Genomic DNA, 55023 nt, shown 5'->3' with positions numbered 1-55023 from the left:
GAGGCCGGCGCCGCCTTTTACCGCCGAGTCTTCGGCTGGGAGATGCCGATCACCCACATGGGCCCTCAGCGGGTCGCCGCCTTCGGCAGCGGCGGCGTGGGCGGCAACCTGGTCGAAGGACCCGTGGCCGGCGGCAAGGGGCCGGTAATTCACCTTCGGGTCCCCGAAACCGTCGAGGCGGCGACCGAACGCGCCCTGGCCGCGGGCGCCACCGCCGAAGGGCCCCTGCTGTCGATCCCGCCGGGCCGCTACCAAATGATCCATGATCCCGACGGCAACCGCATCGGCCTGTTCGAACCCGCCATGCAGGGGGCCTGAGGATGCGCCGCGCCGACCGCCTGTTCCAGATCGTGCAGCATCTGCGCGGCGGGCGGTTGGTGACCGGGCGCACCCTGGCGGAGCGGCTGGAGGTGTCGCTCCGCACCATCTATCGCGACGTGGCCGATCTGCAGGCCTCTGGCGTGCCGATCGAGGGCGAGGCCGGGCTGGGCTACGTGATGCAGCCGGGCCATGACGTGCCGCCGCTGATGTTCACGGAAGAGGAGATCGTGGCCCTGGTCGCCGGGGCGCGGCTGCTGCGGGCCTGGGGCGGGCTGTCCATGGCCGCGAGCGCCGAGGAGGCGCTGCTGAAGATCGACGCGGTGCTGCCCGAGGCGGCCCGCGCCCGCGCCGGCGCCGTGCAGGTCCATGCCGTCGCGCCGCGCGACCTGCCGCCCGCCCTGCGCGCCCGTCTCGACCGGATCGAGGCCGCCGTGCATGGCCGCACCCGGCTGCACATCTGCTACCTGTCGGAAACCGGCGCCGAGACGGAGCGCGTGCTGCGCCCCCTCGGCCTGTTCTTCTGGGGCAAGGTCTGGACCCTGCTGGCCTGGTGCGAACTGCGCGAGGATTTCCGCACCTTCCGCCTGGATCGTATCGCCGCCATCGAAAGCGGCGCCCGTTTCGCGCCCGAGCGCGACAAGTCGCTGGCCTTCTTCTACGCCCGCGAAAAGGCCGCGGGGCGCATCCCCGCGGATCGCTGAGACCCCGCCTGCCGGTCTAGTGACCGATCAGCGGCGCGTCGGCACAGGCCTCGTCTCGGGTCTCCAGCTGCAATGTCACATGGGTCAGCTCGAACCGGTCGTGCAGCAGGGCCACGATGCGGGCGCGCACGCCCGGTGCCTCGGCGGCGGCGCCCGACAGGACCACATGGGCCTCCAGCGCCGCCTCGTTCTCCTGCATCCGCCACAGGTGCAGGTGGTGCAGCCCGTCGACCCCCTCGACCGCGCGGATCTCGCGCGCGACTTCACCGACCTCGGGGCTATCGGGGCTGCCCAGCATCAGCAGGCGGATCACCGGCCCGATCTCCGCCCCCGCGTGCCACAGGATGTAGCCGGAGATCATCAGGGTGACGATCGGATCCACCAGCCGCCAGTCGTAAAGCAGGATCAGCGTGCCGCCGACGATCACCGCGACGGATCCGAGCGCATCGGCGATATTGTGCAGGAAGGCCGCCCGCATGTTCACACTGCCCTTCTGCAACGACAGCATCAGCAGGGCCGTGGCCGTGTCGATGACCAGCGCCACGCCGGCCACGATGACCACGGTCCAACCCTCGACGTCGGCCGGGTTGAACAGACGCTCCACCCCCTCGAAGGCCAGCATGACGGCGATGACGATCAGCGTGGTGTAGTTGACCAGCGCCGCGACCACCTCCGCCCGGCCATAGCCGAAGGTCATCGAGGCATCGGCGGGGCGCCGGGCGATGCGGCGGGCAACGAAGGCGATGACCAGCGAGAGCGCATCGCTGAGGTTGTGGATGGCATCGGCGATCAGCGCCAGGGAGCCGGAGAAGACCCCGGCCACGATCTGGACCACGGTCAGCAGGATGTTCACCGCGACGGCCCAGGCGACGCGTTTGTCCCCCGCTAGCTCGGCGCTGGCGTGGTGGTGATGGTGGTGATGGGCGTGATCGTGGGGCATGCTCGGCTCTTTCTCTGCGTCACGAGACAAGATAGGATCTCTAGTCACTAGAGGTTCAAGGGGAAATGCGATGTTTTCCATCGGAAGACTGTCCCGGGCCACCGGGGTCAAGGTGCCCACGATCCGCTACTATGAGGAGGCGGGGCTGATGCCCCCGCCCGACCGCAGCGCAGGTGGCCAGCGCCGCTATGCCCGCGCCGACCTGGACCGGCTGCACTTCATCGCCCATGGGCGCGGCCTGGGCCTGTCGCTGGAGGCCATCCGCCATTTGCTGGAACTGTCGGACAAGGGCCGCGATTGCACCGATGCCCACCAAATCGCCGCGCAGCACCTGTCGGACATTCGCGCCCGCATCGCCCGCCTGCAACGGCTGGAAACGGAGCTGGAGCGGCTGGCCGATACCTGCGATCACGCCCCCGGCGCCCCCTGCGGCCTGATCGAGGCGCTTGGCGATCACGGGCAATGCCTGGGCGAACACTAGGCCCGCCCCCGGCGCCCACACCTGCCCGCCGAACGCGAAACGCCCCCACAGCCGGACTGCGGGGGCGTTCGTTTTTTTCATGAGGCAGGCCGGGTCAGTTCACCTCGTCCAGTCCGTCGGGCTGCCCCACCACGACGAAGCGCAGGCGGTCGGGGTGCAGGCGTTCGCGCGCCACGCGGTTGATCTCCTCCAGCGTGACGGCGTTGATCCGGTCGTTGCGCCCGGCGGGGTAGTCGATGGGGAAACCATCATGCTGCATCCCCACAAGGATGCGGGCGATGGTCCCGTTGCCGTCGAAGCGCAGCGGATAGGCGCCTGTCATGTATTTCTTCGCCTGCTCCAACTCCTCGGCGGTCACGCCTTCCTCGGCCACGCGGGCCCATTCGTCGCGGATCACCTCGATCGTCTCGGACACCCGGCGATTGTCGGAGGCCACGCTGCCCATCCAGACATTGGCGTAGTCGCGATCGGCCAGCCAAGTGTAGATGCCATAGGTCAGCCCGCGGTTCTCGCGCACCTCTGTCATCAACCGGCTATCGAAGCCCGAACCCCCGATGATCTGGTTGAGGATAAAGGCCGGGAAGAAGTCGGGATCATCCATGCCAAGCCCCTCCTGCCCCCAGATCACCTGCGCCTGCGGGGTATCGAAGAGCGTGATCGACACGCCGGGGGTCAGGGTCAGGTTCGCCTGTCCGGGCAGCGGGCCGCCGCGTTCGGGCAGCTCGCCCAGCAGGTCATCCAGCAGGACGCCCAGCTCTTCGGGGGTGATGTCGCCCACGGCCGCGATGGAGACGCGGTTGTTGTCCTTTACCATCACGTTGCGCCAGGCGTCGATCATGTCCTCGCGCGTCAGCCTCGCAACGCTGGCCTCGGTGCCCTCAATTGCCGATGCATAGGGGTGATTGCCGTAGGTCTGCGCGGCGAAGTTGGTGCTGGCGATCTTCTGCGGGTCCTTGGCGTCGTTGCGGATGATCGACAGGACCTGCGATTTCACCCGCTCCACCGCATCCTCAGGGAAGGTCGGTTCGACCAGCGACTGACGCAGCAGGGCCACCGCCTCGTCACGGTTTTCCGACAGGAAGCGGGCGGAGACGGCCAGACCGTCGGAATGGGCGTCGTAGGAGAACTGCGCGGCCAGCCCCTCCACGGCGCGGCCAAACTCACGGCTGTCCATCTCGGCCTCGCCCGTGCCGGATCCCTCTTCCAGAAGGCCGGTCATCAGGTAGGTCGCGCCGCGCTTGCCGGGTTCATCCAGCGAGGCGCCACCGGCAAAGCGGATCTCCAGCGCGGTGAAGGGGATCGAATGCTCCTCCACCAGCCAGGCGGTCAGGCCGCCGGGGCTGGTGACCTCCTGGATGGGCACCTCCGCGCGCAGCGGCAGGGCGGTGAGCAGAAGAAGGGCGGGGGCCAGGATGTGGCGCATCACGCGGATCATTGGGTCACCTCACCGGCTTCGGGGTTCGACAGGGCCACGGGCTCGGCCGAGCCCTCGGGGTCCGGCATCAGCAGCCCGGTCACGGCGTGGTCGCGGTTCAGCACCTCGTGGGCCGCCTCCATGATCTGCTCAGGCGTTACCGCCTGCAGGATGGCGGGCCAGGCCTGCACATCCTCGATGGTCAGACCGGAGCTGAGCGCGCTGCCGTACACCCGGGCCATGCCGGCGACGTCGTCGCGTTCGTAGATCTGTTCGGCGCGCACCTGCATCTTGATCCGGTCGAGCGCCTCCTCGTCCACGCCGGCCTCCAGGAAACGGGCGATGGCGGCGTCCAGGTCAGCCTCGGCCGTCTCCAGATCCACGTCCGGCGGGGGCACGATGTAGACGCCGAAGGTGGTGTCGTCATAGGAGGTGGCGGAATAATAGGCCGCGGCATAGACCGCCGCCTGCTGGTCCAGCACCAGGTCCTCGTAGAGGAAGGAGGTGGAGCCGCCGCCCAGCAGTTTCGCCAGGATCACCAGGGCCGCCGCCTTCTCCTGCGCGCCGGGATCGCGTTCGGGCGCCAGGTAGCTGCGGCTGACATAGGGCTGCGCAACCCGGGCGTCCTTGAAGACGACGCGCCGTTCGGCGATCTGGGGCGGCTCCTGCGGGCGCTGCCGCTCGGCATCCAGTGCCGGGTTGGGGGCCAGGACGCCGTAGTAGTCGTCTGCCAGGGCGCGCACCTCCTCCGGATCCACGTCACCGGCGACAATCAGCGTGGCATTGTTGGGGGCATAGTAGGTTTCATACCAGGCGTTCGCTTCCGCCAGGCCCAGCTGTTCCATCTCGTGCCGCCAGCCGATCACTGGCACGCCGTAGGGATGGTTGAGGTACTGCGCCGCCTTCATCTGCTCGTTGAACAGCGCCCCCGGATCGCTGTCGGTGCGCATCGAGCGTTCCTCCAGGATCACGTCGCGCTCGGTGGCGATGTCGTCCTCCGTCAGGGCCAGGTTGCGCATCCGGTCGCTTTCCATCTGCATCATCAGGGGCAGTCGGTCCGCGGCAACCCGCTGGAAGTAGGCGGTGTAATCCTGGCTGGTGAAGGCGTTATCGGTGCCGCCATTGGCGGCGACGGTGGCCGAAAGCTCCCCCGACTCCATGCTGTCGGTGGCCTTGAACATCAGGTGTTCGAGGAAATGCGCAATGCCCGAGACACCCGGCTCCTCGTCCGCAGCGCCGGCGCGATACCAGACCATGTGCACGACGACCGGCGCGCGGTGATCCTCGATCACAACCACCTGCATCCCGTTGTCCAGCGTGAAATCCGTGACCTGGTCCGCAGCATCCAGTGCCGCGGTCTGGGTGGCGAGACAGGCCAGGGTAAACACCCCGGCAGCGAGCCGTTTCAGCATGCGCCCTCCTCTCATGTAAATCATTGGCAGAAGATACCGCCCGCAAGGGCCGCGACAAGGGACCATGCCCGCATTCACCACGAAGTGACGACGTGAGAGCCGGGCGATCCAGCCTCTCTGCCGCAGTGGCGGATCGGCGGCGCGGCCTGACAGCGCACCCCCATGCCGCTCCGCTCCCACACCGCCCCAAAACGACGAAACCCCCGCAGATCAGGCGGGGGTCGGTCAGGCCCGTTCTCGGGCGGCGACAGGCGGGGATCAGTTCAACGGCGGGTAACTGGGCACCGGCACGCCGCGGCTGACATAGTATTTCGCCACGTTACGCGGGTCGATCGACTGGTCCTCGTAGGCGCGGTAATACTGGTCCAGCTTGAAGGGACGCAGGTTGTTGAACATCGCCTTCCGGCGGCGGAACTCCTCGTCCTCGGCGGCCAGCGTCGGGCGAATCTGCGGATCGACCCCGGCGCGTGACGCATAGGTGACCAGTGCGCCATCGGCGGTGCTGACCCCCTGGTCTTCCAGCGCCGAAGGACGCCCGCCCAGAACCGCCACGGCATCCCCCAGGGGCTGCTGGTCGACGCGGTTGGACCCGCCCGGCGTCGGCGCGGGCAGCGCGGCGTAATCCTCGGGCTGTTCCAACTCCTTGGAGGGGACGATGTTGAACTCTTCCGGCCCCCCGCCACTGTCCGAGAAGTAGCGCAGCGTACCGTCGCCGCTGCTGCAGCCGGCCAGCGCACAGATGGTCAGAATGATCGCTCCCCGAGCCAGATTCATCGCGGTACTCCTTGGCGTTGTCCGAGGCTTATCCGATTGCAGGTCCGAGGTCACGCCTCTTTCTCCGCCGGCAGGAACACCAGCGCCGCCGCTCCGAGGAAGATCGCGACGTCCGCAATGTTGAAGGCATAGGGGTTGTCGATGCCGCAGCAGGTGACATTGGCGAAATCCGCCACGGCCCCGTAAAGCAGCCGGTCGACGACATTGCCAAGGGCCCCGCCCACCACCAGGCCGGCGGCGATCAGCCCGGCGCGGCGCGGCATCTCGCGTTTCACCCACCACAGCACGCCGACGGAGATCAGCAGCGCCAGGGCGATCAGCACCCAGCGGGCCCAATGAGCCCCGTCCGAGAACAGGCCGAAGTTGATCCCGTCGTTCCAGGCCATGCGAAACCGCAGGTAGCCGTCGATCAGGACGATCTCCTGGCGATGAGCCAGGTCCATCATGTGCACGACCAGGTATTTCGTCACCTGGTCGGCCAGAAAGACCCAGAAGGTGGCCCAGAACACGATGCGCATTGGCGTTTCCCTTGCCCGCTTCAGTGACGGAAGTGGCGCATGCCGGTCATCACCATGGCCAGGCCGGCTTCGTCGGCGGCGGCGATCACCTCGTCGTCACGCATGGAGCCGCCGGGCTGGATGACAGCGGTGGCGCCCGCCTCGGCCGCGGTCAGCAGACCGTCGGCGAAGGGGAAGAAGGCGTCGGAGGCCACGACGGAGCCGCGGGTCAGCGGTTCCGACAGGCCCAGCACCTCGGCCATGTCCTGCGCCTTGCGCGCGGCGATGCGGCAGCTGTCCACGCGGGACATCTGGCCCGCGCCCACGCCCACTGTGGCGCCGTCCTTGACGTAGACGATGGCGTTCGACTTCACGTGCTTGGCGACCTTCCAGGCAAACAGCATGTCGGCCATTTCCTTTTCCGACGGCTGGCGCTTGGTCACCACCTTCAGGTCGTCCATGTCGATGTGACCAGCGTCCTTGTCCTGCACCAGGTAGCCGCCCGAGACCTGTTTCACCATCAGGCCGGCGGTCAGCGGGTTGGCCAGGCCGTTGGTCAGCAGCAGGCGCACGTTCTTCTTCTTGGCCAGGATCTCCTTGGCGGCGTCATCGGCGCCGGGCGCGATGATGACCTCGGTGAAGATCTGGCTGATCTCCTCCGCCGTCTCCGCGTCCAGCTTGGAGTTCAGGGCAATGATGCCCCCGAAGGCCGAGGTTCGGTCGCAGTCGAAGGCGCTCATGTAGGCCTCGCGCAGGGTCTGGCCGCGCGCCACGCCGCAGGGGTTGGCGTGCTTGATGATGGCACAGGCCGGGCCGTTGCCGGGCAGGAATTCCGACACCAGCTCGAACGCCGCATCGGTGTCGTTGATGTTGTTGTAGCTCAGTTCCTTGCCCTGCAGCTGGGTCGCATTGGCCACGCCCGGACGGTCGGAGCCATCGGTGTAGAAGGCCGCCGACTGGTGCGGGTTCTCGCCATAGCGCAGGGTCTGGGCCAGGGTGCCGGCAAAGGCACGACGGCGCGGCGCGGTCTCTTCCAGGGCGCCGGTCATCCAGGCCGACACGGCGGCGTCATATGCGCCGGTGCGGGCATAGGCGGTCAGCGCCAGCTTCTGGCGGAAGGCATAGGAGGTGGCGCCGTCATTGGCCTCCAGTTCGTCCAGCAGCGGCTGGTAGTCCTCGACATCCACCACGACGTTGACAAACTTGTGGTTCTTGGCCGCCGCGCGGATCATCGCCGGGCCGCCGATGTCGATGTTCTCGATGCAGGTGTCGTAGTCGGCGCCCTTCGCCACGGTTTCCTCGAAGGGATAGAGGTTGACGATCAGCAGGTCGATCGGGCCGATGCCATGCTCGTTCATCGCCGCCACATGGCCCTCGTCGTCGCGCAGCGCCAGAAGGCCGCCGTGCACCTTGGGGTGCAGGGTCTTCACCCGGCCGTCCATCATTTCCGGGAATCCGGTGACGTCGGCCACGTCGCGCACCTGCAGGCCCGCGTCCCGCAGCATCCCGGCGCTGCCGCCGGTGGACAACAGTTCGACGCCACGCGCGGCCAGCGCCTTGGCCAGGTCGACCAGCCCGGTCTTGTCGGAAACGGAGATCAGCGCGCGGCGGACGGGGTGCAGGGCTCGGGTGTCGGTCATGGTGTCGGGGTCCAGCTGTGGGTCAGGTCAGATCACTCAGTAAAACCGGGTCCTCCTCCTCGCGAGAGAGGTCCCGGACGGAGACGGGAGTATCCTGTGCCTTGGCAAAAGACCAGCGAATGCGCGAGGCATATTCAACGGCGCGGCCCGAAAGAACGATCTGAAGGGTCGATCGGGGCTTCAGCCGGTTGCGTTCGAGAAAGACCGAAGGCTCCAGCGTCATCTCCTGGCGGCCATCGTGGCGGAACACCCAGACCTCGCCGCTCTTCAGCGCCAGGCTGACGGCGGTGCCGCCCATGTCCAGATGCGCCTCGATCTCCGGGTGCAGGTGGAAACGGATCTGGTAGGGGATGCCCTCCAGCTTGTGGGCGTCCATGGCGCGGTCGAACCGCTTCTTGTCGCGGTCGTCGAGGCACAGCAGCATGTCCTCGCCCGCGATGGCCCGCCCGTCGAAGGTCAGCTCCAGCGTGCGGGCATGGGTCAGGCCGTGGGTCTGCACCCAGCCGTCATGCCCGCCCTGGAAGCGGATCCCGTCAGAGGCATGGGTCAGGCGGACCGGCACGGTCTTCGGGGCATCCTCCAGTTCCTCACCGCGCAGCCCCTTGCGATGCGACAACCGTCCCGAGGACAGCCCGTCGAGGCAGAGGGTGGAATGGCTGGGCGTAGCCCGTCCGGCCCGGCGCCACTCGGGGCCGAAACTGCGGCCGGAGCCGCAGTTCACCACGACCGGGCGCCGCCCCGAGGTCAGCTCGAACGCAAGGGTGGAGGCATGGGCCGAGAGGCTGGCGCGCCCGGTGGGCGGCGGGCTGGCATCGACGACGACCGAGGTGCGGCCCGTCGACAGCCGGGCGAATCCCATCGCCAGCCCGTCCGGCTGGGCATGGCTGATGCCGCTGGCCGCCAGCGCCTGATCCAGCCGCCCTTCCTGCCCGCGCCCGCCACCGTGGAACCGCGCCAGCGATCCGTCGGCATGACGCAGGGTGCGCAGGGTGGGGGCGATGCGCTCGATGGCGGCGCGATGCTCGGGGCCGATCTCGATCTCGGCCTCTTCCAGCGCCAGCGCGGCCCAGGTCAGCAGGGTGAAAACCTCCAGCAACTCCTCGGGGTTGCGCGTGGGCAGGCCGCCCTGGGCGTCGATCTGGGCCTTTGCCTCACGCTCCAGGGCGCGGCGGGCGGGGTCGACATGCCCCTCCATTCCGCGCAGGGCGAGGCCCGCGTAGATCAGCCCGGTCAGCGCCTCGAAGCGCGGCAGCCCGGGGCGCGCGGCCTTCCAGCGGCGCGACAGGTAGATGGTCTGGCGGCCCAGTGACAGGAAGAAGGCCTCGGAGGCGGCGCTGTCTCGGGCGCGCAGCAGGAACAGGGCGTGGTGGATCCAGCGGATCAGCCGGCGACCCGCCAGATCCGGTTGCCAGCCGGGGCCGCGCCCGCGCCCGTAGCGGGCCATCCAGTCCCAGGTCCACTCCTGGGCGGCCAGCCGCGCCTTCTGGTCGCCCACGGCGGCCAGGTCGTCGAGCCAGGCAAAGCCGTGCACCTCATCCTCGAAGGCGTCATCGGGGGGCACAATGTCCCAGATGGAGGTCTTGGGCGCCTCGACCAGTTGGCCGGCGAAAAGGAAATTGCCCGCCAGCATCTGCCGCCCCCGGGCAAAGGCGCCGACGCTGCGCGGTTCGGGCTGGCTGGTGAAGGCAGTGGCAGGACGGGCGCGGGCCGCGGCCCATGCGTGCAGGCGGTTCAGAAACCGTGCACCGCCGGGGGCCTGGGGCTCGGATCGGGACATCTGCCTGCCTCTGTCGCTGGTCTGCTTGTCATCGAAACGCTCTGCAGGCGTTTGGCCGCATCCTAGCCCGCACCGCAAGCCCTGTCATGCGTGAAACGGGATTAGCGCCGCGCTGTGCCCGATCCGCCAGCATCCGCGCGTCCTGGCAGGGCAAAGGGGGCTCTGCCCCCGCCCGCCTGCGGCGGACTCCCCCGGAGTATTTCCAGCTGTCGGATGAAAGGAGTTCCGCGCCCTCATGATCCGACAGCCAGAAATACTCCCGCCGGAGGCCATCGGCCGTCAGGCCGATCCCGACTTACTCCGCCGCACCCTCGACCACGGCCACGATGGGACCCATCGGACGGCCCCAGTCGGCCCGGCCCAGCTCGGGCGCGTAGAGCCGCGAGACATTGCCATCGAAGTAGAGCGCCTGTGGCAGGTCCAGCATATCGCGGAAGACGCCGGCGAAATCGTGGAAGGTGACGGCACTGCGGGAGATGACGAAGACCGCGCGGTCCCCGTCCGCAGTCGTGCCCACCCCGTTGCGGATGTAGCGCGAGGTGCTGTCGGGCAGGAAGCGCGGGTGCAGTTCCCCGTCGATCACCAGCATCGGACCCGACTGGGTCGCATCGCGACACCCCAGGTCGTCGCGGCGGCGCTGGTACTCAAGCGTCTCGACCACCTCCGCCCGGCCCTCGGCCAGGCAGAAGACTCCGTTGGGCAGCAGGCCGAAGTTGCCCGGTCCGGCATTGGGGATCACGCGCATGATCTCCTGCCCGTCTTCCAGGTAGTGGCCCACGGGCGCCCGGTCCTCGTGGTACATGCCGGCGTTCATCGCAAAGGCCAGGCGCTTGCCCTTGCTGGCCAGACGCGCCTCCAGGGTGGTGAAATCGCCGTAGGGCGCCCCACCCGGATCATAGAGGAAAAGCTCAAGGTCCTCCGCCGCGGGATCGACCTCGCAGACCGAGTAGCGGTTGCCTTCCCAGGTCTCGTCCCGACAGGTGACCGCCCCGGCCGCCAGGGGCCAGAGCATCAGCAGGACCATGACCGGGCCCGCCAGCAGGGCAGGAAGGGGACGGCGGTCGATCACCGGGTCAGTCCCCGGTCCGCTCGTCGTCCCGATCATTATCGTCCTGGGCATCGTCGTCCTGATCGGCACCGGTATCGCGGCGCACGGTCTCGTCGGCGAAGAGGCGGCGGGTCTCGTCCAGCCGGTCAAAGGTGTCGTCGGGGCGGAAGCGCAGATCCGGCGTGAACTTCAGGTTCAGCTTCTTGCCGATCTGGCGGCGCAGCTCGCCGCGGTTCTTGGCCAGCAGGTCGATGGCATCATCCACGTGACCGCCGCCCAGGGGCATCACGTAGGCCGTGGCGATCTTCAGATCCGGCGAACAGCGCACCTCGCCCACGGTGATCGACAGCCGGTTCAGCTCCGGGTCGTGAATGTCGCCGCGCGACAGCAGCTCGGACAGGGCGCGCCGCACCGTTTCGCCCACGCGCAGCTGCCGCTGCGAGGGTCCCGCGCCGTCGTGAAACTTGTTCTTGCTCATCGCTGCCGCCTCATGCGGGGCCGGCCGGTCCGGCCCCTCCTGTCTGTCATGTCAATGTCGCGCCGCATCTAGGCCCTCCGCGCGCCGGGAACAAGGCCCGCCACCGGGATGACACCGGCGCCCGGCCGTCCCGCGCCGCCGCGGGTGCCCAGACCCTGCCACGCGCCCCGCCCTTTGCCAAGCAGGGCCGGGGACGCTAAGGAAGGCCGGCAACAGCACCGGCGGCCGCGCGGCCCCAGAAGGAGACCCCCATGACCAACCAACCGGGTATCGTGATCACCGGCGCCTCGGGGCGCATGGGCCAGATGCTGATCCGCACCGTGGCCGAGAGCGACGCCGCCCGCCTCGTCGGTGTGGTGGAACGCAGCGGCCATGACTGGATCGGCCGGGACGTTGGCGAATGCATGGGCGGCGCGGCCCTGGGCGTAAGCGTCACCGACGACGCGCTGGAGGCCTTTTCCAATGCCCAGGCGGTGATCGACTTCACCGCGCCCGCCGCCACCGTGGAATTCGCGGCGCTGGCCGCACAGGCCCGCGCCACCCATGTCATCGGCACCACCGGTCTGTCCGACGACGACCTGGAAAAGATCGCCGCCGCCGCCCGCCATGCCACCATCGTCCGCGCCGGCAACATGTCTCTGGGGGTCAACCTCCTGGTGCAGCTGACCAAACAGGTTGCCGCCGCCCTGGACGAGGATTTCGACATCGAGGTGATCGAGTATCACCACAACCGCAAGGTCGACGCCCCCTCGGGCACCGCGCTGATGCTGGGCGAGGCCGCCGCCGAGGGACGCGGCGTGGACCTGAAGGAGGTGACCGACAGCGGTCGCGACGGCATCACCGGCGCCCGCAAGCGCGGCGACATCGGGTTTTCCGCCATCCGGGCCGGCGCCATCGTGGGCGAACATGACGTGATGTTCGCCTCGCAGTCCGAACGCATCGTGCTGCGCCACGTGGCCGAGGATCGCTCGGTCTTCGCCCGCGGCGCGCTGAAGGCCGCGCTCTGGGGTCAGGACAAGGGCCCGGGCGAATACGACATGCTGGACGTGCTCGGCCTGAAGGGCTGAGCAGCCTGCCCGCGCCCAGGGGCGCGGGCGCCTGCGCGCAGATCCGCGCGCCCGGCACGACCCTGATCCGGGGTGTTGAAACGGCACTGCGTGGCCTCTATCTCGACCACATGAGCCTGTCGCACCACACGGTACCTCATGGCCTCTGCGCCCTTGCCTGCCTGGCCTTTCTGTCGCCACCGGCGGAGGCCTCCGATACGCACACCATCTCCAACCGCAATGATTTCGTCGCCCTCGTCGCGGGCGCACAGCTGAGCGCGCTTGGCGTCACCATGCGGATCGACGGAGATGGCCGCATTCGCGGCGAGATGCTGGGCACCGGCCTGTCGGGCCGCTGGCACTGGCGGGACGATCTTTTCTGCAGGCAGCTGAGCTGGGGAGATCGACGCAGCAAGGAGGAGTGCCAGACAGTCACCCTCATCTCCCAGACCCTGCGATTTACAAGCGACGCAGGCGAGGGACAGTCGAAGGACTTCTGGCTGCGCCGCTGATCCGGCGCGCCATGGGGGCAAGGCGCCGACCGGAGCCTGAGCCGTCGCGCCATGCTTAGCCCTGGCCAGCCCCGGACGCCGCGATCAGAAATCGATCGCGATGCCCTTCTTTTCCCAGTCACCGTAGCGCGCGGGGTCCGGCCCATCCCGACCGCCCAGCTCCTTCGGGCGGGCGGCCTCAGTGGCCAGCGCGGCCTCGCGGCGGGCATCGGCCTCTTCCAGGGCGCGGCGCGCGACCTCCGGCAAGGCAGCCCGGCGGGCTGCCTCTTCCTCAGGGCTCAGGCGAGGCACCGCGGGCGCTTCGGGGGCGGCGTCGGCGGCGGCACCGGTCAGGTCGGGGACCGGCTGCGGCATCCGGTCGGAGGTCTCTTCGCTCATGGCACGCTTCCTTTCGGCTCTGCCCATGATATACGCCGCCCTCATCCAGCCGCAAGACGAGCCCCAGTCACGATCTGTCGTCACGATCTTTCCCGGGATCTGACCCGTTGCCCCGAAAGGTGCCCCGATGTCCAAACCGACCACGCCCCGCCCGACCCGCTCCAACGGCCAGGGCCGCCCTGATCGCAAGGGCGGACCGAAGGGCCCGCGCGGCGGCAAGCCCGGAGGCCACCCGCGCAGCCGTGACGGCGGCGCCGGCGCCGATCGCGCGCCGACCGCGCCGCTCTCGGCCCGCGCCGGCGCGCTGCGGCTGCTGAACGGGGTGCTGGGCGAGGATCCGCGCCTGCTGTCGGAACTGCGCGAGGCGCCCTGGCTGGGCCGGCTTTCTCCGCCGGACCGGGCCCGGGCACAGCGGCTGGCGACGGAAACGCTGCGCCAGCTGGAACGCTGCGACCGGCTGCTGGAGAAGCACCTGAAGAAGGCGCCGCCGCTGCCGATCCTGAACATCCTGCGCCTGGGCACCTGGGAACTGGCAGCGGGCGGCGCGGCGCATGGCGTGGTCAATGACTGGGTGACCGAGGCGGCGCGGGCCGCGGGCCGGGCCAACATGAAGGGGCTGGTCAACGCGGTGCTGCGCAAGGTCGCCGCCGAGGCGGAGGACGAATGGCCCAAGCTGCGCGCGCCCCGCCTGCCCGACTGGCTGCGCGAACCGCTGTCGCTGGCCTACGGCCCCGAGAAGATCCGCGCCTTCGAGACGGCCCATGCCGCGGGCGCGCCCCTGGACCTGACGGTGAAAGATCCTGCCAGCGCCGAACACTGGGCGACGGAGCTGGGCGCCACGCTGCTGCCCACCGGATCGCTGCGCCTCGCCGACGGCGGCCAGGTGTCGGCTCTGCCGGGCTACGCCGAGGGCGCCTGGTGGGTGCAGGATGCCGCCGCCGCCCTGCCCGCGCGCCTGCTGGGTGACCTGACCGGCAAGACCGCGCTGGACCTCTGCGCCGCCCCGGGCGGCAAGACGATGCAGCTGGCCGCCGCCGGCGCCCGGGTCACCGCGCTGGACCTCAGCGAAACCCGCCTGGCGCGGGTGCAGGAGAACCTCTCCCGCACCGGGCTGTCCGCCGGGATCCGCGCCGGCGACGCGCTGGAACAGACCGGCACATACGACGTGATCCTGCTCGATGCGCCCTGCTCCGCCACCGGCACCATCCGCCGCCACCCGGACCTGCCGCAGGCCCGCGACGGCGACGAGATCGGCGCGCTGATCGAGTTGCAGTCGGCCATGCTGGACCACGCCCTGACTCTGCTGGCCCCGGGCGGGCGCCTCGTCTTCTGCACCTGTTCGCTGATCCCCGACGAGGGCGAATGCCAGGTGGAAGAGGCGCTGGAACGCCACCCGGGCCTCAGCGTGATCCGCCCCGAGGCCCCCGGCCTCGATCCCGCCTGGATCACCGAGGAAGGCGGCGTCCGCACCACCCCCGACCTCTGGCCCGATCTGGGCGGCATGGACGGCTTCTACATGGCCCTGCTGCGCAAGGCCGACTGAGCGCGCCAGGTAACGTCCTGACGGACGATGGCCTCCGGCGGGAGTATTTTCAGCCATCGTATGGAATGAGCAACTCTCCTTGTTCCATACGATGGCCAGAAATACTCCCGGGTGAATTGAGCCGCAGGCTCAAGGGGGGCAGCGCCCCCGCCCCTGGACGCTTGACGCAGGCGCGCGGCTCGGCTAGCTCACCGGCCTTTGAAAACAGGCAATCCAAGAGGCGACATGGCACGCAAACGCAAGGGGCGCGACATTTCCGGCTGGCTGGTGGTGGACAAGCCCGCGGGGCTGACCTCCAACGCGGTCGTGAACAAGGTCCGCTGGGCCTTCGACGCCAAGAAGGCGGGCCATGCGGGCACGCTGGACCCCGAGGCCACCGGCACCCTGGCCGTGGCCCTGGGCGAGGCCACCAAGACCGTGCCCTTCGTCACCGATGCGCTGAAGGCCTATGACTTCACCGTCACCTTCGGCGCCGCCACCAATACCGACGATGCAGAGGGCGAGGTCATCGCCACCTCCGACAGCCGCCCGACCGATGACGAGATCAAGGAGGCGCTGAACGCCTTCGTCGGTGACATCCAACAGGTCCCGCCGCAGTTCTCCGCCGTCAAGATCGACGGCGAACGCGCCTACAAGCGCGCCCGCGACGGCGAGGAGATGGAGCTGGCGGCCCGCCCCCTCTGGGTCGAGAGCCTGATCCTGCTGGACCGCCCCGATGCCGATCACGCGCGGCTGGAAATGGTCTGCGGCAAGGGTGGCTATGTTCGCTCCATCGCGCGCGATCTGGGCGCTAAACTGGGCTGCCTCGGCCATGTCGACTACCTGCGACGCGTCTGGTCCGGCCCCTTCGAGGCGGCCAAGGGCATCTCCTTCGCTACGGTCGAGGAGCTGGCGCGCACGCCCGAGCTGGATCAGTACCTGCTGCCGCTGGAGACCGGGCTGACGGACCTGCCCGTGGTCACCGCCACAGCCGAGGGCGCGGCGCGGCTGCGCCATGGCAATCCCGGCATGGTGATCGCCCAGGGCCTCGACTACGGCGAGGAGTGTTGGGCCGTGTACCAGGGCGTGCCGGTCGCCGTGGGCACCTTCAAGGCGGGCGAGCTGCACCCCAGCCGCGTCTTCAACCTGCCTTCCGCCCCCGCCCCGACGCCGGAAGGCTGATGACGGCGCTGGTCGAGAAGCACTTCCAGAAGGGTGACGCCACCAGCGCCGCCCTCTACTCCCCCTGCGGCCACTACCGCTATGCCCTGACCCGGGTCTGGGACGCCGCCGCGCCGCGCCTTCTGTACGTCATGCTGAACCCCTCGACCGCGACGGAACAGCAGAACGACCCCACCATCGAACGCTGCGAGCGGCGCGCCCGCACCCTGGGCTACGGCGGTTTTCGGGCCTGCAACATCTTCGCCTGGCGCGAGACCTCGCCCGCCCTGCTGAAGAAGGCTGCTGATCCGATCGGCCCCGCGAACGATGCCCAGTTGGCCGAGGCCGCTCGCTGGGTCGGCGACAACGGGCTGATCCTCTGTGGCTGGGGGGCGCATGCGGATCACATGGGGCGCGGCAAGACCTGCGCCGCCCTGCTGCGGGCCACCGGCCGACCACTGGCGCACCTGGGCCTGACCAAGGCCGGGGAGCCGCGCCACCCGCTCTACATCGCCTATGCGGCCCAGCCACACCGCTGGACGGTAGCGGTCGATTAACCACCCGCTCCGGATGTCTTTGACCCGGCGCCCTGCCGCGTGGCCTAATCGCCATGGGTGTAGGTGCGCTCTTCGCGTCCACGGGCGGCGGAGCAGGTAGGGTGACATGTATCTTCTGGCCAGTCTGATGGGCATGCTGATGATCGGCGCCACCGCCGTGCTGGCGCTGGACGAGCCCGTCGATACGGAGGACGAGGACACCGACACCGAAGAGGATCACGACGCCGACAGCAGCAGCGGGGGCTGGCTCGACCGGATCCTCGGAGGCGAGCCCGAGGACGACGGCACGGAGGCGCCCCCCGGAGACGACGATCCCGAAACGGATGAGGTCGGCAGTGAGGAGGCAGAAACTTCCGCCGAGGCCGACCTGACCGGCGACGATGCCCTGTCCGAAACCGGCCAGGGCGAGACCTCGGGCGACGACGTGGCAGCCGAGGACGAAACCGCCACCGCCTCGGGCGACAGCCTCCTGAACCTTGATGACATGATGGCCCTGAACGCCCGGATCGACCGGCTCGCGGAGGAGTTCACGACCTCTCTGAACACCATCGAGGCCGGCACCCCCGGCGACGACCTGATGCAGGGCGGCGACGGCCAGGACCAGCTGGGCGGCTACAGCGGCGAGGATACCATTGCGGGCAGGGCCGGCGATGACGCACTTCATGGCATGCGCGGTAGCGACTCCCTGCTTGGCGGGGCGGGCGATGACACGCTTGAAGGTGGCTCGGGGGACGACCTGTTGGCGGGGGGCTCTGGCGCGGATGTGCTGGCGGGCATGTCCGGCGCCGACACGCTGGCCGGGGGCGAGGGCCACGACGTGCTGCGCGGCGGGGCGGGCGATGATCTGCTGGCCGGCGGGTCAGGCGATGACGCTGCCTCCGGCGGGATCGGCAATGACCGGCTTCTGGGCGGGCTGGGGGCGGATACGCTCTTCGGCGCTTCGGGGGACGACTGGATCTCCGGGCTGATCGAGAGCCTGGAGGAGGATCCCGCCACCGACGAGGGGGCGCAGGATCTGGATCGGGGCGACTATCTGAACGGCGGCTCCGGCGACGACACGCTGATCGGCGGCGCGGGCGACACCCTGACCGGCGGGGCTGGCGAGGATGTCTTCGTGCTGGGCGGCTGGATCACCGGCGAGGAAACGGCGGTCGAGATCATCGACTTCACCCCAGAGGACGACGTGCTGATGGTCACCTATGCCGATGGCACCCCGTCGCCCGAGATCAGCATCCAAAGCGACGGCGCCACCACCCGCGTCCTGGCGGATGGCACCTGTATCGCCAGCTTCGCCGGGGCGAATGCGATCAGCGAAGGCAGCATCGCCATCCTGCCCCTGTCCGACGCCCAGAGCTTCGCCGCCTGACCGGCGAACTGACGGGAAACCTGATCGAGCCGCCTCAGGCCGGCGGTTGCGCGAAGCCGGGCAGAACACCAGAAAAGGCTTTATTTCATCGCCGGAATCCCCTATCAGCGCGCAATCTTCTGGGGACGGCCCCGGTGGATTCTCTATGGACCCTGCTGGACGACATCCCGGCTTGTGCCCCAACCCTGAACTCATAGGAGATTCCGATGTCGATCACCGTCGAAGAAAAAGCCCGCCTGATCAAGGAATTCGGCACCAAGGAGGGCGACACCGGTTCGCCCGAGGTGCAGGTTGCGATCCTCAGCTCGCGCATCGCGACCCTGACCGAGCATTTCAAGACCCACAAGAAGGACAACCACGGTCGCCGTGGCCTTCTGATGATGGTCGCCCAGCGTCGTAAGCTGCTGGACTACCTCAAAGGCAAGGACGAGGCCCGTTACCAGGACCTCATCAAGCGCCTGGGCCTGCGCCGCTAAGCGCGCCCACCGTCGCAAGACAGCAGACGCCCGGTCCGAAAGGAGCGGGCGTTTCGCGTTCCTGACGCCAGTTTTTCTCTCAGCCAGACCGCCGTTTCGGGGTATCCTGCCGTAGACAGGAGACCGCGACATGACCCTCCCTTCCCCCTCCGACAGCCTGACCGCCCGCGCCGAAGCGGCGCTGGACTGGGCCATGACCACCCCCGGCGCCTGCAACGCCGTCCGTTTTCGCGGCAGTGACGACCCCGCGCGCCTCGGCTGGGCCCAGGTCTTCCGCATCCTGGAGGAAGACGGCCTGATGGGGGTCCGGATGCTGTCGCGCGATCATCTTCCCGAGCTGGAGGCGACGCTGGCCGAACGCGGCTACCGCATGGAATTCTGGAACGTCTTCACCGGCGCGGCGCAGAGGGTCGTCGCCGCCTGCGACAGGGTGCTGGCCGGGCCACCGCCCGAGGGCCTGACACCGGTGCCCGAGGCCCGACGCGCAGACGCCGCCTTTCTGGAGGCCCTGCGCGCCATGATGTCGGAAAACGGGATCGTCCCCTTCTCTTCGGCCATGCTGGCCGGGAGGGTCGGCGGCCCTTCGGCGCTGGCTGCCCTGCAGGACCGTGCGGGCCGGATCGCCGCCTGCGCCTTTGCCTATTTCCCGCACAACCGGCACAGCCCCCATGCCCACACGGCCTGGGGCGGGCTGGTGGCGGTCGACCCGGCCTTCCGTGGTCGCGGTCTGGGAACGCGGGTCAATGCCATGATGCTGCGCAAGGCGATAGCGGACATGGGGGCCGGGGCGATCTACGAGCTGGTTTCAGAGGGCAACACCCCGTCGCGGCGCATGGTCGAGGGCTGCGGGCTGACGCTCGATCCCGACCTGGTCTCCGGCATCGCAACCCGAGGCGAGGGACGCTACCTGCGCTAGGCGCGCCGTGCCAGGAACAGGACCTGACCGCGCGGCAGCATGCGGTCGTCGCGGGCCAACTGCCAGCCCAGGCCCTCGGCCACGGCGCGCACCTCTGCTTCGGGGCGGTGCCAGGGGGGCTTGGCCGGGTGGGTCACCACGCCGTCCGCCTGGCGATAGGGCGTGGCCGCGGCCGCCTCGGGGGCGAGGAAGACGGTGAAGGCGAAAAGCTCCAGCGCCGGGAAGCGGCACAGGGAGGTCAGCGCGCGGTCGAGGTAGCCGGGCGCCAGGTGCGGGAAGACGGCGAAACAGATCGCGTGGGTTATCGCGTCGCTGACGCCCGGGAAGTCGAAACCGGGATCGCCGATCAACTGCGCCGGATCGGGGCGCTGCGCCGGTGGCACCTCCGTCAGTTCCCGCTCATATCCGGCCAGCAGGATCTCGCGGCTGGCATCGGTGGCCCAGTAATGGCCCGGGCGCAGATAGGGGATCGCCTTGCAGCCCAGGCGCAGGGCGCCGGCGCCAATGTCCAGCAGGTGATGCTCGGGCTGCAGCCCGTGATCGCGCAGCAGGCCCATCTGCACCCGTCCGGTTTCATCCCAGCGGCCGCCGACGATGGCACGGTGGCGCCCCTCGGCGATGGCCCGGTCGTAGAAACCGGGCGCCTCGTAGGGCGAGGGGGGCAGCGGGGCGGAGGACATCGGGGCGGCATCTCTTCGGCTGGGACAGGGGACCACGGGCAGGCTCGGGCGCGCCGCGCGGGCGGGACGGATCCGCCCTGCATATCGGCCCCGACGCACACGGCAAGGACGAATTGCCCCGCCCGGCACCCAACCTCAAAGCTTTCCAAGAGGCCCATTCTCCTGTATGGCGCCGGTAATCTGAGACGTAGCGCAAGGGACCCCGGCGCTGTGACATGAGGATTAGGGGTCGGTGGCAATGGGGCCACCATGCAAACGGAGGACCCGGGAGGGCCCGGGACAGCCTCCAGACAGGATACGCTGATGTTCAACGTAACGAAAAAAGAGATGCAGTGGGGGGACGAGACCCTCACTCTGGAAACGGGCAAGGTTGCCCGCCAGGCCGATGGCACCGTCATCGCCACCCTTGGCGAAACCTCCGTGATGGCCAACGTCACCTTCGCCAAGAAGCAGAAAGAGGGCCAGGACTTCTTCCCCCTCACTGTCCACTACCAGGAAAAATACTACGCGGCCGGCAAGGTCCCGGGTGGCTTCTTCAAGCGTGAGGCACGGCCCACCGAGAAAGAGACCCTGACCGCGCGCCTGATCGACCGCCCGATCCGCCCGCTGTTCGCCCCCGGCTTCAAGAACGAAGTGCTGGTGATGTGCACCGTGCTGAGCCACGATCTGGAAAACGATCCCGACATCGTCGCCATGATCGCCGCCTCCGCCGCACTGACCATCTCGGGCGCACCCTTCATGGGCCCGATCGCTGGCTGCCGCGTCGGCTACGTCGACGGCAACTACGTGCTGAACCCTTCCGTCGATGACATGCAGGGCCTGCGCAACAACCCCGAACAGCGTCTCGACCTGGTCGTCGCCGGCACCAAGGGCGCCGTGATGATGGTCGAATCCGAAGCCTACGAGCTGACGGAAGACGAGATGCTGGGTGCCGTGACCTTCGCGCACGAACAGATCCAGCCTGTTGTCGACCTGATCGTCAGCCTGGCCGAAGAGACCGCGAAAGAGCCCTTCGACTTCACACCCCCGGATTACTCGGCGCTGTACGACGCCGTGAAGGCCGCCGGTGAAGACAAGATGCGCGCGGCCTACGCCATCACCGACAAGCAGGAGCGCACCAGCGCCGTTGCCGCGGTGAAGGAAGAGATCATCGCCGGTCTGACCGAGGAACAGCAGGAAGATGCGAACCTCGGCTCGGCGCTGAAGAAGCTGGAATCCACCGTCCTACGCGGCGACGTGGTGAAGAACGGCAAGCGGATCGACGGTCGTCGTACCGACGAGGTCCGCCCGATCGAAGCTGAAACCGGTTTCCTGCCCCGGACCCACGGCTCGGCGCTGTTCACCCGTGGCGAAACCCAGGGTCTGGTCGTGACCACGCTGGGCACCGGCGATGACGAACAGTTCATCGACGCCCTGCACGGCAACTTCAAATCCAACTTCATGCTGCACTACAACTTCCCGCCCTACTCGGTCGGCGAAGTGGGTCGTGTCGGCTCCCCCGGTCGTCGTGAAATCGGTCACGGCAAGCTGGCCTGGCGTGCCCTTCAGGCCGTCCTGCCCGCCCCCACCGATTTCCCCTACACGATCCGCATCGTGTCGGAGATCACCGAATCCAACGGCTCCTCCTCGATGGCTTCCGTCTGCGGCGGCTCGCTGTCGATGATGGACGCCGGTGTGCCGCTGAAGGCCGCCGTGGCCGGTGTGGCCATGGGCCTGGTGCTGGAAGATGACGGCTCCTACGCCGTGCTGACCGACATCCTTGGCGACGAGGATCACCTCGGCGACATGGACTTCAAGGTGGCCGGTACCGCCGAAGGCATCACCTCGCTGCAGATGGACATCAAGGTCCAGGGCATCACGCCCGAGATCATGAAAACCGCCCTGGCCCAGGCCAAGGATGGCCGGATGCACATCCTGGGCGAGATGAACAAGGCCCTGTCCGGCGTTGGCGAATTCTCCGCCCATGCGCCACGCATCGAGACCATGCAGATCCCCACCGACAAGATCCGTGAAGTGATCGGCTCGGGCGGCAAGGTCATCCGCGAGATCGTGGAAACCTCCGGCGCCAAGGTCGACATCAACGACGACGGCATCATCAAGATCGCCTCGTCCGACGGTGAGGCCATCCAGCGCGCCTACGACATGATCCACTCGATCGTGGCGGAGCCGGAAGAGGGCAAGATCTACAAGGGCAAGGTCGTGAAGCTCGTCGATTTCGGCGCCTTCGTAAACTTCTTCGGCAAGCGGGACGGCCTGGTGCACGTCTCCCAGATCGAGAACCGTCGCCTGAACCACCCCTCCGACGTGCTGAAGGAAGGCCAGGAAGTCTTCGTGAAGCTCGTGGGCTTCGACGACCGCGGCAAGGTCCGCCTGTCGATGAAGATGGTCGACCAGGAGACCGGCGAAGAAATGGCGAAGGAGGAAGGCGCCGAGTAATCGGGCCTCTCCTTTTGCGAAATGACAGCGGGCCATCGGGGGGCAGTCCCCCCGGTGGCCCTTTTTCGCCCGACGCCGGGCAGGTTCAAGAGGAAGACGCTGGCCATGTCGCTGACGATCATCGTTGCTGCCCTTACCCGCCACCGACCAAGGATGCTCGCGCAACTGCTCAGGTCGCTAGGCGAAATGGAACTGCCGCGCGATGCCAAGGTCATCGGGCTGATCGTCGAGAACGACACAGAGGAACACGCCCGCAGACTCGTCGAGGACGCGGGCAAGGCCTCGCGGAACGGCCTCGAATTCCAGTACCTTTTAGAGCCGGAGCAGGGCATTCCCATTGCACGGAACCGCGCTGTGGACTGGGCCTTGTCACAGAACAGCGATATTCTGGCGTTCGTCGACGATGACCAGACCGTCGCACCGGACTGGCTGACCACGCTGACCCGAACCTACCGCGAGACTGGCGCCCTGCTGCTCGGAGGGCCGCAACTGCTTGCTCCGGCGCCCGACGATGCGGGAGCATGGACACGGCTCATGCATCGCAACATGGCACATCGTTTCGACAAGCGCGCCCGCCGGGCCGCCGCCCATGCCGACATTCATGACACGCGTAACGTCACCATCTCGACCAACAACTGGTTCGCCGACATGCGGCTGTTCACAGAGCATGGCTTGCGCTTTGACAACACCCTGCGGAATGGCGGTGAGGACCTGAAGCTCTATCGAGAGGCTTACCAGGCTGGCCTACCGACTGGCTGGGTCAAAGAGGCAAGGGTGTTTGAGTGGGTCGAGCCGGACAGGATGAGCTTCCGCTACCAATTCCGCCGCGCGCGAGACATGTCCAACACCGCCTATCGGATCCGGCTTGAACAAAAGAGCGAGCCCCGCTGGAAGGTCTATCCCGCACTGCTGCTGAAATCGGTGCAGGCGCTTCTGCACCTGGTGACGCTGCCGTTGCGCCCGAACGTCGGGCTACTGGATCTGGCGCGGTCGACCGGGTGGATCGCCGGGCGTGTCGCAGTGTTGCGGGGCCGAAAGTCCACCCACTACAGCGAAACCACCGGTTCCTGACGCTCAGCCCAGGATCCGGGCCGCCGCGCGGCGCCAGGCCAGCAGGGCCTGCAGGCGGCCGCGCAGCAGCGCCTTCGCCAGGGGCTGTTTTTTCCAGGGCTTCTTCGGGCCGGTGTAGTGGATCAGCTGCGACGCCGCCGGGGTCTTTTCCGCCTCGGGCAGCCAGGGCAGCCCGGCCAGCGTCTTTGCCCGTGCCGCGTCGCGGCCCCAGATGCTGTTCCAGGCCTGCGGCAGGAAGGCGGTGCGCCCGTCGAACAGCAGGTTCAGGAAATCCTGGTCCATGAACTTGTACCGGCTGGCCTCGCTCGCGTCGCCCATGCGGGCGCAGAGATCCGCATCGGCGCGGATCGCGTCGCAATCCAGCAGCAGCAGGCCCGCGTTGAAATAGCCCGCCACATCGGCGCGACCCAGCAACGCGGCGTGGTGGGCCAGCTTCTCGGGCCGTTCCTTGCCGGCACGCATCTGGTCCAGCACGTAGAAATCCCGCACCGCGCCCAGGGGCTGGCCAGCCAGGTCGGCATCCTGCACGTCTGCCAGGTCGCCCAGGACCAGCATGTCGCAATCCAGGTAAATGATCCGCCCCTCGACCCAGCGCGGCAGGTGCATCCGCGCCAGGGTCACCAGAGAGATGTTGCTGTCGCGCTGTTCGGCCCCGTCGAAGAGATCCGGCGTGATCTCATGATAGACCAGCCGGGCGCCGCTGGCCTCGCACTGCGCCGCGACGCGGTCGCGCTGCGCCGCGGTCAGCTGATAGCCCAGGAAATGCACCTCCAGCGCCCGCGAGGCATGTTCCAGCGCGGAGCCGATGACGACCAGCGCTGCATCGACCATGTTGGCATCCGTCGCCACGGCGATGCGGATGGGCCCCTGTCCCGTCGCGTCGCCGCTCATTCCGCGCGCGCCTTCAGGGTCTCGGCCAGGTCACTGGGCAGCTCGGCATAGCTGCCGTGTACCAGGTAGCGGTTCCACAGGTAGCCCAGGACCTGCCGCCGCAGGCGATCATCGGGCGCCCAGTCGCGCGCCGCCAGCGCCGCGTCCAGCGCCGCCGCGTCGGGCGCATGCTGCACCAGACCGTCGATGTTGTAGCAGGCATGGCCCAGCGTAGTCACCGGCTTGCCCAGCAGAAGCCCTTCGATCCCAACGGTGGAATTCAGGGTGATGACAGCGCGCGCATCGCGGATCAGATCGGAGGTGACATTGCCGTTGGCGAAGATCACCCGCGGATGCTCGCGCCAGCCGATGACCGACCGTTTGAAGCTGGGATGTTCCTTGATGACGAAGGTGTCGTCCGGGTTCCGGTCGGCGGCGGCGCAGACCTGTTCCAGGAACTGTTCCATGTCGCGGATCCAGGGCGAATGCTGCGTCACCTGCATGTCCGAGGGCACCTGGAAGGGCACGAAGACATAGCCCGGCGTCAGCTCCACCGGGTCGTACTTGCTCTTCGAGGGGCGGTTGTTGACGAACTCCGGCAGGCCGGGGGCGGCGAAATCCTCCTCCGTCTCCAGGTAGAAAGCCGGGTCGCGGGGCACGGAGTTGGCGCCGTTCAGCCCTTTTGGGTCGATCTGCAGGGTCTTGGGGAAGAACCCCGCCTCGATGAAGACGCGCGGCCGGCCCCGGCTGGCAGCCTCCAGCACCGTTTCGGGATAGGAGGAACCGTTGTAGACGATCACCACCTCCGGATCGCTGGCGGCCAGTTCGGCCAGAAGCGCCTCCTTCAGGACCGCCGCCTGGACCCGTTTGACGTAGGAATAGAGGCCCGCGACGAAGGGATTGCCGAAGATTTCGGGCAGGCGGATGCGTTTGCGGGCCATATTGCCCGCGATCAGCTGCCGCGCCTCGGCGCCAGGGGCCACCAGCGCGCGGGCCTGTACGCCCAGGGCGCGGGACCAGCCGCGGTGCCGCGCCAGGCGCGCCAACGGCTTGCCGGGAGAGGTCGCGACCACCTCCACCGCCCCCGCAAGGGCCTGATCAAAGGTGTCGATGACGCCGGTGTCGAGCTTCAGAAAACGCATATGTCCGTCTTAGCGCGCTGCGGCGAAATGAAAAGGGGCAGCGGCCCGCGGGCCCGGCGGGCCGGCTCAGTGCCCGGCGTCGCTCACCAGGCGTCGCACGGCATCGTTCTGGGCCGCGTACATCGCGTTCACGCCGTCCTGATGCTCGCGCGTGGCCTCGGGCCAGGTGGATTTGATGTAGGCCAGCACGTCGAGGATCTGACGATCGTCCAGCGTGTCGCCGAACTGCGGCATGCCGCCCTCCTCGGCGCCGGTCAGGCACAGCTCGGCCACCTCGCCGCTACGGGTCAGTTCGAACAGGGCGTAGTCGGGGTGCTGCCAGCTGTGGCCGGTCTCATCATGGGGCGGCGCCACCAGGTCGGGGTTGCTCACCGACGGCGGCGCCGGGTCCGGCCCCAGACCGCCGTGGCAGGCGGCGCATTGATCGTCGTAGAGCCGATGCCCCCGGGCCACCGTCTCCGCATCGTTCCAGGCCAGCAGCGGCGGGTCCTCGCGGTCGGCCAGCAGGGTCAAACCCAGCCCGGCGACCAGCCCGATCCCCGCAACCCCCACGAGCGCCACAATACCCTTCGCCGATCCGCGCATGACAGTCCTCTTTGCCGCGCGTTGATCCTAGGTCGACCGGCGCGGCGCCACAATCTCTGCCGCGCCCCGGGGCAGTCGGTCGGGGCCCTCTGCCCGGTTTTCGCCCCGATCACGCAAAAGGGGCGCCCCGCAGGACGCCCCTTTCCGATCTTCCGGCCTTGCCTGGCCCCGACGACTTATGCCGGATCCTTGGCGAAACGCAGGTAGGGCAGCTTGATGTCCAGATCGCCGAACTTCTCGGCGGCGGCGGCATCGTCCAGTGACAGGGCGACGATCACGTCCTGGCCGGTTTCCCAGTTGGCCGGGGTGGCCAGCGGCGCGCCGAAGGTCTTCTGCAGGCCGTCGAGGGCGCGCAGCACCTCGGCGAAATTGCGGCCCACGGACATCGGGTAGGTCATCGACAGCTGCAGCTTCTTGTCCGGGCTGATGATGAAGACAGACCGCACGGTGGCGCTGTCGGCCGGGGTGCGGCCATCGGGCAGGTAGGCGTCAGCCGGCAGCATGTCCCACATCTTGGCGATTTCCAGGTCGGTGCCGTCGATGATCGGGAAGCCCGCGGACGTGCCGGCGAAGCTCTCGATGTCGCCCTTCCACTTCTTGTGCTCTTCCACACCGTCGACCGAGATGCCGATCACCTTGGTGTTGCGCTTGGCCCATTCATCGGCCAGTTGCGCCACGGCGCCGAACTCGGTGGTGCAGACCGGGGTGAAATCCTTCGGGTGGGAGAAGAGAATCGCCCAGCTGTCGCCGATCCAGTCGTGGAACGACTCGATGGTGCCCTGGTCGGTCTCGGCCTTGAAATCGGGAACGGTATCGTTGATGCGCAGAGACATGGTGTCCTCCTGTCAGGATGTGTCTTCAGACATATCTAGGGGGCGTCAGGATGTTTTGCACCCCCGTTGGCGGGGCTGCGCCGCTGCCCGCGTCAATACGCCCGCCAGGACGGCGGCGGCTGGCGCATTCCACGACGCTGGCGCAGCGGATCGCGGCGGAGGGATCTTGCCCAGCCCTGCGCAGAGTGCCACAGTGATCTGGACGACTGCAAAATCACGTCCCGCATAGCGAAATTCAAGACGACCGAAGGACAGCCTCATGATCGAGAAACGCGACTTCTACATCGACGGCCAGTGGGTCGCCCCGCTTGAGCCCCGCGACCACCAGGTGATCGACCCCTCGACCGAGGATCCCTGCGCGGTGATCTCGCTGGGCTCCGAGGCCGATGCGGACCGCGCCGTGGCCGCCGCCAAGGCCGCCTCCCCCGCCTGGATGGCTACGCCGCCGGCGGACCGCATCGCCATCGTCGAGACGTTCCTGGAGATCTATGAGCGTCGCAAGGAAGAGATGGCCCAAGCGATCTCCACCGAGATGGGCGCCCCCATCGACCTGTCGCGCAGCGCCCAGTGGGGGGCCGGTTTCTCCCACACCAAGAATTTCCTGCGCGCCGCCAAGACCTTCGAATTCGTGCGCCCGCTGGGCGATCATGCCCCCAATGACCGCATCGTCTACGAGGCCGTCGGCGTCTGCGCCCTGATCACGCCGTGGAACTGGCCGATGAACCAGGTCACGCTGAAGGTGATCGCGGCGCTGATCGCGGGCTGCACCATGGTGCTGAAACCCTCGGAGGAAAGCCCGCTGAACGCGCTGCTGTTTGCCGAGATGATGGACGAGGCCGGCGTGCCCAAGGGCGTCTTCAACCTGGTGAACGGCGATGGCGCCGGTGTCGGTTCGGCCCTGTCGGGGCACCCCGACGTCGACATGGTGTCCTTCACCGGATCGACCCGCGCGGGCATCGCTATCTCGCAAAATGCCGCCAAGACCCTGAAGAAGGTGCATCTGGAGCTGGGCGGCAAGGGCGCCAACGTGATCTTCTCCGACGCCGACGACAAGGCGGTGAAGCGCGGCGTGCTGCACATGATGAACAACTCCGGCCAAAGCTGTAACGCTCCCTCGCGCATGCTGGTGCAACGCGACCGCTACGACGCCGCCGTGGAAGAGGCCGCCGCCGTGGCCGAGCAGATCACCGTCGGCCCCGCCTCGCAGGAAGGCCGCCACATCGGTCCGGTGGTGAACGCCAGCCAGTTCGAGAAGATCCAGGGCCTGATCCAGAAAGGCATCGACGAAGGCGCCCGCCTGGTCGCCGGCGGCCCCGGCCGGCCCGAGGGCTTCAACCGCGGCTTCTTCGTGCGGCCCACGGTCTTTGCCGATGCCAACAACGACATGACCATCGCCCGCGAGGAGATCTTCGGCCCCGTCCTGACGATCATGCCCTTCGACACGGAAGAAGAGGCCATTGCCATCGCCAACGACACGCCCTACGGTCTGACCAACTACGTCCAGACCACGGATGGGGAGCGTGCAAACCGCATGGCCCTGTCCCTGCGCTCCGGCATGGTGGAGATGAACGGCCAGCCGCGCGGCGCCGGCGCGCCGTTTGGCGGCATGAAGGCCTCGGGCAACGGTCGCGAGGGCGGCGTCTGGGGCCTGGAAGATTTCCTGGAGGTCAAGGCCGTCTCCGGCTGGGACGCCAAGACCACCTGATCGCGGCAAGAGGTCCGATCACGAGAAAGGGGAGGTCCAGGGCCTCCCCTTTTGTCATTCCGGCCACGTCCCGCCAGGACGGATCCGCGACAGGCAGGGGGCGCTGCCCCCGCCGCCCTGCGGGCGACTCCCCCGGAGGTATTTTCGACGACGTGAAGCAGGGGAGGCAGCGCCCGGTCCGGCCAGCATGGCCTCCTTCGACATCCTGCGGGACCCGCCCCTGGCCAAAGTCGGCCACGCCGGGGCAGCTCGCATCGCCCCTGTCTTCACCTTGTCCCAAATACTCCCGCCGGAGGCCGCCGGCCAAGGGCCGGTCCTCTCAGAGGAACCGCCCGCCGCGCTCGATCACCTCGATCTCATAGCCATCTGGATCGGCGATGAAGAAAAACTTGGCGATGAACTGTCCGGCGGGGGCGAACTCGACGATCTTGCGCGGGGCCAGGCCCGCCTCGGTCAGCCGGGCGTGCTCGGTCTCGACATCCTCCACGGAAACCGCCAGGTGGCCGTAGCCGTCGCCCAGCTCATAGGGCTCCGTGCGGTCCTTGTTCAGCGTCAGTTCCAGTTCGAACCCGGTTTCAGCGTTGGACATGTAGATCAGGGCGAAGCTCTCGAAATCGAGCTTCTGCACCACGCTCAGCCCGAAAGCCGTTTCGTAGAAAGCGACGGACCGCGCCTCCTCCAGCACCCGGATCATGGAATGGATCATCTTGGCCATGGGGCCCTCCTGTCTTTGCTGCCCCTTCCCTAGCCCGCCGGGACGGGCCGGGAAAGGCGCCCCGCGCTTGCCCCCCGGCCCGGCGCCCTGCTAGATGCGGCAACGCCTCAGGACCCGGCAGCGCCGCCCCAACCCCGAGAGACCCGTCCCGTGACCGACCCCGTCTTCATCCCCGTCACCGTGCTGAAGCGCGATCCCTTCTCGGAAACCATATCGGGGCACCTGGCCGGCGCGCCGGATCGCCGCGTCGCCCTGCGCAAGCTGGACGAGCTGCCCCTGTGGTCGCGCCCCATGGCCCGGCTGCTGGCCCGACGCGAGGTGCGCGGGCTGCGCGCCGTGCAGGGGATCGAAGGCTGCCCCGAGCTGATCCGCTATGACCGCGAGGGCATCCTGCGCGGCTGGTCCGAAGGCACGCCGCTGCAACTGGCGAAACCTGCCGACGCGGCCTTCTACCGCGATGCCAAGCGGCTCTTGCGCGAGATGCGCCGCCGGGGCGTCACCCATAACGACATCGCCAAGCCACAGAACTGGCTGATGCGCCCCGATGGCGGCGCGGCGGTGATCGACTTTCAACTGGCCTCGGTGCACCGCTTTCGCGGCCCGCTGTTCCGCACCATGGCGCGCGAGGACCTGCGCCACCTGCTGAAGCAGAAGCGCGCCTATGCCCACCACCTGCTGACCCCCGCCGAACGGGCCATGCTGGCGCGCAAGGCGCTGCCCACCCGGATCTGGATGAAGACCGGCAAGCGGCTCTACAACTGGATCACCCGCGACCTCTTTGACTGGTCCGACGGCGAGGGCACCGAGGACCGGATCGAGCGCAACGGACCGAAGATCGCCGCCGCCCTGAAGGACCAGCCGGTGACGGCCCATCACGTCGCCACCTATGCCCTGCCCGGACGCGGCACCGGCCTCTATACCTTCGTGGAAACCGCGATGAGCCAGGAGGCGCTGCGCGCCGTGCTGCCGGAAAGCCTGTCGGAAAAGGTGCAGCCCGTGGTGCAACTGCCCCGCGACGAGGCGGGCAAAGTGCGCGGCGACCTGCTGTCGCTGATCGCCGCCAACCGCCTGGACGAGATCGAGACCCTGCGCCTGCGCCATCCCGCGCTGTCGCCGCAGATCGATGCCCTGATGGCCAACCGCCAGAACCTGACCGACCGAATCCTGAAGCGCTGAACGCCCCCAGAGGCGCCCGCTTCCCCCTATTTGTTGGCCAAAAATATCCCGGGGGAGTCGCCAAAGGCGACGGGGGCAGAGCCCCCTTTCCCTTCGATTTGCCGCCGTCCGGCGACGGGGGCAGAGCCCCCTCCGCCTCAGAACGGCGCCTTGGCGCGGAACTTCATCCCCTGCCCGCCTTCGGGGTGCAGCAGGCGCAGCTCTTCGGAATGCAGCATCAGGCGCGGATGATCGCGGGCCTCACCCTCGGCGTAGAAGGGATCCCCCAGGATCGGATGGCCAAGCGCCAGCATGTGCACCCGCAACTGGTGCGACCGACCCGTCTGCGGAAACAGCCGCACACGGCTTTCGGCATCCGAGGCCTTCACCACCTTCCAGTCGGTCACGGCGGGCTTGCCATTCTCATGGTCGACCATCTGCTTGGGGCGGTTCGGCCAGTCGACGATCAGCGGCAGATCCACTGTGCCGGTCTTCGGCTCCAGCCGTCCGTGGACCCGGGCCACATAGGTCTTCTTCACCCGGCGGTGTTCGAACTGCAGGCCGAGATGGCGCTGCGCGTGCGGCGTCATGGCGAAGACCATCAGGCCGGAGGTGTCCCGGTCCAGCCGGTGCACCAGCAGCGCGGTGGGAAAGGCCGCCTGCACGCGGGCCAGAAGGCAATCGGCCAGGTGCTCCCCCCGGCCCGGCACCGACAGCAGCCCCGTGGGCTTGTCGACGATCAGCAGCTCGTGATCCTCGTGGATCACCGACAGGGGGGTATCGGGGGGCGTGTAGACGTCACTCATGGCCGCCCAGATAGCCTCTCACCTTCGCGCCGTCGAGCCTCGACGCCCCGACTCAGGACCGGGCCGGCAGCGAGGACGCCCCCAGGAGCAGCCCGTAGACAATGAAACAGACCGCCATGGCGCGCCGGAACCATGTGTTGAACACGGCCCCCAAGGCGGCGCGGCCGACGAAGACGCCAAGCGCGGTATAGGTCATGTAGCTGGCAGTGGTGATGGTCAGCGCGGTCGGCACGATGACGGCCATCTGGCTCCAGATGGGGACATCGGGCTGCACGAACTGCGAGAAGGCCGCCAGGTAGCCCGCCACCGACTTGGGGTTGATCGTGGCGATCAGGAAGGCGCGGATATAGACCGAATGGCCCGGACGGTCCGTGGCGGCCGGGGGGCGCCGGGCGTTCATCCAGCCACGGATGCCCGTCCAGATCAGGAACCCCGCGCCCAGGTATTTCGCCACCACGAACCCGGTGGGCGAGGCCGCGATCAACGCCGTGATCCCGGCTGCGGAGGCAAAGAGGAAAAGCGTCGCCTGGGTCAAAATCCCCGCCACGCCCCAAAGTGCGCGGGGGAAGCCCAGGGTCATGCCGTTCTGGATGCAGTTGACCGCATTCGGCCCCGGCGTGGTGACGAAGAGCATCCAGAAGAGCGCGAAGACGGTCCAGCCCTCGAAACTCATGCGTGGGCCCCGGCGGGGCGAGGGAAGAGCGAGGCAATCTGGATCATCTTGGTGGTTCCTGCTGCGGGGGCAGGGGGCTGTCTGCCCCCTCTTGCGGCCCCGGGGGCCGCAATTCACTCCCGAGAATATTTGAGGCCAACAAATAGGGAAAGGGGGTGGCCCTCCCGGTCCGGCCTGGGATCAAGGGCGTTCGATGGCGATCGCCGTCCCCTCGCCGCCGCCGATGCAGATGGCAGCGACACCGCGTTTCAGGTCGCGCGCCTCCATCGCGTTCAGCAGGGTGACGATGATCCGCGCCCCCGAGGCACCGATCGGATGGCCCAGGGCGCAGGCGCCCCCGTTCACGTTCACCCGGTCGTGGGGCAGCCCCATCTCCGCCATGAAGGCCATGGGGACGACGGCGAAGGCCTCGTTCACCTCCCACAGATCCACGTCCGTCACGGCCCAGCCGAGCTTCTTCAGCAGCTTCTGCGCTGCGGGCACCGGGGCCGTGGGGAAGTTCGCCGGGGCATGGGCATGGCTGGCGTGGCCCATGATCTGCGCTCGGATCGGCAGGCCACGCGCCCGGGCCGTGGCGCGTGAGGCCAGCACCAGGGCCGCCGCCCCGTCGGAGATCGACGAGGAATTGGCCGCCGTCACCGTGCCGCCCTCGCGGAAGGCCGGTTTCAGCTGCGGGATCTTATCGGGCCGGGCGAGGCCCGGCTGCTCATCCGCCGCGACGGTCAACGCACCCTTGCGCGAGGTGATCTCCACCGGGGTGATCTCGCCCTCGAAGGCACCGGAGCTCTGGGCGGCAAGCGCCCGTTCCAGCGAGGCCAGGGCGTAGTCGTCCTGGGCCTGGCGGGTGAACTGGAAGGCCTCGGCGCAATCCTCGGCGAAGGTGCCCATCAGGCGCCCCTTGTCATAGGCGTCTTCGAGGCCGTCGAGGAACATGTGGTCGATGGTGCGCCCATGCCCCAGCCGAGCCCCGCCCCGCATGGCGGGCAACAGGTAGGGGGCGTTGGTCATGCTTTCCATGCCGCCCGCGCCCATCACCGCCGCATGGCCCAGGGCGATCTGGTCGAAGGCCATCATCGCCGTCTTCATGCCGGACCCGCACATTTTGTTCAGCGTGGTGGCCGGCACCGCCTCGTCCAGCCCGGCGGCGAACCCCGCCTGGCGGGCCGGCGCCTGGCCCTGGCCCGCGGGCAGGACGCAGCCCATCAGCAGCTCGTCCACCGATTCCACGCCCGCCTGTGCCAGCGCGGCGCGCAGGGCGGCCCCGCCCAGGTCCGACGCGGTGAGCGGGCTGAACGCGCCCTGGAACCCGCCCATGGCGGTTCGGGACGCACCCGCAATGATGACTTCCTGCATGAAACCCTCCCTCTCTCTGACCCGTGCATACCGAATGGTAAGGAATGCCGTCTAGCGTTTCCACACCTGCAGTTTTCCAGGGAGGGCCGGGGATGGAGTTCGACATCAACGCCAGTGACGGCGCCACGATCATCACGGTCCAGGCCGCGCGCATCGATGCGGCGGTCGCAATCCGGTTCAAGGACCTGATGCAGGAGGCGACCGACGGGCTGGACGGGCGCATCATCCTGGACCTGACCCAGGTCGATTTCATCGATTCCAGCGGGCTGGGCGCCATCGTCGCCTCGATGAAGCAACTGCAGCCGGGCCAGAAGCTGGAGCTTGCTTCGCTCAACACCAACGTCGACAAGGTGTTCCGGCTGACGCGGATGGACACCGTTTTCCCGATCCACAACGACATCCGCACGGCAGTGTCCAGCCATGCGGGCTGATCCCTCGACAGATCGGGCGGCCCCGCCGCAGGCCGCTGCCGCTGGGACAGCGATGACGGGCAGCGGCACCTTGCACCTGACCTTCCCCAGTTCGCCCCTGTCGGTGCGCCGCGCCCTGCAGACCGTGGTGACCGACCTGCAGGGGTTCGACCTGGAGGAACGTGGCACGGTCGAACTGGTGCTGGCCGAGGCGCTGAACAACGTCGCCGAACATGCCTATGGCGCCGGGGATCGCGGCTGGATCAGCCTGGACTGCACGAAGGAGCCCGACGGGCTGCATTTCCGCATCCGTGACGAGGGCCGGCCGATGCCCGATGGCGTGGCCCCTATGGGCGACCCCGCCCCACTGCCCGAGGCGCTGGAGGCGATGCCCGAAGGCGGCTTCGGCTGGTTCCTGATCCGCGACCTCTCGCGCGATGTCTGCTACAGCCGACAGGGCGATGTGAACGAGCTGACCTTCCGCATGCGCATCGGCGGCGCGGAGGCCGGGCTCTGACAGGCTGGGCGGGCGATGCCATCATCCCATGGCCCAGGCGAGCAGGCGGCGGGTGACCAGACCCCGACGCCCCTGCCCCCGACGCCAATCCCCAACCACCAACAGGGGCGCAATTGTCCCGAAAGTGTGGCCAGGCCCACGGGATCAAGGCACCTCGGCCACGCCCATCCCACCCGCGGACACTTTTCGCCACAATCGTCGAATTTGCCCCGAAATCGCCCCACGACAATCCCATTCGGGCCATGACCCGGGCCGACCCTTCTCCCCGTAGCTGCACTGGCTTCCCTCGGCGCCGCGTATAACAGCCCCCACCCAGTGCGTGGCGTCGAGGTCTTACCCGCCCCCTCCCCCAGATTATCGCCGCCACAGGCCGCGCCGCCGGTATCGCTCCCCGTCGGGTCGCTTTGCCCTTGACCCCAGCGGCGCCCCCTCGCAGCATCGCGCCCTCAATGAGGAGGAACCATGCGCGATCTGCACCTGCCCGGCCGCTCCCCCGTCTGGGCCGAGAACGGCCTTTGCGCCACATCCCATCCGATCGCGGCCAATGCCGCGCTGGACATCCTGAAGGCCGGCGGCAACGCCATGGACGCCGCCATCGCCGGTGCCGTGGCGCTTGGCGTCTGCGAACCGGCCATGTGCGGCATCGCCGGGGACTGCTTCGCCCTGGTCAAGCCGGCGGGGCAGGATGAGGTGCTGTCCTACAACGGCTCGGGCCGGGCCCCCGCTGGCGCCTCCGCCGCCGCGCTGCGCGCCGAGGGGCTGACCCAGATGCCCGACCGCGACGCCCGGTCCGTCACCATCCCCGGGGCCGTTGCCGCCTTCGACGAGATGTCGGCGCTTTGGGGCAAGCTGGGGCTGGCGGACAGCCTGGCGCCCGCGATCCGGCTCTTCGAGACCGGCGTGCCCGTGCATGCCCGCGTCTCCGTCGACTTCGCCAGTTCCGCCGACCGGCTGGACGCCACCGCCGCCCGCCACCTGATGCCCGGAGGCACGCCGCCGAAGGAAGGCGCGCGTTTCGCCCTGCCCGGCCAGGCCGAGGTGCTGCGCCGCATCGCCCGCGACGGCGCCCGCGCCTTCTACGAAGGCGAGGTGGCCGAGGACATGCTGAGCGCCCTGCGCCAGGGCGGCGGCGCCCATACGGCGGAGGATTTCGCGGCCCAGAGGGGCCTGCAGACCGACCCGATCTCCGGCGCCTACAAGGGCGCGACCCTGCATGAACACCCGCCCAACGGCCAGGGGGCCACGGCCATCCTGATGTTGAACATCCTGGGCCATTTCGACCTGACCGCCCTGGATCCCTTCGGCGCCGAACGCGCCCACCTGGAGGCCGAGGCCGCCAAGCTCGCCTACGCCGCCCGCAACCGCTTCATCGCCGATGCCGCCACCGCCGAAGGCGACCGGATGCTTGATCCGGCCCTCGCCGCCGATCTCGCGGCCCGCATCGACCCGGCCCGCGCCCAGCCCGAGGGCGCGGCCTTCGACGGCACCCCGCATCGCGACACGATCTACATCACCGTGGTCGACCGCGACCGCATGGCGGTCTCACTGATCTACTCGGTCTTCCACGCCTTCGGGTCGGGCCTGGGCACCGAGAAATTCGGCCTGGTCCTGCACAACCGCGGCATGGGCTTCACCCTGACCAAAGGGCACGGGAACGAGCTGGCGCCGGGCAAGCGCCCGCTGCACACGATCATCCCCGGAATGCTGGCAGAGAACGGCAGGCCGAACCTGCCCTTCGGCGTGATGGGCGGCCAGTACCAGGCGGCGGGGCATGCACGATTCGTCACCAACCTGCGCGACTACGGCCTCAGTCCGCAGGAGGCCATCGACGCCCCCCGCGCCTTCCCCGAGGGCGGCACCCTGCAACTGGAACGCGGCTATGCGCCGGAGGTCGCCACCGCGCTGGAGGCAAAGGGCCACAGGATCGTCACCCCCGACACGCCGATCGGCGGCGCCCAGGCGATCCGCATCCACGACAGCGGCTTCCTCGAAGGCGGTTCCGACCCGCGCAAGGACGGCTGCGCCATCGGCTACTGAGGCCCCCGCCCGCTCTCGACAGGGCGGGCGGCCCGAACCGGCACCCAGGCGCCGGCCACCGCGCTGATGTTATACGTTGGCCGAAAATACTCCGGGGGGAATTGAGCCGGCACGGCTCAAGGGGGGCAGCGCCCCCTGCCCCGGCAGCACTCCGTCCGGGCGCCCGGCTCAGTTCAGCTGGAAATGCAGCGGGTAATGACCGTCCTCGAAGGGACCGAACAGATCGGGAATGTCCGGGTGATCCACCGGTTCGCCCGACAGGTCCTCGACCAGGTTCTGTTCCGAGACATAGGCCACGTAGTAGCTCTGATCGTTCTCGGCCAGCAGGTGATAGAAGGGCTGTTCGCGCACAGGACGACTGTCCTCGGGAATGGCGTCATACCATTCCTCGGTGTTGCTGAACTCGGGATCGACGTCGAAGATGACACCGCGGAACGGGTGCTTCTTGTGGCGCACGATCTGGCCCAGATGATATTTCGCGTTCGTCTTCAGCATCGCCTTGCAGGTCATGAGGCCCCCTACTAACGTCTTTCCCCGGCCCTTGTCCAACCCGATGCAGCGAATTTAAAGGAAACACTCTGTGAATCTCGTCCTAACAGTGCTGGAGATCACGGCCCCCGTCTTCCTGCTCGCCGCCATCGGTTTCACCTGGGTCCGCATGGGGTTCGACTACCAGATCGATTTCGTCACCCGGCTGGCGATGACGCTGTCGGTGCCCTGCCTGATCTTCACCGCGCTGATGAAGACGGAGATCGATCCGGCCGCCCTCACCGCCCTGTCGCTGGCCGCCGTCGCGGCCTATGCGGCGCTGACGGCGGTCACCGCCCTCGCCATCTGGGGGCTGAAGCTGGAGATGCGCAGCTACCTGTCGCCGCTGATCTTCGGCAACACCGGGAACCTCGGCCTGCCGCTGGCGCTCTTCGCCTTCGGGGAGGCGGGCCTCAGCTACGCGGTGGTGGTCTTTGCGGTCATGGCGGTGTGGAACTTCACCTTCGGGGTCTGGATCGTCTCCGGCGGCGGCTCTGTGGTTCGGGCGCTGAAGGAGCCGCTGCTCTGGGCCACGATCCTGGGCGGGATCTTCCTCAGCCAGGGCTGGCAGACGCCGCTCTTCCTGACCAATACGCTGGAACTGGTCGGCCAGCTGGCGATCCCGCTGATGCTGATCACCGTGGGCGTGGCGGTGGCACGGCTGCGGCCCGGCTCGATCCGTCTGGCCTCCTGGTTGTCGGTGTTGAAGGTCGTGCTCTGCGTGGCGATCGCCTGGGTCACCGGGCGCGCCTTCGGACTGGATGACGTGGCCTTCGCGGTGCTGGTGCTGCAGATCTCGACGCCGGTGGCCGTCACCTCCTACCTGCTGGCGGTGAAATACGGCGCCGACGCCGATGCGGTGGCCGGCCTCGTCGTGGTTTCGACCCTGCTGTCGGTGCTGCTGCTGCCGGCCCTTCTGGCGGTGCTGCTCTGAGGGCCGGCGCGCGCCCTGCCTAGGGCTTTCGGCCCGGGTATCCAGTCGGGTTTTCTGCCAGGCGATCACGTCATTGCCAGTTTCACAGGCGCTGCGTTTCGTGTAACCTGCTGGAAAAAGACAAAAGCAGAAAACGAGAGGCAGATGAGCAGAAAGCTATTCGCATTTCTGGCGATCCTCCTTGTCGCATCCTGTGGGGGCGGCCGGGACACCACCGCGCCGCGCAACCTCGACAACGCCTGTTCCATCCTGCAACAGCGCCCGCACTACGAACGCGCCTTCGAACGCGCGGAACGTCGCTGGGGGGTGCCGGTTCACGTCCAGATGGCCGTGATGCACCAGGAGAGCAAGTTCATCGGGAATGCACGCACCCCGCACCGCTTCGCCCTGGGGATCATCCCCCTGGGCCGGCAAAGCTCGGCTACGGGCTACAGCCAGGCGCTGGACGGGACCTGGGAGGAATACCAGGAGAAGCAGGGCGGCCGTTTCGCGCGCCGCACCGACATTGACGACGCCACCGATTTCATGGGCTGGTACATGAACGAGACGACCCGCCGCCTGGGCATCCCGCTGGATGACGCGCGCGGGCAGTACCTGGCCTACCACGAAGGGCGGGCGGGCTATGCCCGCGGCTCCTACCTGCAGAAATCCTGGCTGATTTCCGTGGCGCAGAACGTCGCGATCCGCTCGGATCTCTACGCCCGACAGCTGGCCTACTGCCGCTGAGGCCAGGCCCGGGTTCTGGCGAAAACAGGAACGGCGCCTCCCATCCGGGGGCGCCGTTTTCCATTCAGACCACTCGGGCGCGGATTCAGCCCCCGCGCCGCTCCCTTTCCTGGCGGATGGAGAACATGCCGGTGCCCAGGGACACGCCGGTTTGCAGCTCGCCCAGGATCACCGTGGTCTGGCTGCCGGCCTCGTCCGTCACCACCCATTGCCGCAGCTCCACCGGATCGCCGGTGAAGATCAGCTCGATATGGCCATACTCGGGATGCTCCGGGTCCTGCGCCCGCACGATGGTCGAGGGGCCTTCCTCGCGGTAATCCGTCACCATGTTGTCGCGGCCCAGGTCGATGCGGTCATCCAGGATCAGCTTCAGCGGCGTCAGCCCGAGGCTGTAGGTCTCCGGCCCGCCGTTGGATTTCGGGTCGAAGACGGCGACGGCATTGCCCCCGGCCATCACCAGCGCCTCGTTCGGCGGATCGTATTCGAACCGCATCCGCCCCGGGCGCATGATGTAAAGCTGCCCGGTGGAGATGGAGCCATCCTCGTTGACCTGGGTGAACTTGGCCTCGGCCGTCTTCATGCCGTTCATGTAGGCCGACAGCTCGGGCAGCGGAATGGGATCGGCCAGCGCCGGCAGGGCGGTGGCAAGGATCGCGGCGGCAGGCGCCAGAAGACGGGTCATCAGTTTCATGGCTTAGATGTAAGCTCCGGCAGTCATTCGTTCCAGACACAAACGCGAGGCAAGGCGTGAGCGTTCCGCCATCGGCGCCGGACCGCCAAGGGGCACCCCCCCAAACCAATTCCAGCTGTCGGAGAAGCGCAGGCCCCGCGCCCCGACGTCCCGGACGCCCAGGCCCCCGCGGGCGCGCGCCCACAGCAAGAAGGGCGGGTGCCGCATCGGCCCCGCCCCTGTCTTCACGTCGTCAAAAATACTCCGGGGGGAATTGAGCCGAAGGCTCAAGGGGGGCAGAGCCCCCACTCCCTTGCGGCCCCGCCCCCTATTGCTCGGGCACCAGCACCTCGCGCTTGCCGACGTGGTTGGCCGCCGAGACGACGCCCTCCTCTTCCATCTGCTCCACCAGGCGCGCGGCCTTGTTGTAGCCGATGGCCAGCTTGCGCTGGATGTAGGAGGTGGAACACTTGCGATCCTTGATGACGATCGCCACCGCCTGATCGTAAAGCGCATCCTCGCCGCCGGTATTGCCACCGGTGTTCAGCCCCAGCACCGCATCGATATCGGCCGACTTGTCGTCATCGGGGCCGTCCTGCACGCCGCCGACATAGTCGGGCGGGCCGTAGGCCTTCAGGTGGTTGACGATCTCCTCGACCTCCTCGTCGCTGACGAAGGGACCGTGGCAGCGGGTGATCTTGGCGCCGCCCGCCATGTAGAGCATGTCGCCCATGCCCAGAAGCTGTTCGGCGCCCATTTCGCCCAGGATGGTGCGGCTGTCGATCTTCGAGGTCACCTGGAAGGAGATCCGGGTGGGGAAGTTCGCCTTGATGGTGCCGGTGATGACGTCGACCGAGGGGCGCTGCGTGGCCATGATCAGGTGGATCCCCGACGCCCGCGCCATCTGCGCCAGGCGCTGGATGCAGGCCTCGATCTCCTTGCCGGCGACCATCATCAGGTCGGCCATCTCGTCGACGATGACGACGATATAGGGCATCTTCTCGGGCGCGAATTCCTCGGTCTCGAAGATGGGATCGCCGGTGTCCTCGTCAAAGCCCGTCTGCACGGTGCGCGAGAACATCTCGCCCTTCTTCAGGGCATCCGCCACCCGGCCGTTGTAGCCGTCGATGTTGCGCACGCCCATCTTGGACATCTTGCGATAGCGCTCTTCCATCTCGGCCACGACCCATTTCAGCGCCACGACGGCCTTCTTCGGGTCGGTCACCACGGGCGACAGCAGGTGCGGGATGCCGTCGTAGACCGACAGTTCCAGCATCTTCGGGTCGATCATGATCAGGCGGCAGTCTTCCGGCGTCAGGCGGTAGAGCAGCGACAGGATCATGGTGTTGATCGCCACCGACTTGCCCGACCCGGTGGTCCCGGCGATCAGCAGGTGCGGCATCTTCGCCAGGTTGGCGATCATCGGCTCGCCGCCGATGTCCTTGCCAAGCGCCAGCGGCAGCTTCATGTGGCTGTCGCCGAAATCGCGCGCCGCCAGGATCTCGCGCAGCACCACCATCTCGCGGTTGTCGTTCGGAAGTTCGATGCCGATCACCGAGCGGCCCGGCACGGTGGACACACGGGCGGAGAGCGCGGACATGGACCGCGCGATGTCGTCGGCCAGGCCGATCACGCGCGACGCCTTCAGGCCCGGCGCCGGTTCCAGTTCGTACATGGTGACGACGGGGCCGGGGCGCACGCTGACGATCTCGCCCTTGACGCCATAGTCGTCCAGCACGTTCTCCAGCATCCGCGCGTTTTCCTCCAGCGCCTCGTCCGACAGGTGCAGCCGTTCGATCGTGGTCGGGTTGGTCAACAGCGACAGGGGCGGCAGTTCGTATTCCGCCTCGGCCGGGTCGAAGGCCAGCCCGGGTTGGGCCTCGGCCTTGGCGCGGCTGGATTGCGGCACCGGCTTGCGCTCGTTGTGCTGCACCACCTTCTTCGGCTCGGCCACGGGGATGCGCGGCCGCTCCTGCGGCATCTGCTCGGGCGTGGCGAACTCGGCATAGGGGGCGTCTTCCGCCTCCGCCGCGTCCAGGTCGGCATCATGGCCATCGTCGTAGTCGTAGCCGTCGTCATAGGCCTCGGCGGTCGCCATGTCCTCATCGGGTTGGGCGGTGAACCGGGCCTCGTCCTGGCGCGCGGCGGCGGCCTCGTAGGGATCGACCAGTTCTGCGCGCGGCAGCTCGCGGTCTTCCGGCAGCGCCTCGGCCCGCGGATCGTCCGCATAGGCCAGGCCAGCGTGGCGCGGATCCGCACCGCCCAGGCGCGGACGCGCGGGCTGCGACGCCCGGGCGGCGGTCAGCGGCGGTTCCGGCGGCAGGCCCTGGTCGCGGGCGGAGGTCAGCGGCGGCTCGGGCCGGGTCTGATCCAGGATCAGCGGCGACGGCCCCTTGCCACGCAGGCCGCGACGGCCGGTGACGGAGGCCCCTGCCCCGCGCACGGGCTGCGGACGGGGCGGCATCGGTGCGCGGCGGGCGCGCGAACGGACCACGTCGGCGATCTTTGCCCGGATGCGTTCATCCGAAGGCAGGTCCTCTTCGCCGGCGGCCATCAACAGGTCGTCGTCGTCCATCTCGTCCCAGTTCTGCGGCTCGGGTCGGCGAATGAGGCCCGGCAGACGGCCCAGCAGGCGCGGTTTCGGCTCCGGCTCCGCCATCGGCTGATCGTCGTCATAGGCCAGCACATCGTCCTCGTTCTGCCAGGTATCGACGGGGGGCAGATCGTCCTGCTGCCAGTAGACATCTTCCTGCGCCGTCAGGCGGGCGTCCTGGTCATAGGCGGCGGAGCGGGCGGCCAGGCGCGCATCGCGCCGGCGCTCTGCCCGGTTGCGCAGGCTGTCCCCGGCTTTGGAGGTCGCCTGGCCCGCAACGGCAAAGGCGCCCACGGCGCCCCGGCCCAGCAGGCGGCGCAGCAGGTCATATCCCAGGACCACGCCGATCAGCAGCCAGCGGAATCCAAGCCGGATTTCCATCATCGTCACGCCGGCCACGTAGATGCCAAGTGCCAGCGCCGCCGGCCCCATGATCAACCCGGCGAGTTTCAACGAGCCCGCGACGGTCATCGGCGACAGGCCGATCAGCGCACCCAGCACTGTATCCCCGAAGAGCCCCCCCAGGCCGAAGGCATGCGGCCAGGCGTCCGATGTGTTCAGCGTGCCCCCGTAGACCGACAGCAGCACCACGAAGACCGGCGCGAAGACCAGCCGCCCCACGGGCGCATCATCGCCCAGGTGCAGCCCGAACCGCACGCCCCAGATCACCGCCAGCGCCGCCAGCGCCCAGCCCCCGATGCCGATCACCATGATCACCGGGGCCGAGATCGAGGCACCGAACAGCCCCAGCCAGTTGCGCACCGGCGCGTCCGAGGCCGATAGCCAGGAAGGATCCGACGGCGTGTAGCTGTAGAGCATGGCCGCCAGCCCGAGGCCCGCCACCAGCAGGGCCAGCCCCAGCAGTTCCTTGCCGCGCTTCTCGATGGCTTCCTGCATCGAACTGTCGAAGAGGGGGTCACGTTTCGTCTGGTAGGCCATTCTCTCCGCTCCTCAATCCCAAAGGCAGGCGCGCAGCTTTTCCAGCCCCGTCACCATGTCGTCGCGCGGCGCCACCATGGCGACGCGAATGTAGCCGCGACCGGGGTTGCCCGCCTCGGTCTCGCGGCTGAGGTAGGCGCCGGGCAGGACCCGCACGCCGGTCTCGGTCCACAGTTTCACCGCCGCCGCCTCGCCGTCCTCGACGGGCAGCCACAGGAAGAACCCGGCCTCGGGTCCCTGGTAGCCCGGCACGCCGCCAAGAATCTGGTCAGCCGCCTGGTATTTCTGTTGGTAGAGCGCGCGGTTCTCGTCCACGTGCGCCTCGTCCGCCCAGACCCTTTCGGCCACCCGTTGCAGCGGCAGCGGCAGGGGGGCGCCCGCATAGGCACGCAGCTGGCGGATGCGGCGGATCGACTGCGGGCCACCGGCCACGAAGCCAGAGCGCAGCCCGGGCAGGTTCGAGCGTTTCGACAGCGACTGGAAGATCAGCACGAGTTCCGGGTCGGCCCCGGTTTCCGCCGCGATCTCCAACGCGCCCGTGGGGGCCGCGTCGCGCCAGATCTCGGAATAGCATTCGTCGGAGAAGACCTGGAAATCCCATTTCTCCGCCAGGGCCATGACCTCGCGCCAGTAGGCGGGCGAGGCGACGGCACCCTGCGGGTTGGCCGGGGAACAGACGAAGGCCGCGACGGTGCGGTTCAGCACCTCCTCGGGCAGGGCCGCGTAGTCGGGCAGATGCCCCGTCTCGGCGGTGGCCGGCACGAAAACCGGCTCGGCGCCCACGGAAATCGCGGCGATCATGTAGACTTGGTAGAAGGGGTTGGGGATCAGCACCACCGGGCGCTGCCCGCGCTTCTCCTCCGGGCACAGGGCCATGGCGACGTTATACAGCCCCTCGCGCGTACCGTTCAGCGGCATCACCTGCGTGGCGGGGTCCATGCGCACGTCATAGCGGCGGGCGATCCAGTCGGTGATCGCCGCCTGCAGCTCGGGCGTGCCGTCGTTGGGGGGGTATTTTGCAAAACCGGCGACGTTCTCGGACAGCACCTGACCCACCCAGTCCGGAAACGGGTGCTTGGGCTCTCCGATCGTCATATGCGTCACCTCACCGCCCGGCTCGATATGGTCGAGCAGCGCGCGCAGGCGCGGGAACGCATATTCCGGAAGGTTCGAAAACCGCTCTGGAAACATCTAAAACTGCCTCTGGATCGGGGTCGTTTCGCCCCGTTTATCCCGGCAGACTAACCCATTGGCGCGCCACACGTCCAGCGCTCTTGCCCTCTGGCCACAGCGATGTTGCATCGAAACACCGCGCCCCCTTGGCAAAGCTGCCCCTGCGCCCCGCCTCAGGAGGCGCGCAGCGCCACCTCGGCGGCATGGGCCACGCGCGACAGGGCCTCTTCGCCCATGGGCCGACCCAGCAGCATCAGCCCGCAGGCCGGGGTGCCCGTGGGCAGGGAATAGCCCGGCAGGCCCATCATGTTGCCGACCCGGGTGTTGCGCAGGGCCAGCAGATTCTCGGTCACATAGTAGGCGTGATCCTCCATCATCCGCGCGGCATCGGGCGGCAGGATGGGCGAGGTCGGCATCAGGACGGCATCATAGGCGCCCATGCGGGCATTCCAGGCGGCCCGGGCCTGGTGCACCGCCTCCCAGGCGGCGACGTAATCCGGCGCGCTGACCGAGGCGCCGCCGCGGAAGCGTTCGAGGATCTCGGGGAACATCTTTTCGGGCGCGGCCTCGATCACCTCTCTCCACAGGCCATAGGCCTCGGGTGCGAACAGCTTGGCGGCCAGGGGCGCCACGGCGTCGTATTCCGGCGCGGTCACCGGCACGATCTCGGCGCCCGCCTCCGCCAGCACCTCCAGCGCGTGACGGTAGGCGGCCAGGGGTTCAGGGCGGATGTCGTCGAGCACGTGGGTTTCCAGCGTCGCCAGGCGCAACCCGCGCAGGCTGGCGCCGGTCAGATCCGGCGCCGGGCGCCCTTCCACCGCCGACAGCAGCAGCACCGCGTCTCGCACCGACCGCGCCAACGGCCCCACGGTGTCGAACCGTTTCGCCAGCGGCACCACGCCGTCCAGGCTGACCCGGCCGCTGGTGGTCTTCAGCCCCACCAGGTTGTTCCAGGCGGCGGGGATTCGCACCGACCCGCCGGTGTCCGACCCGATCCCCCCCGCCGCCAGGCCGAAGGCAACCGAGGCCGCGGCGCCCGACGACGACCCGCCCGGCACCCAGTCGGGGTTGTTGACGTTGGGCGAGGTCGCGGTGATCGGGTTCAGCCCGATGCCCGAAAAGGCCAGTTCCGACATATGCGTCTTGCCCAGGCAGACCAGCCCGGCCTGGGTGGCGTTGCGCAGCACCCGCGCGTCCTCGTCAGGCACGCGACCCGCCAACAGGGCGCTGCCTGCCTCGGTCGCCACGCCCGCGCTGTCGAACAGGTCCTTCCAGCTGACCGGCACCCCGTCCAGCGGGTGCAACCGCGTTCCGTTCCTCGCCCGCAGGCTGGCCGCACGGGCCTCGGCCCAAGCGCGGTCGGGCGTGGTGCGGGCGTAAATCCGGGAGGTTTCGGCATGGGCGTCGATGGCGGCCAGATAGGCCTCCGTCAGGGCCAGCGGGTCGATTTCTCCGCGCGCGATCCCCGCGCCCAGTTCCGCCGCTTCCATCCACAGCCAGTCCTGCATCTCGCCCTCATCCGTTTTCCGCCGCGCGACGGTAGCGGCAGCCGGGCGCATGGACAATCCCGCCCGGGGGCGCATATTCAGCCCCAGGATCAAAAGAGGCGATGCCATGAGCGATGCGAGCGAAAGTCACAGCGATCTGCTGATCGTGGGCGGCGGGCTGAACGGCCCCGCCCTGGCCCTGGCGGCGGCGCGCGCGGGCCTGACCAGCACGATCATCGACGCCCTGCCCAAGGCCCGGATGGAGGATGCGACCTTCGACGGGCGCGCCTATGCGCTGGCCCTGGCCTCCGTCCGGCTGTTGCGCAATATCGGCGTCTGGGACCGGATCGAGGGCCACAGCCAGCCCATGCTGGACATCAAGGTCAGCGATGGCCGCGCGGGCGAAGGGCCTTCGCCGCTCTGGCTGCACTTCGATCATGCCGAGATCGAGGAAGGTCCCATGGGCCACATGGTCGAGGACCGCTACCTGCGCCGGGCCCTGCTGGAAGAGATGGCGGCGCGTCCCGAGATCACCGTGCGGAACGAGACCCGGGTGACCGACCAGCGAACAGGCCCAGATGGCGCCTCGGTCACGCTGGACAGCGGCGAAGTGCTGCGCGGGCGCGTGGTTATCGGCTGCGACGGCAAGAAAAGCGCCACCGCGCAGCGCGCTGGCATCCGCCGCCATGGCTGGGGCTACGGCCAGACCGCGCTGGTCTGCGCCATTGCCCACGAAAAACCGCACCACGGCGTCGCGCATCAGTTCTTCATGCCGCCGGGCCCGCTGGCGATCCTGCCCCTGCCTGGCAACCGCTCCTCCATCGTCTGGAGCGAACGGGACGCCACCGCCAAGGCCATCCAGGCCCTGTCCGACGACGAGTACCTGGAGGCGCTGCGCCCCCGCTTCGGCGATTTTCTGGGCGAGATTTCCCTCGAAGGACAGCGGTTCCTCTACCCGCTCGTCTTGTCGGTCTGCGAGGAATTCGCCGGCTGGCGCCTGGCGCTTGTCGGTGATGCGGCCCATGGCATGCACCCGATCGCGGGCCAGGGGCTGAACGCGGGGTTGCGCGACGTTGGCGCTCTGGCGCAGGTGCTGACCGAGGCGAAGGACCGGGGCGAGGACATCGGCGCGCTGGATGTGCTGAAACGCTACGAGGAATGGCGCCGCTTCGACACCGCCAGCCTGGCGATGGCCACGGACCTGACGAACAAGCTGTTTTCCAACGACAACCCGCTTTTGCGCGCCGGCCGCGACCTCGGCCTGGGGCTGGTCAACCGGATGCCCGGACTGCGCCGCACCTTCATCCGCGAGGCGGCGGGCCTGACCGGCGATCTGCCCGACCTGATGCGCTGAGACCTGGGCGGACAATGTCCCGCCCCGGCCGCAGGAACAAAAGGCCCCGCCGCCATCGGCAACGGGGCCATATCATTTAAATGGGCCGACAGCCGCAGCGGCGGTCAGTCCAGCCGGCGCGCCTCGTCCACCAGCATCACCGGGATGCCGTTGCGGATCGGGAAGGCCAGGCCGGCCGCGTCGGAAATCAGCTCATCCGCCGCGGCGTCGTAGCGCAGGGTCGCATGGCTCTGCGGACAGACCAGCGCCTCCAGCATGCGGCGGTCGAAAAGGGGCTGGGCGGGCGCCGGGGCCTCGGGGGTGTCGGTCATTGCAGCAATTCCTGTCCGTCTCCACCGCGCAGCGCATATTCCAGTAGCGTCACAAGCGTTTCGCGGCGTGTTGTCAGCGAGGGCGCCTCCAGCAGCGCCTGTTTCTCATCATTGGAGAAATTCAGGAGCATGGACAAGGAGTTGATGAGCAATTCGTCATCCGCTTCCTTCAGCGTCTCCCAATCGGTCGACAGGCCCTGATCCTCGAAATAGCGCGACAGCAACGGCATGAAGGCATCGCGGCGGAAATCGGGGTCGCTGTCACTGGGCGCCAGGTCGTGTTCGAACCCGGCCCAGTCGACCGAAAAGCGCCTGTAGGGGGTGAACCCCGTGACCTCATCCCCCATGCGGTAGCGCGAGATGCCGGTCAGGGTGATCATGTAGCGCCCGTCCTCGGTTTCGGAGAACTGGGTGACCCGACCGGCGCAGCCGATGCGGTGCAGCCCGTGCTGCCCCTCGCCGGCCATCTCGTTGGGCTGGATCATACCGATCAGGCGATGCGGTGTCTTCAGCACATCCTCGAACATCGCCAGGTAGCGCGGCTCGAACAGGTGCAGCGGAAGCCGGGCGCGCGGCAGAAGCAACGCGCCTGGCAGGGGAAAGACGGGAATCACGTCGGGCAGGTCAGCGGGCGTCATCATCTGGTAGAAGCTAGACCGCATGGCGCACCCGGAAAGCCCGTCAGGCGAAAATCATCGAGGACAATTTGCGGCGTCCGGCCAGGACGATCGGATCCTGCGGCTTCAGCGCGTCGAAGATGGTGAACAGCTGCTGCTTGGCGGCGGCGTCGTTCCATTCCCGATCGCGGCGGAACAGCTCCAACAGCTGGTCGACGGCCTCCTGCACCTGCCCCGAGGCGTAAAGCGCCTGTGCAAGGTCGAACCGGGCCTGGTGATCCTCGGGGTTGGCCTCGACCTTGGTCTGAAGCTCGGCCACAGGGCCGGCTTCGGCGGCCTGCTTGGCCAGTTCCAGCTGGGCATGGGCCGCCTCCAGCTCGGGCGCGGTGCTGATCTCGGCCGGCGCGCCGTTCAGGATCGCCTCGGCCTGCTCGACCTCATCCAGCGCCAGGTGGGCGCGCACCAGCCCGCCGTAGGCCGGGGCGTTGGCCGGGTCTTCCTGCAGGATGGCGGCAAAGGTCTGGGCCGCGTCGGCGGCGGCCCCCTCGGCCAGCATCTCCTCGGCGGCGGCAATCGCATCGTCCAGCCCGCCATCGGCGCCGCCCGGCGACATCGCCACCAGCTTGTCAACGAAGGTCTTCACCTCCGAGGGCGGCAGCGCACCCTGGAAGCCGTCGACCGGCTGACCCTGGAAGAAGGCGTAAACCGTGGGGATCGACTGCACCCGCATCTGGCTGGCGATCATCTGGTTCTCGTCGACGTTGACCTTGGCCATCTTCACCGCGCCACCGGCGGCGTTCACCGCCTCTTCCAGCGCCGGGCCCAAGGTCTTGCAGGGGCCACACCAGGGCGCCCAGAAGTCGACGATGACCGGCACTTCCTGGCTGGCCTCGACCACGTCCTGCATGAAGGTCGCTTCGCTGACATCCTTGACGTAATCGCCCTTGGGCGCATCGGTGTTCTGGCCGGTTCCGAGCTCGATCATGGCTGGCTCCCCTGGTGCTGTATCTCGTCCCGCGCACGTCCCCGTGCGCCTGCTAGCCGCCTATATGGACCCTTCGTCGGTGTTTTCCAAGCGGCAGAGGGACGCGGACCGGGCCCGCGGCCCCCCCTTGGCGCGACCGGCCCGGCGGTGGCCGGTTCCTGCAGCCCGCGCGCCGCTCGGCGCCGCCATGCACCCCACGCCGCCCAGCCATGCGAGGGCGCCTGACAGCCGCCCCTTCCCTTGCCATCCCCGCGGTCGGGCCGCTAACTGGCGTCACGAAAGACCCGCCATGACCCTCCGCATCCCCCACCTGACCGCCAGCCCCCGCCACGACCGGATCACCGGGGTCTTGCTGTGCCTGGCCGTCCTGGGGGTCATCCTCAGCGCCTTCACCGGCTGGCGAGGGGCCGCCTGGCTGGCCGAGGGCGGCACGCTGGCGGCGATCCTGTGGTTGACGCCCACGGTGCGCGCGGGGCGGCAGGTCTTCGTCCTGCTGGGCGCCGCCCTGGCCATCTACGCGGTGATCGCCGCGCCCCACGCGGGCGAGGTGCTGGCCGCCTCGCTGGCCCAGGCCAGTTTCATCCTCGCCTTCTTCTGCGCCCTGGCGACCCTGCGCCACGCGGCGGAACTGTCCGACAGCATCACCCGCGCCGCCGTCTACCTCGCGCAGCAGCCGCCGGGGCGGCGCTACACCGCGCTGACCCTGGGCGCGCAGGTCTTCGCACTGGTGCTGAACTACGGCTCGATCTCCCTGCTGGGCGCCATGGCGCGCAGCTCGGCCCGGTCGGAGCCGGACCCGGAGATCGCCCGCATCCGCACCCGACGCATGCTGCTGGCGGTGCAACGCGGGTTTGCCGCCTCGCTGGTCTGGTCGCCCCTGGCCCTGGCGGTGGTGATCTCGACAACCGTGATTCCCGGCGCGACCTGGGGCAGCGTCGTCCTGCCCTCGCTGGTCTCGGCGGCCCTGATGGCCGGGATCGGCTGGACCATCGACCGGATCTACAAGCCGAAGCTGCGCCCCGGACAGGTGCCGACGCGCGCCGACCCGGCGGACAGCGATGGCCCCCGGGTGCTGCTGCCGGTGCTGGCCCTGCTGGCGCTGATCGCCCTGCCCGTCTCCGCCGTGCACCTGCTGACCGGGCTGCCCGCCTCGCGCATCGTGCTGGCCGTGGTCCCGCTGGTCGCGGCGGTCTGGCTGTGGCGCATGGGCCCCGCGGGGCGGCAGGGCCGCTACCTGGCCGAACACTCCGGCGCCTTCCTCTTCTCCGAACTGCCGGCCCTGCGGTCCGAGATCGTGCTGCTGACCATGGCGGGGTTCCTGGGGACCGGCGCGGGCACGCTGCTGGCGCCGCTGGTCACAGCCGCCGGCTTCGACATGAGCGCCCTGCCGGTCTGGCTGGTGCTGGTGCTGCCGATCTGGCTGATCCCGCTGGGCGGACAGATCGGCATGAACCCGATCCTCTTCGTCTCGCTGTTCGGCCCGCTGCTGCCCACGCCCGATGCCCTGGGCATCTCCCCGGTACCGATGGTCCTGGCCTTCACCGGGGGCTGGGCCATGGCTGGCGTCACCTCGCCCTTCACCGCCTCGGTGATGCTGACTGCCCGCCTGGGCGATGCGGATCCGCTGGAGGTCAGCCACCGCTGGAACGGCCCCTACGTGCTGATCCTCGGGGTGGCGCTGACCGCCTGGGTGCTGCTGCTGGCCTGACCGCGCCACCGCTCGCCCGGCCATCCATTTGACGCCAAATCCCTGAGGCGTACCTTCGCAGTTGCAGAAAATCCGCAAAATGCACCGAAGACGAAGGGAAGACACATGGGCTGGATGGCCGACGAAACCGGGCTCGGGCGCTGCGAGGCGAACTTTGCCCCCCTCACCCCGCTGAACAACCTCAAGCGCGCCGCGGCGATCTGGCCCGACCGCGAGGGGCTGGTCTACGGCACCTTCCGCACGACATTCGCCGAATACCACGAGCGGGCCACGCGGCTGGCCTCGGCATTGGCAGGGGCTGGCGTACAGCCCGGAGACGTGGTGGCCACGCTTCTCCCGAACGTCCCTGCCCATGCCGAGGCGCATTTCGGGGTGCCCGCCTGCGGCGCGGTGCTGAACACGATCAACACCCGGCTGGAAAGCCAGACCATCAGCTACATCCTGGACCACGGCGGCGCCAAGGTGGTGCTGTGCGATCCGCAGCTGATTCCGGTGCTGGCCGATGCGATCGAGGACATGGACCGCGACGCGCCCCCGCTGGTGATCGAGGTGGCCGACCGTCAGGCCGGGGTGCGGCCCTTCGGCGACTACATGGAATACGAGGATTTCCTGGCCTCGGGTGATCCCGATTTCGACTGGATCATGCCGGGCGACGAATGGGAGAGCATCGCGCTCAACTACACCTCCGGCACCACCGGACGGCCCAAGGGCGTGGTCTATTCCCATCGCGGGGCGCATATGAACGCGCTCGGCTATGCCACCGGCTGGGGGATGCCGCTGTATCTGCGCTACCTGGGGGTGGTGCCCTTCTTCCACTGCAACGGCTGGTCGAAACCCTGGCTGCTGCCGCAGCTCGGTGGCTGCATGCACTGCATCCGCGACATCAGCGCCGCCACTATCTTCGACGCTCTGGCGGATGAGGGGGTGACCCATTTCGGCGGCGCGCCCATCGTGCTGTCGCTGCTGGTCAACGCCCCGGAGGAGGAGCGCCGCCCGCTGGATCACGTGGTGCAGGTGATGACCGCCGGCGCGCCCCCCGCCGCCGCCACCCTCGGCGCGCTGGAGCCCATGGGTTTCGAGGTGACCCAGGTCTTCGGCCTGACCGAAACCTACGGCGCCATTTCGCTTTGCACCTGGGACGAGGACCGCGACGGCGCCCTGTCGCAGGCCGACCGCGCCGCACGCAAGGCGCGCCAGGGCGTGCCCCTGCCCTCGGTCGATGAAACGGTCCTGCTGGGCGAGGACGGAGAGATCCTGCCGCGCGACGGCAAGACCCAGGGGGAGATCGCCATTCGCGGCAACTCCGTCATGAAGGGCTACCTGAAGAACCCCCGCGCCACCGAACGGGCCTTCGCCGGCGGCTGGTTCCACACCGGCGACATCGGGATCCAGCATCCCGACAACTACCTGCAGATCTCCGACCGGGCGAAGGACATCATCATTTCGGGTGGCGAGAACATCTCCTCCGTCGAGGTGGAGGGCGTGCTGATGGCCCACCCGGCGGTGATGCTCTGTGCCGTGGTGGCCATGCCGGACGAGAAATGGGGCGAGGTGCCCTGTGCCTTCGTCGAGCTGAAGGATGGCAAGCAGGTGACCGAAGAGGCGCTGATCGCCTATGCCCGCGACCACCTGGCCGGGTTCAAGACGCCCAAGGCCGTGCGCTTCGGCGAGCTACCGAAGACCCCGACCGGCAAGATCCAGAAGTTCCAGCTGCGCCGCAGCCTGCGCGAGGGCTGAGGCGCCCGGGACCCCAAAGGGCCGGCCCCGTCAGGCGCCGGCCCTTGAAACAGCGGGATGCCCCCTGCCCCTGATCACAGATCGAAGGTGGCGAAGACCGGCACGTGGTCCGACGGTTTTTCCCAGCCGCGGGCCTCTCGCAGGATGCGCGAGCCATGGGCCGCGTTGGAGATGTCGGGCGTCGCCCAGACGTGGTCCAGACGCCGCCCCTTGTCGGCGGCATTCCAGTCGGGGCTGCGGTAGGACCACCAGGAATAGAGGTTGCCCTCCGGGATGTCGGCGCGCGTCACGTCCACCCAGGCCCCGGCCTCCTGCGCTTCGCCCAGATGCTCGACCTCGACCGGCGTGTGGCTGACGATCTTCAGCAGCTTCTTGTGATCCCAGACGTCGTCCTCGCGCGGCGCGATGTTCAGATCGCCCACCAGGATCGCCTTCTCGGGGCGTTCGCTGTGGAACCAGTCCCGCATTTCGGTGAGGTAATCGAGCTTCTGGCCGAACTTCTCGTTGATCTCGCGGTCCGGCTTGTCGCCGCCGGCGGGGACGTAGAAGTTGTGGATGGTCACACCGTTTTCCAGTCGCGCCGCCACGTGGCGGGCATGGCCCAGCTGCGCGAAATCCCGGTCACCCGCATCCTCCAGCGGCAGTTTCGACAGGATGGCTACGCCGTTGTAGCCCTTCTGCCCGCGCGCCACGATGTGCTGATAGCCCAGCTCGCGGAACCGCTCCATCGGGATCTTGTCGACGGGGGATTTGCATTCCTGCAGGCAGAGCACGTCGGGCCCCTCGGCCTCCAGCAGCTGGCAGACCAGCGGCTCGCGCAGGCGGACGGAATTGATGTTCCAGGTGGCCAGGGTAAATGACATCTTCTTTCACTTGCCTCGTTCAAGGGGGGACGCTTAGCCTTTCGCTACCATCTGACGCCAGCCAATGAAAGCGATCCGACCATGAAGGCCGCCCTTTTTGTTCTTGCGATGTTCCTCGCCCTGCCCGGGGCCGCGCGGGCCACCGATTGGATCGCCTTCAACGATCACGACGGCGCCGGCGTCAGCACCTGCCAGCCCGAGGCGGGAGGCGGCGATCCCTTCTTCTGTCTTCTCCTGACCTGCGCACAGCCCGGCGCCGCGATGGAATGGATCATCCGCTACGAAGGCACGGCCCTGGGCCAGGGGGCGCTGCCCATGACGCTGGCGGTGGATCACGGTCCCGCGCAGGACATCGCCCTGCACCGGCGCGACGAAGGCACCGGGGTGGAGGCCTACGCCGGGTCCTTCGACCGCAAGGCTCATGGCCTGCTGCTGACCCGGCTGGCCAAGGGGCTGCGCGCCCGGCTGACCCTCGGCGAAGGGGCCGGGGCGGTCACCCATCACCTGGGCCTTGCGGGGTCGAACAAGGCGATCTCCCAGCTTGGCACGCTCTGCCCGGATCCGCTGACCCGTGGCACCGCCAAGCCGGAGGCGACACTGCGCCCCTACCGCCCGCAACCGCCTGAAGAGCCGGCGAATTACACGCTGACCGCGGCCCAGGTGCAGACACGGCTGATCGGGCGCACGCTGAGTTGGTCGAACGGCGCGGGCACCAGCCGGATGCTCTTCCGCCCCGACGGCACGCTGGTGGGTGCCACGGCCCTGAACGGGACGGAAACCGCCCTGCACGGGCAGTGGCAGTTGCACACGGACGGGCAGCTTTGCTGGACGACCCATGCGGCGGGCTGTTTCACCTTCAGCGAGACGTCCCTGGGCCTGCGCGTCCTCCGCAGTGACGGTGGCCGCGCCCTGGATCTGGGCGCGGTGCAGATCGCGCCGATGTAGCGGGCAAAGACAGCAGGCGTTAACGCGGCTGCAACGGGAATCCCCTTATCGGCTGAACCGGTAAGGAGGACATGCCCCGTGCAGGTCATGCAGATCACCGTGACAGCCCTGATGCTGGCCCTCGGCGGCCCGGCGGTGGCGCTGATGTCGCTGCCACCGGCGGACAGCGGGCTGGTGCTGGTCGTTTCACCCCCCTGGGTGGACCGCGACGGGGCGATCGCCCGCGCGGGCGCCCGCGCCTTGGGCACGACGGTCAGCCTGCTGGGCACGCTGGTCCAGGCCGACAGCCCCGGTTTCGGGGCCAGCCTGCGGGCGGCGGGTCCGTTCCTCGTCCTTGACGGGGGCGCCCTTGCGTCCCTCTGCGGAGACAGCGGATGATACCCAAGAACACAGAGTTCAAGGAGGCCCAGGTTCGGGCCATGACGCGCCTGGCGCAGCTGACCGTCGCGCTGGTGCCGCTGGCGCCGGGGGCGGCGTTTCTAGTGGGCAACGCCTGGTTCCCGGTCGGCGCCTTCGCCGTGCTCATGGCCGCCGTCGCCCTCTTCGGCACGATGACCGGCGGGCGGCACGGGCGGGTGTTGATCGGCCTGGCCCTGACCGGCCAGGCCATGGCCTTCTCCGCCGCGCTGACCGGCCATCCCTGGCAGATGGACAGCCACATGCTCTATTTCGCGCTGCTGGCGGTGACGATGTCGCTGTCGGATGGGCGGGTCATCCTGACCTCCGCCGCCGCCATCGCCGTGCAGCACGTCGTCCTGACGGTGGCGATGCCGGGGCTGATCTACCCCTCGGTCGACCTCGTGGAAAACCTCGCCCGCACCGGGTTGCACGGCACCATCGTCGCGCTGGAGGCCGCCGTGCTCTACCTGTTGATCCGCGAACGCCAGCGGCTGGACACCCACATGGCCGAGGCGACGGAGGCCAGCGTCCGCGCCGCCGAGCGCGAACAGAAGATGCAGCGCGAGGCAGTCCGCGTGCAGGAACAGGTGGTGCAACAGTTGGGCGATGCCCTGACCCGCCTGGCGCGGCGCGACCTGTCGGTCTCCAT

54 protein-coding genes (2 of these 54 only partly in view) are annotated in these 55023 nt (G+C 68.5%); 26 read left to right on the top strand and 28 right to left on the bottom strand.

Features of this window, described 5'->3' with window-relative positions:
• Both CVM50_RS09785 and CVM50_RS09780 read left to right on the top strand, forming a co-directional pair.
• Positions 1-318: the 3' portion of a VOC family protein gene (locus tag CVM50_RS09785; protein WP_232618204.1), read on the top strand. 66 nt of this gene lie to the left of the window's left edge; the window shows 318 of its 384 coding nt (coding positions 67-384); the start codon falls outside the window, past its left edge; the stop codon is at positions 316-318.
• Positions 319-320: 2 nt separating this feature from the next.
• Complete coding sequence (locus tag CVM50_RS09780) at positions 321-1022, top strand: helix-turn-helix transcriptional regulator (RefSeq protein ID WP_085889165.1); 702 nt, start codon at positions 321-323, stop codon at positions 1020-1022.
• A 16-nt stretch (positions 1023-1038) separates the two neighbouring features.
• Here the strand turns inward: CVM50_RS09780 and CVM50_RS09775 are convergent, their stop codons facing one another.
• Positions 1039-1962, bottom strand: coding sequence for a cation diffusion facilitator family transporter (locus tag CVM50_RS09775; RefSeq protein ID WP_085889166.1), 924 nt, complete (start codon positions 1960-1962; stop codon positions 1039-1041).
• A gap of 70 nt (positions 1963-2032) precedes the next feature.
• On the opposite strand from CVM50_RS09775, the gene CVM50_RS09770 reads away from it, so the two are divergent.
• Positions 2033-2443: a MerR family transcriptional regulator gene (locus tag CVM50_RS09770; protein WP_085889167.1), complete on the top strand. Its 411-nt coding sequence runs from the start codon at positions 2033-2035 to the stop codon at positions 2441-2443.
• 94 nt (positions 2444-2537) lie between these two features.
• Here the strand turns inward: CVM50_RS09770 and CVM50_RS09765 are convergent, their stop codons facing one another.
• The 8 genes from CVM50_RS09765 to rbfA form a co-directional block, all read right to left on the bottom strand.
• Complete coding sequence (locus CVM50_RS09765) at positions 2538-3878, bottom strand: M16 family metallopeptidase (RefSeq protein ID WP_198431884.1); 1341 nt, start codon at positions 3876-3878, stop codon at positions 2538-2540.
• Positions 3875-5269 carry a M16 family metallopeptidase gene (locus CVM50_RS09760; protein WP_085889168.1) on the bottom strand — a complete coding sequence of 465 codons (1395 nt, stop codon included), beginning with the start codon at positions 5267-5269 and terminating at the stop codon, positions 3875-3877. The genes CVM50_RS09765 and CVM50_RS09760 overlap by 4 nt, the downstream gene beginning before the upstream one ends.
• Before the next feature lie 258 nt (positions 5270-5527).
• On the bottom strand, positions 5528-6043 hold the full coding sequence (locus tag CVM50_RS09755; protein ID WP_085889169.1) for a DUF3035 domain-containing protein: 516 nt from the start codon (positions 6041-6043) through the stop codon (positions 5528-5530).
• Between the two features lie 50 nt (positions 6044-6093).
• Positions 6094-6561 carry a signal peptidase II gene (gene lspA, locus CVM50_RS09750; RefSeq protein WP_085889170.1) on the bottom strand — a complete coding sequence of 156 codons (468 nt, stop codon included), beginning with the start codon at positions 6559-6561 and terminating at the stop codon, positions 6094-6096.
• 20 nt (positions 6562-6581) lie between these two features.
• On the bottom strand, positions 6582-8180 hold the full coding sequence (purH, locus tag CVM50_RS09745) for a bifunctional phosphoribosylaminoimidazolecarboxamide formyltransferase/IMP cyclohydrolase (protein ID WP_085889171.1): 1599 nt from the start codon (positions 8178-8180) through the stop codon (positions 6582-6584).
• 22 nt (positions 8181-8202) lie between these two features.
• Positions 8203-9957, bottom strand: coding sequence for a heparinase II/III family protein (locus tag CVM50_RS09740; RefSeq protein WP_085889172.1), 1755 nt, complete (start codon positions 9955-9957; stop codon positions 8203-8205).
• A 295-nt stretch (positions 9958-10252) separates the two neighbouring features.
• Complete coding sequence (locus tag CVM50_RS09735; RefSeq protein ID WP_085889289.1) at positions 10253-10981, bottom strand: phosphodiester glycosidase family protein; 729 nt, start codon at positions 10979-10981, stop codon at positions 10253-10255.
• A gap of 49 nt (positions 10982-11030) precedes the next feature.
• Positions 11031-11483 (bottom strand): 30S ribosome-binding factor RbfA, encoded by a 453-nt coding sequence (rbfA, locus tag CVM50_RS09730; protein ID WP_085889173.1) that lies wholly within the window; start codon positions 11481-11483, stop codon positions 11031-11033.
• A gap of 251 nt (positions 11484-11734) precedes the next feature.
• On the opposite strand from rbfA, the gene dapB reads away from it, so the two are divergent.
• Together dapB and CVM50_RS09720 are read left to right on the top strand one after the other, a co-directional pair.
• Positions 11735-12550 carry a 4-hydroxy-tetrahydrodipicolinate reductase gene (gene dapB / locus CVM50_RS09725; protein WP_085889174.1) on the top strand — a complete coding sequence of 272 codons (816 nt, stop codon included), beginning with the start codon at positions 11735-11737 and terminating at the stop codon, positions 12548-12550.
• Between the two features lie 110 nt (positions 12551-12660).
• Complete coding sequence (locus CVM50_RS09720) at positions 12661-13041, top strand: hypothetical protein (RefSeq protein ID WP_085889175.1); 381 nt, start codon at positions 12661-12663, stop codon at positions 13039-13041.
• 84 nt (positions 13042-13125) lie between these two features.
• Here the strand turns inward: CVM50_RS09720 and CVM50_RS09715 are convergent, their stop codons facing one another.
• Positions 13126-13419 (bottom strand): DUF1674 domain-containing protein, encoded by a 294-nt coding sequence (locus CVM50_RS09715; RefSeq protein ID WP_408634057.1) that lies wholly within the window; start codon positions 13417-13419, stop codon positions 13126-13128.
• Between the two features lie 127 nt (positions 13420-13546).
• Between CVM50_RS09715 and CVM50_RS09710 the strand changes: the two genes are divergently transcribed.
• From CVM50_RS09710 to CVM50_RS09685, 6 genes are all read left to right on the top strand, one after another.
• On the top strand, positions 13547-14962 hold the full coding sequence (locus CVM50_RS09710) for an RsmB/NOP family class I SAM-dependent RNA methyltransferase (protein WP_085889176.1): 1416 nt from the start codon (positions 13547-13549) through the stop codon (positions 14960-14962).
• Between the two features lie 225 nt (positions 14963-15187).
• The gene (gene truB, locus CVM50_RS09705; RefSeq protein ID WP_085889177.1) at positions 15188-16123 is read left to right on the top strand and encodes a tRNA pseudouridine(55) synthase TruB; all 936 of its coding nucleotides are present in this window, start codon (positions 15188-15190) and stop codon (positions 16121-16123) included.
• Between the two features lie 8 nt (positions 16124-16131).
• Positions 16132-16659 (top strand): DUF1643 domain-containing protein, encoded by a 528-nt coding sequence (locus tag CVM50_RS09700; protein WP_085889291.1) that lies wholly within the window; start codon positions 16132-16134, stop codon positions 16657-16659.
• A gap of 106 nt (positions 16660-16765) precedes the next feature.
• Complete coding sequence (locus CVM50_RS09695) at positions 16766-18025, top strand: calcium-binding protein (protein ID WP_085889178.1); 1260 nt, start codon at positions 16766-16768, stop codon at positions 18023-18025.
• A gap of 206 nt (positions 18026-18231) precedes the next feature.
• Positions 18232-18501 (top strand): 30S ribosomal protein S15, encoded by a 270-nt coding sequence (rpsO, locus tag CVM50_RS09690; RefSeq protein WP_085889179.1) that lies wholly within the window; start codon positions 18232-18234, stop codon positions 18499-18501.
• 130 nt (positions 18502-18631) lie between these two features.
• Entirely contained in the window at positions 18632-19417 is a 786-nt protein-coding gene (locus CVM50_RS09685) for a GNAT family N-acetyltransferase (RefSeq protein WP_085889180.1), read from the top strand.
• On the opposite strand, the gene CVM50_RS09680 is transcribed toward CVM50_RS09685, so the two are convergent.
• Positions 19414-20097, bottom strand: coding sequence for a class I SAM-dependent methyltransferase (locus CVM50_RS09680; RefSeq protein WP_085889181.1), 684 nt, complete (start codon positions 20095-20097; stop codon positions 19414-19416). The two genes, CVM50_RS09685 and CVM50_RS09680, sit on opposite strands and share 4 nt — an antisense overlap.
• A 303-nt stretch (positions 20098-20400) precedes the next feature.
• On the opposite strand from CVM50_RS09680, the gene pnp reads away from it, so the two are divergent.
• Both pnp and CVM50_RS09670 read left to right on the top strand, forming a co-directional pair.
• Positions 20401-22533 carry a polyribonucleotide nucleotidyltransferase gene (pnp, locus tag CVM50_RS09675; protein WP_085889182.1) on the top strand — a complete coding sequence of 711 codons (2133 nt, stop codon included), beginning with the start codon at positions 20401-20403 and terminating at the stop codon, positions 22531-22533.
• A 105-nt stretch (positions 22534-22638) separates the two neighbouring features.
• Entirely contained in the window at positions 22639-23604 is a 966-nt protein-coding gene (locus CVM50_RS09670) for a glycosyltransferase family 2 protein (protein WP_157792165.1), read from the top strand.
• A gap of 3 nt (positions 23605-23607) precedes the next feature.
• On the opposite strand, the gene CVM50_RS09665 is transcribed toward CVM50_RS09670, so the two are convergent.
• The 4 genes from CVM50_RS09665 to CVM50_RS09650 all read right to left on the bottom strand — a co-directional run bounded on the left by CVM50_RS09665 (position 23608) and on the right by CVM50_RS09650 (position 27034).
• Complete coding sequence (locus CVM50_RS09665) at positions 23608-24495, bottom strand: glycosyltransferase family 8 protein (RefSeq protein WP_085889184.1); 888 nt, start codon at positions 24493-24495, stop codon at positions 23608-23610.
• Positions 24492-25616 carry a capsular polysaccharide export protein, LipB/KpsS family gene (locus CVM50_RS09660; RefSeq protein WP_085889185.1) on the bottom strand — a complete coding sequence of 375 codons (1125 nt, stop codon included), beginning with the start codon at positions 25614-25616 and terminating at the stop codon, positions 24492-24494. The genes CVM50_RS09665 and CVM50_RS09660 overlap by 4 nt, the downstream gene beginning before the upstream one ends.
• Positions 25617-25682: 66 nt before the next feature.
• Entirely contained in the window at positions 25683-26201 is a 519-nt protein-coding gene (locus CVM50_RS09655) for a c-type cytochrome (RefSeq protein ID WP_085889186.1), read from the bottom strand.
• Between the two features lie 176 nt (positions 26202-26377).
• Positions 26378-27034, bottom strand: coding sequence for a redoxin domain-containing protein (locus CVM50_RS09650; protein WP_085889187.1), 657 nt, complete (start codon positions 27032-27034; stop codon positions 26378-26380).
• A 259-nt stretch (positions 27035-27293) separates the two neighbouring features.
• Between CVM50_RS09650 and CVM50_RS09645 the strand changes: the two genes are divergently transcribed.
• Positions 27294-28739: an aldehyde dehydrogenase family protein gene (locus CVM50_RS09645; protein WP_085889188.1), complete on the top strand. Its 1446-nt coding sequence runs from the start codon at positions 27294-27296 to the stop codon at positions 28737-28739.
• Positions 28740-29058: 319 nt separating this feature from the next.
• Here the strand turns inward: CVM50_RS09645 and CVM50_RS09640 are convergent, their stop codons facing one another.
• Complete coding sequence (locus tag CVM50_RS09640; RefSeq protein ID WP_085889189.1) at positions 29059-29454, bottom strand: VOC family protein; 396 nt, start codon at positions 29452-29454, stop codon at positions 29059-29061.
• A gap of 150 nt (positions 29455-29604) precedes the next feature.
• On the opposite strand from CVM50_RS09640, the gene CVM50_RS09635 reads away from it, so the two are divergent.
• Positions 29605-30630: a serine/threonine protein kinase gene (locus tag CVM50_RS09635; RefSeq protein ID WP_085889190.1), complete on the top strand. Its 1026-nt coding sequence runs from the start codon at positions 29605-29607 to the stop codon at positions 30628-30630.
• A 137-nt stretch (positions 30631-30767) separates the two neighbouring features.
• On the opposite strand, the gene CVM50_RS09630 is transcribed toward CVM50_RS09635, so the two are convergent.
• The 3 genes from CVM50_RS09630 to CVM50_RS09620 all read right to left on the bottom strand — a co-directional run bounded on the left by CVM50_RS09630 (position 30768) and on the right by CVM50_RS09620 (position 33441).
• Positions 30768-31415: an RluA family pseudouridine synthase gene (locus tag CVM50_RS09630; protein WP_085889191.1), complete on the bottom strand. Its 648-nt coding sequence runs from the start codon at positions 31413-31415 to the stop codon at positions 30768-30770.
• 52 nt (positions 31416-31467) lie between these two features.
• On the bottom strand, positions 31468-32088 hold the full coding sequence (locus CVM50_RS09625) for a LysE family translocator (RefSeq protein WP_085889192.1): 621 nt from the start codon (positions 32086-32088) through the stop codon (positions 31468-31470).
• Between the two features lie 180 nt (positions 32089-32268).
• Positions 32269-33441, bottom strand: coding sequence for a thiolase family protein (locus CVM50_RS09620; protein WP_085889193.1), 1173 nt, complete (start codon positions 33439-33441; stop codon positions 32269-32271).
• Between the two features lie 92 nt (positions 33442-33533).
• Between CVM50_RS09620 and CVM50_RS09615 the strand changes: the two genes are divergently transcribed.
• The 3 genes from CVM50_RS09615 to CVM50_RS09605 all read left to right on the top strand — a co-directional run bounded on the left by CVM50_RS09615 (position 33534) and on the right by CVM50_RS09605 (position 36405).
• Positions 33534-33872, top strand: coding sequence for an STAS domain-containing protein (locus tag CVM50_RS09615; protein ID WP_085889194.1), 339 nt, complete (start codon positions 33534-33536; stop codon positions 33870-33872).
• Between the two features lie 52 nt (positions 33873-33924).
• Positions 33925-34368, top strand: coding sequence for an ATP-binding protein (locus CVM50_RS09610; protein ID WP_085889195.1), 444 nt, complete (start codon positions 33925-33927; stop codon positions 34366-34368).
• Between the two features lie 462 nt (positions 34369-34830).
• Entirely contained in the window at positions 34831-36405 is a 1575-nt protein-coding gene (locus CVM50_RS09605; RefSeq protein WP_085889196.1) for a gamma-glutamyltransferase family protein, read from the top strand.
• A 168-nt stretch (positions 36406-36573) separates the two neighbouring features.
• Here CVM50_RS09605 and hspQ read toward each other — a convergent pair whose 3' ends face one another.
• A complete protein-coding gene (gene hspQ / locus CVM50_RS09600; RefSeq protein ID WP_085889292.1) occupies positions 36574-36900 on the bottom strand; it encodes a heat shock protein HspQ in 327 nt (108 codons plus the stop codon).
• Positions 36901-36985: 85 nt separating this feature from the next.
• Between hspQ and CVM50_RS09595 the strand changes: the two genes are divergently transcribed.
• Together CVM50_RS09595 and CVM50_RS09590 are read left to right on the top strand one after the other, a co-directional pair.
• The gene (locus tag CVM50_RS09595; protein WP_085889197.1) at positions 36986-37867 is read left to right on the top strand and encodes an AEC family transporter; all 882 of its coding nucleotides are present in this window, start codon (positions 36986-36988) and stop codon (positions 37865-37867) included.
• 144 nt (positions 37868-38011) lie between these two features.
• Complete coding sequence (locus CVM50_RS09590; RefSeq protein WP_085889198.1) at positions 38012-38593, top strand: transglycosylase SLT domain-containing protein; 582 nt, start codon at positions 38012-38014, stop codon at positions 38591-38593.
• A gap of 85 nt (positions 38594-38678) precedes the next feature.
• Here the strand turns inward: CVM50_RS09590 and CVM50_RS09585 are convergent, their stop codons facing one another.
• The 4 genes from CVM50_RS09585 to CVM50_RS09570 form a co-directional block, all read right to left on the bottom strand.
• Entirely contained in the window at positions 38679-39284 is a 606-nt protein-coding gene (locus CVM50_RS09585) for a LolA family protein (RefSeq protein ID WP_100148473.1), read from the bottom strand.
• Positions 39285-39591: 307 nt separating this feature from the next.
• Positions 39592-42795 (bottom strand): DNA translocase FtsK, encoded by a 3204-nt coding sequence (locus tag CVM50_RS09580; RefSeq protein ID WP_085889199.1) that lies wholly within the window; start codon positions 42793-42795, stop codon positions 39592-39594.
• Between the two features lie 12 nt (positions 42796-42807).
• Positions 42808-43986, bottom strand: a complete 1179-nt coding sequence (locus CVM50_RS09575; protein ID WP_085889200.1) for an aminotransferase class I/II-fold pyridoxal phosphate-dependent enzyme — start codon at positions 43984-43986, stop codon at positions 42808-42810.
• A gap of 155 nt (positions 43987-44141) precedes the next feature.
• Positions 44142-45476: an amidase gene (locus CVM50_RS09570; RefSeq protein WP_085889201.1), complete on the bottom strand. Its 1335-nt coding sequence runs from the start codon at positions 45474-45476 to the stop codon at positions 44142-44144.
• 49 nt (positions 45477-45525) lie between these two features.
• Between CVM50_RS09570 and CVM50_RS09565 the strand changes: the two genes are divergently transcribed.
• Entirely contained in the window at positions 45526-46809 is a 1284-nt protein-coding gene (locus tag CVM50_RS09565; RefSeq protein ID WP_085889202.1) for an FAD-dependent monooxygenase, read from the top strand.
• Between the two features lie 104 nt (positions 46810-46913).
• Here CVM50_RS09565 and CVM50_RS09560 read toward each other — a convergent pair whose 3' ends face one another.
• From CVM50_RS09560 to trxA, 3 genes are read right to left on the bottom strand one after another with little or no spacing between them, the layout of a single operon-like run.
• On the bottom strand, positions 46914-47120 hold the full coding sequence (locus CVM50_RS09560) for a Trm112 family protein (protein WP_085889203.1): 207 nt from the start codon (positions 47118-47120) through the stop codon (positions 46914-46916).
• Positions 47117-47761 (bottom strand): LON peptidase substrate-binding domain-containing protein, encoded by a 645-nt coding sequence (locus tag CVM50_RS09555; RefSeq protein WP_085889294.1) that lies wholly within the window; start codon positions 47759-47761, stop codon positions 47117-47119. Before CVM50_RS09555 ends, CVM50_RS09560 begins: the two co-directional genes overlap by 4 nt.
• Before the next feature lie 40 nt (positions 47762-47801).
• The gene (trxA, locus tag CVM50_RS09550) at positions 47802-48722 is read right to left on the bottom strand and encodes a thioredoxin (RefSeq protein WP_085889204.1); all 921 of its coding nucleotides are present in this window, start codon (positions 48720-48722) and stop codon (positions 47802-47804) included.
• 289 nt (positions 48723-49011) lie between these two features.
• Between trxA and CVM50_RS09545 the strand changes: the two genes are divergently transcribed.
• The gene (locus CVM50_RS09545; protein WP_085889205.1) at positions 49012-50430 is read left to right on the top strand and encodes a hypothetical protein; all 1419 of its coding nucleotides are present in this window, start codon (positions 49012-49014) and stop codon (positions 50428-50430) included.
• A 105-nt stretch (positions 50431-50535) separates the two neighbouring features.
• Positions 50536-52167: an AMP-binding protein gene (locus CVM50_RS09540; RefSeq protein ID WP_085889206.1), complete on the top strand. Its 1632-nt coding sequence runs from the start codon at positions 50536-50538 to the stop codon at positions 52165-52167.
• Between the two features lie 74 nt (positions 52168-52241).
• Here CVM50_RS09540 and CVM50_RS09535 read toward each other — a convergent pair whose 3' ends face one another.
• Positions 52242-53030, bottom strand: a complete 789-nt coding sequence (locus tag CVM50_RS09535; RefSeq protein WP_085889207.1) for an exodeoxyribonuclease III — start codon at positions 53028-53030, stop codon at positions 52242-52244.
• A gap of 81 nt (positions 53031-53111) precedes the next feature.
• Between CVM50_RS09535 and CVM50_RS09530 the strand changes: the two genes are divergently transcribed.
• From CVM50_RS09530 to CVM50_RS09520, 3 genes are all read left to right on the top strand, one after another.
• Entirely contained in the window at positions 53112-53975 is an 864-nt protein-coding gene (locus CVM50_RS09530; RefSeq protein ID WP_085889208.1) for a DUF995 domain-containing protein, read from the top strand.
• A gap of 78 nt (positions 53976-54053) precedes the next feature.
• A complete protein-coding gene (locus CVM50_RS09525) occupies positions 54054-54353 on the top strand; it encodes a hypothetical protein (protein WP_085889209.1) in 300 nt (99 codons plus the stop codon).
• Positions 54350-55023, top strand: the beginning of a protein-coding gene (locus CVM50_RS09520; RefSeq protein ID WP_085889210.1) for a methyl-accepting chemotaxis protein. It continues 967 nt past the right edge of the window; 674 of the gene's 1641 nt are visible here — the first part of the coding sequence; the start codon lies at positions 54350-54352; the stop codon falls past the right edge of the window. Before CVM50_RS09525 ends, CVM50_RS09520 begins: the two co-directional genes overlap by 4 nt.

This window comes from Pseudooceanicola marinus (genome assembly GCF_002786295.1).
In the GTDB taxonomy this organism is placed as follows: domain Bacteria; phylum Pseudomonadota; class Alphaproteobacteria; order Rhodobacterales; family Rhodobacteraceae; genus Pseudooceanicola; species Pseudooceanicola marinus.
The sequence above is the reverse complement of the archived record's forward strand: the minus strand, read 5'-3'. Positions and strand labels throughout refer to the sequence as shown.

Excerpts from the sequence above, each read along its gene's own strand:
- CVM50_RS09535 (WP_085889207.1), bottom strand. The coding sequence starts at position 53,030 with ATGTCATTTACCCTGGCCACCTGGAACATCAATTCCGTCCGCCTGCGC.
- CVM50_RS09585 (WP_100148473.1), bottom strand. The coding sequence starts at position 39,284 with ATGAAACTGATGACCCGTCTTCTGGCGCCTGCCGCCGCGATCCTTGCC.
- CVM50_RS09565 (WP_085889202.1), top strand. The coding sequence starts at position 45,526 with ATGGACAATCCCGCCCGGGGGCGCATATTCAGCCCCAGGATCAAAAGA.
- pnp (WP_085889182.1), top strand. The coding sequence starts at position 20,401 with ATGTTCAACGTAACGAAAAAAGAGATGCAGTGGGGGGACGAGACCCTC.
- CVM50_RS09780 (WP_085889165.1), top strand. The coding sequence starts at position 321 with ATGCGCCGCGCCGACCGCCTGTTCCAGATCGTGCAGCATCTGCGCGGC.
- CVM50_RS09755 (WP_085889169.1), bottom strand. The coding sequence starts at position 6,043 with ATGAATCTGGCTCGGGGAGCGATCATTCTGACCATCTGTGCGCTGGCC.
- CVM50_RS09575 (WP_085889200.1), bottom strand. The coding sequence starts at position 43,986 with ATGTTTCCAGAGCGGTTTTCGAACCTTCCGGAATATGCGTTCCCGCGC.
- CVM50_RS09685 (WP_085889180.1), top strand. The coding sequence starts at position 18,632 with ATGACCCTCCCTTCCCCCTCCGACAGCCTGACCGCCCGCGCCGAAGCG.
- CVM50_RS09540 (WP_085889206.1), top strand. The coding sequence starts at position 50,536 with ATGGGCTGGATGGCCGACGAAACCGGGCTCGGGCGCTGCGAGGCGAAC.
- CVM50_RS09695 (WP_085889178.1), top strand. The coding sequence starts at position 16,766 with ATGTATCTTCTGGCCAGTCTGATGGGCATGCTGATGATCGGCGCCACC.
- CVM50_RS09655 (WP_085889186.1), bottom strand. The coding sequence starts at position 26,201 with ATGCGCGGATCGGCGAAGGGTATTGTGGCGCTCGTGGGGGTTGCGGGG.
- CVM50_RS09680 (WP_085889181.1), bottom strand. The coding sequence starts at position 20,097 with ATGTCCTCCGCCCCGCTGCCCCCCTCGCCCTACGAGGCGCCCGGTTTC.
- trxA (WP_085889204.1), bottom strand. The coding sequence starts at position 48,722 with ATGATCGAGCTCGGAACCGGCCAGAACACCGATGCGCCCAAGGGCGAT.
- CVM50_RS09710 (WP_085889176.1), top strand. The coding sequence starts at position 13,547 with ATGTCCAAACCGACCACGCCCCGCCCGACCCGCTCCAACGGCCAGGGC.
- CVM50_RS09765 (WP_198431884.1), bottom strand. The coding sequence starts at position 3,878 with ATGATCCGCGTGATGCGCCACATCCTGGCCCCCGCCCTTCTTCTGCTC.
- CVM50_RS09560 (WP_085889203.1), bottom strand. The coding sequence starts at position 47,120 with ATGACCGACACCCCCGAGGCCCCGGCGCCCGCCCAGCCCCTTTTCGAC.
- CVM50_RS09715 (WP_408634057.1), bottom strand. The coding sequence starts at position 13,419 with ATGAGCGAAGAGACCTCCGACCGGATGCCGCAGCCGGTCCCCGACCTG.
- CVM50_RS09650 (WP_085889187.1), bottom strand. The coding sequence starts at position 27,034 with ATGTCTCTGCGCATCAACGATACCGTTCCCGATTTCAAGGCCGAGACC.
- rpsO (WP_085889179.1), top strand. The coding sequence starts at position 18,232 with ATGTCGATCACCGTCGAAGAAAAAGCCCGCCTGATCAAGGAATTCGGC.
- CVM50_RS09620 (WP_085889193.1), bottom strand. The coding sequence starts at position 33,441 with ATGCAGGAAGTCATCATTGCGGGTGCGTCCCGAACCGCCATGGGCGGG.
- purH (WP_085889171.1), bottom strand. The coding sequence starts at position 8,180 with ATGACCGACACCCGAGCCCTGCACCCCGTCCGCCGCGCGCTGATCTCC.
- CVM50_RS09645 (WP_085889188.1), top strand. The coding sequence starts at position 27,294 with ATGATCGAGAAACGCGACTTCTACATCGACGGCCAGTGGGTCGCCCCG.
- hspQ (WP_085889292.1), bottom strand. The coding sequence starts at position 36,900 with ATGCTGAAGACGAACGCGAAATATCATCTGGGCCAGATCGTGCGCCAC.
- CVM50_RS09630 (WP_085889191.1), bottom strand. The coding sequence starts at position 31,415 with ATGAGTGACGTCTACACGCCCCCCGATACCCCCCTGTCGGTGATCCAC.
- CVM50_RS09545 (WP_085889205.1), top strand. The coding sequence starts at position 49,012 with ATGACCCTCCGCATCCCCCACCTGACCGCCAGCCCCCGCCACGACCGG.
- CVM50_RS09770 (WP_085889167.1), top strand. The coding sequence starts at position 2,033 with ATGTTTTCCATCGGAAGACTGTCCCGGGCCACCGGGGTCAAGGTGCCC.
- CVM50_RS09580 (WP_085889199.1), bottom strand. The coding sequence starts at position 42,795 with ATGGCCTACCAGACGAAACGTGACCCCCTCTTCGACAGTTCGATGCAG.
- CVM50_RS09735 (WP_085889289.1), bottom strand. The coding sequence starts at position 10,981 with ATGGTCCTGCTGATGCTCTGGCCCCTGGCGGCCGGGGCGGTCACCTGT.
- CVM50_RS09740 (WP_085889172.1), bottom strand. The coding sequence starts at position 9,957 with ATGTCCCGATCCGAGCCCCAGGCCCCCGGCGGTGCACGGTTTCTGAAC.
- CVM50_RS09720 (WP_085889175.1), top strand. The coding sequence starts at position 12,661 with ATGAGCCTGTCGCACCACACGGTACCTCATGGCCTCTGCGCCCTTGCC.
- CVM50_RS09640 (WP_085889189.1), bottom strand. The coding sequence starts at position 29,454 with ATGGCCAAGATGATCCATTCCATGATCCGGGTGCTGGAGGAGGCGCGG.
- truB (WP_085889177.1), top strand. The coding sequence starts at position 15,188 with ATGGCACGCAAACGCAAGGGGCGCGACATTTCCGGCTGGCTGGTGGTG.
- lspA (WP_085889170.1), bottom strand. The coding sequence starts at position 6,561 with ATGCGCATCGTGTTCTGGGCCACCTTCTGGGTCTTTCTGGCCGACCAG.
- dapB (WP_085889174.1), top strand. The coding sequence starts at position 11,735 with ATGACCAACCAACCGGGTATCGTGATCACCGGCGCCTCGGGGCGCATG.
- CVM50_RS09660 (WP_085889185.1), bottom strand. The coding sequence starts at position 25,616 with ATGCGTTTTCTGAAGCTCGACACCGGCGTCATCGACACCTTTGATCAG.
- CVM50_RS09615 (WP_085889194.1), top strand. The coding sequence starts at position 33,534 with ATGGAGTTCGACATCAACGCCAGTGACGGCGCCACGATCATCACGGTC.
- CVM50_RS09605 (WP_085889196.1), top strand. The coding sequence starts at position 34,831 with ATGCGCGATCTGCACCTGCCCGGCCGCTCCCCCGTCTGGGCCGAGAAC.
- CVM50_RS09590 (WP_085889198.1), top strand. The coding sequence starts at position 38,012 with ATGAGCAGAAAGCTATTCGCATTTCTGGCGATCCTCCTTGTCGCATCC.
- rbfA (WP_085889173.1), bottom strand. The coding sequence starts at position 11,483 with ATGAGCAAGAACAAGTTTCACGACGGCGCGGGACCCTCGCAGCGGCAG.
- CVM50_RS09625 (WP_085889192.1), bottom strand. The coding sequence starts at position 32,088 with ATGAGTTTCGAGGGCTGGACCGTCTTCGCGCTCTTCTGGATGCTCTTC.
- CVM50_RS09610 (WP_085889195.1), top strand. The coding sequence starts at position 33,925 with ATGACGGGCAGCGGCACCTTGCACCTGACCTTCCCCAGTTCGCCCCTG.
- CVM50_RS09570 (WP_085889201.1), bottom strand. The coding sequence starts at position 45,476 with ATGCAGGACTGGCTGTGGATGGAAGCGGCGGAACTGGGCGCGGGGATC.
- CVM50_RS09555 (WP_085889294.1), bottom strand. The coding sequence starts at position 47,761 with ATGATGACGCCCGCTGACCTGCCCGACGTGATTCCCGTCTTTCCCCTG.
- CVM50_RS09775 (WP_085889166.1), bottom strand. The coding sequence starts at position 1,962 with ATGCCCCACGATCACGCCCATCACCACCATCACCACCACGCCAGCGCC.
- CVM50_RS09530 (WP_085889208.1), top strand. The coding sequence starts at position 53,112 with ATGAAGGCCGCCCTTTTTGTTCTTGCGATGTTCCTCGCCCTGCCCGGG.
- CVM50_RS09760 (WP_085889168.1), bottom strand. The coding sequence starts at position 5,269 with ATGCTGAAACGGCTCGCTGCCGGGGTGTTTACCCTGGCCTGTCTCGCC.
- CVM50_RS09670 (WP_157792165.1), top strand. The coding sequence starts at position 22,639 with ATGTCGCTGACGATCATCGTTGCTGCCCTTACCCGCCACCGACCAAGG.
- CVM50_RS09665 (WP_085889184.1), bottom strand. The coding sequence starts at position 24,495 with ATGAGCGGCGACGCGACGGGACAGGGGCCCATCCGCATCGCCGTGGCG.